Annotated in this window: 56 protein-coding genes, 1 tRNA gene, 1 riboswitch and 2 other annotated features (2 of these 60 running past the window's edge); of the genes, 54 read left to right on the forward strand and 3 right to left on the reverse strand. The window is 49.0% G+C overall.

What is annotated here, in order from left to right; genetic code table 11:
- The 5 genes from thrS to GIW82_RS00945 form a co-directional block, all read left to right on the forward strand.
- A protein-coding gene (gene thrS, locus GIW82_RS00925) for a threonine--tRNA ligase (RefSeq protein WP_154748062.1) crosses the window boundary here: on the forward strand, window positions 1-1,339 show its 3' portion. Its footprint begins 590 nt before the window's first position; the window shows 1,339 of its 1,929 coding nt (coding positions 591-1,929); its start codon lies beyond the left edge, outside the window; the stop codon is at window positions 1,337-1,339.
- Window positions 1,340-1,605: 266 nt separating this feature from the next.
- On the forward strand, window positions 1,606-2,124 hold the full coding sequence (gene infC / locus GIW82_RS00930; protein WP_370456162.1) for a translation initiation factor IF-3: 519 nt from the start codon (window positions 1,606-1,608) through the stop codon (window positions 2,122-2,124).
- Between the two features lie 29 nt (window positions 2,125-2,153).
- Window positions 2,154-2,354 (forward strand): 50S ribosomal protein L35, encoded by a 201-nt coding sequence (gene rpmI, locus GIW82_RS00935; protein WP_154748064.1) that lies wholly within the window; start codon window positions 2,154-2,156, stop codon window positions 2,352-2,354.
- 362 nt (window positions 2,355-2,716) lie between these two features.
- The gene (rplT, locus tag GIW82_RS00940) at window positions 2,717-3,076 is read left to right on the forward strand and encodes a 50S ribosomal protein L20 (RefSeq protein WP_154748065.1); all 360 of its coding nucleotides are present in this window, start codon (window positions 2,717-2,719) and stop codon (window positions 3,074-3,076) included.
- Between the two features lie 66 nt (window positions 3,077-3,142).
- A complete protein-coding gene (locus GIW82_RS00945; RefSeq protein WP_154748066.1) occupies window positions 3,143-3,418 on the forward strand; it encodes a DUF1294 domain-containing protein in 276 nt (91 codons plus the stop codon).
- An 11-nt stretch (window positions 3,419-3,429) separates the two neighbouring features.
- Here the strand turns inward: GIW82_RS00945 and GIW82_RS00950 are convergent, their stop codons facing one another.
- On the reverse strand, window positions 3,430-3,816 hold the full coding sequence (locus tag GIW82_RS00950; RefSeq protein ID WP_154748067.1) for a sigma-w pathway protein ysdB: 387 nt from the start codon (window positions 3,814-3,816) through the stop codon (window positions 3,430-3,432).
- Window positions 3,817-3,918: 102 nt separating this feature from the next.
- Here GIW82_RS00950 and dut point away from each other — a divergent pair, with 102 nt between their 5' ends.
- From dut to GIW82_RS00995, 9 genes are all read left to right on the forward strand, one after another.
- Window positions 3,919-4,356 carry a dUTP diphosphatase gene (dut, locus tag GIW82_RS00955; RefSeq protein ID WP_154748068.1) on the forward strand — a complete coding sequence of 146 codons (438 nt, stop codon included), beginning with the start codon at window positions 3,919-3,921 and terminating at the stop codon, window positions 4,354-4,356.
- 85 nt (window positions 4,357-4,441) lie between these two features.
- A complete protein-coding gene (locus GIW82_RS00960; protein ID WP_154748069.1) occupies window positions 4,442-5,530 on the forward strand; it encodes a M42 family metallopeptidase in 1,089 nt (362 codons plus the stop codon).
- A gap of 255 nt (window positions 5,531-5,785) precedes the next feature.
- Window positions 5,786-6,235 carry a small multi-drug export protein gene (locus GIW82_RS00965; RefSeq protein WP_154748070.1) on the forward strand — a complete coding sequence of 150 codons (450 nt, stop codon included), beginning with the start codon at window positions 5,786-5,788 and terminating at the stop codon, window positions 6,233-6,235.
- A gap of 60 nt (window positions 6,236-6,295) precedes the next feature.
- Window positions 6,296-7,060, forward strand: coding sequence for a TrmH family RNA methyltransferase (locus tag GIW82_RS00970; RefSeq protein ID WP_154749538.1), 765 nt, complete (start codon window positions 6,296-6,298; stop codon window positions 7,058-7,060).
- 44 nt (window positions 7,061-7,104) lie between these two features.
- Window positions 7,105-7,334: a binding site (T-box leader), on the forward strand.
- A gap of 37 nt (window positions 7,335-7,371) precedes the next feature.
- The gene (gene pheS, locus GIW82_RS00975) at window positions 7,372-8,409 is read left to right on the forward strand and encodes a phenylalanine--tRNA ligase subunit alpha (RefSeq protein ID WP_154748071.1); all 1,038 of its coding nucleotides are present in this window, start codon (window positions 7,372-7,374) and stop codon (window positions 8,407-8,409) included.
- A 13-nt stretch (window positions 8,410-8,422) separates the two neighbouring features.
- Window positions 8,423-10,822: a phenylalanine--tRNA ligase subunit beta gene (gene pheT, locus GIW82_RS00980; RefSeq protein WP_154748072.1), complete on the forward strand. Its 2,400-nt coding sequence runs from the start codon at window positions 8,423-8,425 to the stop codon at window positions 10,820-10,822.
- A gap of 172 nt (window positions 10,823-10,994) precedes the next feature.
- Window positions 10,995-11,450, forward strand: a complete 456-nt coding sequence (locus GIW82_RS00985) for a type IV pilus modification PilV family protein (RefSeq protein WP_154748073.1) — start codon at window positions 10,995-10,997, stop codon at window positions 11,448-11,450.
- On the forward strand, window positions 11,447-11,893 hold the full coding sequence (locus GIW82_RS00990; RefSeq protein WP_154748074.1) for a PilW family protein: 447 nt from the start codon (window positions 11,447-11,449) through the stop codon (window positions 11,891-11,893). The genes GIW82_RS00985 and GIW82_RS00990 overlap by 4 nt, the downstream gene beginning before the upstream one ends.
- Window positions 11,886-13,373, forward strand: coding sequence for a DUF7305 domain-containing protein (locus tag GIW82_RS00995; protein WP_154748075.1), 1,488 nt, complete (start codon window positions 11,886-11,888; stop codon window positions 13,371-13,373). The genes GIW82_RS00990 and GIW82_RS00995 overlap by 8 nt, the downstream gene beginning before the upstream one ends.
- A 73-nt stretch (window positions 13,374-13,446) precedes the next feature.
- Here GIW82_RS00995 and rnhC read toward each other — a convergent pair whose 3' ends face one another.
- Window positions 13,447-14,373 carry a ribonuclease HIII gene (gene rnhC, locus GIW82_RS01000; RefSeq protein WP_154748076.1) on the reverse strand — a complete coding sequence of 309 codons (927 nt, stop codon included), beginning with the start codon at window positions 14,371-14,373 and terminating at the stop codon, window positions 13,447-13,449.
- Window positions 14,374-14,511: 138 nt separating this feature from the next.
- Between rnhC and zapA the strand changes: the two genes are divergently transcribed.
- From zapA to GIW82_RS01065, 13 genes are all read left to right on the forward strand, one after another.
- Window positions 14,512-14,772 carry a cell division protein ZapA gene (gene zapA, locus GIW82_RS01005; RefSeq protein WP_154748077.1) on the forward strand — a complete coding sequence of 87 codons (261 nt, stop codon included), beginning with the start codon at window positions 14,512-14,514 and terminating at the stop codon, window positions 14,770-14,772.
- 5 nt (window positions 14,773-14,777) lie between these two features.
- A complete protein-coding gene (locus GIW82_RS01010; protein ID WP_154748078.1) occupies window positions 14,778-15,314 on the forward strand; it encodes a CvpA family protein in 537 nt (178 codons plus the stop codon).
- 62 nt (window positions 15,315-15,376) lie between these two features.
- Window positions 15,377-17,080, forward strand: coding sequence for a DNA polymerase/3'-5' exonuclease PolX (polX, locus tag GIW82_RS01015; protein ID WP_154748079.1), 1,704 nt, complete (start codon window positions 15,377-15,379; stop codon window positions 17,078-17,080).
- 11 nt (window positions 17,081-17,091) lie between these two features.
- Window positions 17,092-19,452, forward strand: coding sequence for an endonuclease MutS2 (locus GIW82_RS01020; RefSeq protein WP_154748080.1), 2,361 nt, complete (start codon window positions 17,092-17,094; stop codon window positions 19,450-19,452).
- A gap of 19 nt (window positions 19,453-19,471) precedes the next feature.
- Window positions 19,472-19,885 (forward strand): DUF350 domain-containing protein, encoded by a 414-nt coding sequence (locus GIW82_RS01025; RefSeq protein ID WP_154748081.1) that lies wholly within the window; start codon window positions 19,472-19,474, stop codon window positions 19,883-19,885.
- 763 nt (window positions 19,886-20,648) lie between these two features.
- On the forward strand, window positions 20,649-22,340 hold the full coding sequence (locus GIW82_RS01030; RefSeq protein ID WP_154748082.1) for an AMP-binding protein: 1,692 nt from the start codon (window positions 20,649-20,651) through the stop codon (window positions 22,338-22,340).
- A gap of 148 nt (window positions 22,341-22,488) precedes the next feature.
- Window positions 22,489-23,070, forward strand: coding sequence for a fatty acid metabolism transcriptional regulator FadR (locus GIW82_RS01035; RefSeq protein WP_154749539.1), 582 nt, complete (start codon window positions 22,489-22,491; stop codon window positions 23,068-23,070).
- Between the two features lie 15 nt (window positions 23,071-23,085).
- Window positions 23,086-23,859, forward strand: coding sequence for an enoyl-CoA hydratase (locus GIW82_RS01040; RefSeq protein ID WP_154748083.1), 774 nt, complete (start codon window positions 23,086-23,088; stop codon window positions 23,857-23,859).
- Window positions 23,860-23,879: 20 nt separating this feature from the next.
- Entirely contained in the window at window positions 23,880-24,653 is a 774-nt protein-coding gene (locus GIW82_RS01045) for an electron transfer flavoprotein subunit beta/FixA family protein (protein ID WP_154748084.1), read from the forward strand.
- Window positions 24,654-24,750: 97 nt separating this feature from the next.
- Window positions 24,751-25,716 (forward strand): electron transfer flavoprotein subunit alpha/FixB family protein, encoded by a 966-nt coding sequence (locus tag GIW82_RS01050; protein ID WP_154748085.1) that lies wholly within the window; start codon window positions 24,751-24,753, stop codon window positions 25,714-25,716.
- Window positions 25,717-26,348: 632 nt separating this feature from the next.
- On the forward strand, window positions 26,349-26,915 hold the full coding sequence (gene trxA, locus GIW82_RS14790) for a thioredoxin (protein ID WP_230309125.1): 567 nt from the start codon (window positions 26,349-26,351) through the stop codon (window positions 26,913-26,915).
- 51 nt (window positions 26,916-26,966) lie between these two features.
- Window positions 26,967-28,763, forward strand: coding sequence for an excinuclease ABC subunit UvrC (uvrC, locus tag GIW82_RS01060; protein ID WP_154748087.1), 1,797 nt, complete (start codon window positions 26,967-26,969; stop codon window positions 28,761-28,763).
- Between the two features lie 38 nt (window positions 28,764-28,801).
- Window positions 28,802-28,976, forward strand: a riboswitch (Lysine riboswitch).
- Between the two features lie 130 nt (window positions 28,977-29,106).
- Window positions 29,107-30,318, forward strand: coding sequence for an aspartate kinase (locus tag GIW82_RS01065; protein WP_154748088.1), 1,212 nt, complete (start codon window positions 29,107-29,109; stop codon window positions 30,316-30,318).
- 58 nt (window positions 30,319-30,376) lie between these two features.
- Here the strand turns inward: GIW82_RS01065 and GIW82_RS01070 are convergent, their stop codons facing one another.
- Complete coding sequence (locus GIW82_RS01070) at window positions 30,377-30,769, reverse strand: YslB family protein (RefSeq protein ID WP_154748089.1); 393 nt, start codon at window positions 30,767-30,769, stop codon at window positions 30,377-30,379.
- Between the two features lie 197 nt (window positions 30,770-30,966).
- Here GIW82_RS01070 and GIW82_RS01075 point away from each other — a divergent pair, with 197 nt between their 5' ends.
- From GIW82_RS01075 to GIW82_RS01200, 27 genes are all read left to right on the forward strand, one after another.
- Window positions 30,967-31,578, forward strand: coding sequence for a succinate dehydrogenase cytochrome b558 subunit (locus GIW82_RS01075; RefSeq protein WP_154748090.1), 612 nt, complete (start codon window positions 30,967-30,969; stop codon window positions 31,576-31,578).
- Between the two features lie 45 nt (window positions 31,579-31,623).
- Window positions 31,624-33,369, forward strand: coding sequence for a succinate dehydrogenase flavoprotein subunit (gene sdhA / locus GIW82_RS01080; RefSeq protein ID WP_154748091.1), 1,746 nt, complete (start codon window positions 31,624-31,626; stop codon window positions 33,367-33,369).
- Between the two features lie 20 nt (window positions 33,370-33,389).
- A complete protein-coding gene (gene sdhB, locus GIW82_RS01085; RefSeq protein WP_154748092.1) occupies window positions 33,390-34,157 on the forward strand; it encodes a succinate dehydrogenase iron-sulfur subunit in 768 nt (255 codons plus the stop codon).
- Window positions 34,158-34,307: 150 nt separating this feature from the next.
- Window positions 34,308-34,778: an acyl-CoA thioesterase gene (locus tag GIW82_RS01090; RefSeq protein ID WP_154748093.1), complete on the forward strand. Its 471-nt coding sequence runs from the start codon at window positions 34,308-34,310 to the stop codon at window positions 34,776-34,778.
- 68 nt (window positions 34,779-34,846) lie between these two features.
- On the forward strand, window positions 34,847-35,299 hold the full coding sequence (locus tag GIW82_RS01095; RefSeq protein ID WP_154748094.1) for a MarR family winged helix-turn-helix transcriptional regulator: 453 nt from the start codon (window positions 34,847-34,849) through the stop codon (window positions 35,297-35,299).
- Window positions 35,300-35,313: 14 nt separating this feature from the next.
- Window positions 35,314-36,120, forward strand: a complete 807-nt coding sequence (gene racE / locus GIW82_RS01100) for a glutamate racemase (RefSeq protein WP_154749540.1) — start codon at window positions 35,314-35,316, stop codon at window positions 36,118-36,120.
- A gap of 27 nt (window positions 36,121-36,147) precedes the next feature.
- Window positions 36,148-36,897, forward strand: coding sequence for a ribonuclease PH (gene rph / locus GIW82_RS01105; RefSeq protein ID WP_154748095.1), 750 nt, complete (start codon window positions 36,148-36,150; stop codon window positions 36,895-36,897).
- Entirely contained in the window at window positions 36,894-37,490 is a 597-nt protein-coding gene (locus tag GIW82_RS01110) for an XTP/dITP diphosphatase (protein ID WP_154748096.1), read from the forward strand. Before rph ends, GIW82_RS01110 begins: the two co-directional genes overlap by 4 nt.
- 134 nt (window positions 37,491-37,624) lie before the next feature.
- A tRNA-Arg gene (locus GIW82_RS01115) sits at window positions 37,625-37,698 on the forward strand.
- 39 nt (window positions 37,699-37,737) lie between these two features.
- Window positions 37,738-37,905 (forward strand): hypothetical protein, encoded by a 168-nt coding sequence (locus GIW82_RS14795; RefSeq protein WP_230309126.1) that lies wholly within the window; start codon window positions 37,738-37,740, stop codon window positions 37,903-37,905.
- A gap of 23 nt (window positions 37,906-37,928) precedes the next feature.
- On the forward strand, window positions 37,929-39,014 hold the full coding sequence (locus GIW82_RS01120; protein WP_195913910.1) for an S-layer homology domain-containing protein: 1,086 nt from the start codon (window positions 37,929-37,931) through the stop codon (window positions 39,012-39,014).
- Window positions 39,015-39,144: 130 nt separating this feature from the next.
- Complete coding sequence (locus GIW82_RS01125; protein WP_154748098.1) at window positions 39,145-39,657, forward strand: pyridoxamine 5'-phosphate oxidase family protein; 513 nt, start codon at window positions 39,145-39,147, stop codon at window positions 39,655-39,657.
- 128 nt (window positions 39,658-39,785) lie between these two features.
- Window positions 39,786-40,085 carry a TIGR04104 family putative zinc finger protein gene (locus GIW82_RS01130; protein WP_154748099.1) on the forward strand — a complete coding sequence of 100 codons (300 nt, stop codon included), beginning with the start codon at window positions 39,786-39,788 and terminating at the stop codon, window positions 40,083-40,085.
- Between the two features lie 139 nt (window positions 40,086-40,224).
- The gene (locus GIW82_RS01135; protein WP_195913911.1) at window positions 40,225-40,851 is read left to right on the forward strand and encodes a TetR/AcrR family transcriptional regulator; all 627 of its coding nucleotides are present in this window, start codon (window positions 40,225-40,227) and stop codon (window positions 40,849-40,851) included.
- Window positions 40,852-40,889: 38 nt separating this feature from the next.
- The gene (locus GIW82_RS01140; protein ID WP_154748101.1) at window positions 40,890-41,288 is read left to right on the forward strand and encodes a Spx/MgsR family RNA polymerase-binding regulatory protein; all 399 of its coding nucleotides are present in this window, start codon (window positions 40,890-40,892) and stop codon (window positions 41,286-41,288) included.
- 354 nt (window positions 41,289-41,642) lie between these two features.
- On the forward strand, window positions 41,643-42,626 hold the full coding sequence (locus tag GIW82_RS01145; RefSeq protein WP_154748102.1) for a tetratricopeptide repeat protein: 984 nt from the start codon (window positions 41,643-41,645) through the stop codon (window positions 42,624-42,626).
- Between the two features lie 95 nt (window positions 42,627-42,721).
- The gene (gene tig, locus GIW82_RS01150) at window positions 42,722-44,008 is read left to right on the forward strand and encodes a trigger factor (protein ID WP_154748103.1); all 1,287 of its coding nucleotides are present in this window, start codon (window positions 42,722-42,724) and stop codon (window positions 44,006-44,008) included.
- 223 nt (window positions 44,009-44,231) lie between these two features.
- The gene (gene clpX / locus GIW82_RS01155) at window positions 44,232-45,503 is read left to right on the forward strand and encodes an ATP-dependent protease ATP-binding subunit ClpX (protein ID WP_154748104.1); all 1,272 of its coding nucleotides are present in this window, start codon (window positions 44,232-44,234) and stop codon (window positions 45,501-45,503) included.
- Window positions 45,504-45,627: 124 nt separating this feature from the next.
- Window positions 45,628-47,955, forward strand: a complete 2,328-nt coding sequence (gene lon / locus GIW82_RS01160; protein ID WP_154748105.1) for an endopeptidase La — start codon at window positions 45,628-45,630, stop codon at window positions 47,953-47,955.
- Complete coding sequence (gene yihA, locus GIW82_RS01165; protein WP_154748106.1) at window positions 47,952-48,539, forward strand: ribosome biogenesis GTP-binding protein YihA/YsxC; 588 nt, start codon at window positions 47,952-47,954, stop codon at window positions 48,537-48,539. Before lon ends, yihA begins: the two co-directional genes overlap by 4 nt.
- A gap of 431 nt (window positions 48,540-48,970) precedes the next feature.
- Window positions 48,971-50,338: a glutamyl-tRNA reductase gene (hemA, locus tag GIW82_RS01170; RefSeq protein WP_154748107.1), complete on the forward strand. Its 1,368-nt coding sequence runs from the start codon at window positions 48,971-48,973 to the stop codon at window positions 50,336-50,338.
- Between the two features lie 86 nt (window positions 50,339-50,424).
- On the forward strand, window positions 50,425-51,255 hold the full coding sequence (locus tag GIW82_RS01175; protein ID WP_154748108.1) for a cytochrome C assembly family protein: 831 nt from the start codon (window positions 50,425-50,427) through the stop codon (window positions 51,253-51,255).
- A 15-nt stretch (window positions 51,256-51,270) separates the two neighbouring features.
- A complete protein-coding gene (gene hemC / locus GIW82_RS01180) occupies window positions 51,271-52,200 on the forward strand; it encodes a hydroxymethylbilane synthase (RefSeq protein WP_154748109.1) in 930 nt (309 codons plus the stop codon).
- Window positions 52,193-52,900 carry a uroporphyrinogen-III synthase gene (locus GIW82_RS01185; protein WP_154748110.1) on the forward strand — a complete coding sequence of 236 codons (708 nt, stop codon included), beginning with the start codon at window positions 52,193-52,195 and terminating at the stop codon, window positions 52,898-52,900. Before hemC ends, GIW82_RS01185 begins: the two co-directional genes overlap by 8 nt.
- Entirely contained in the window at window positions 52,893-53,873 is a 981-nt protein-coding gene (gene hemB / locus GIW82_RS01190) for a porphobilinogen synthase (RefSeq protein ID WP_154748111.1), read from the forward strand. Before GIW82_RS01185 ends, hemB begins: the two co-directional genes overlap by 8 nt.
- Window positions 53,874-55,160, forward strand: coding sequence for a glutamate-1-semialdehyde 2,1-aminomutase (hemL, locus tag GIW82_RS01195; RefSeq protein WP_154748112.1), 1,287 nt, complete (start codon window positions 53,874-53,876; stop codon window positions 55,158-55,160).
- Between the two features lie 108 nt (window positions 55,161-55,268).
- Window positions 55,269-55,490: a binding site (T-box leader), on the forward strand.
- 53 nt (window positions 55,491-55,543) lie between these two features.
- Window positions 55,544-57,671, forward strand: the 5' portion of a protein-coding gene (locus GIW82_RS01200; protein ID WP_154748113.1) for a valine--tRNA ligase. The gene runs 506 nt beyond the window's last position; the window shows 2,128 of its 2,634 coding nt (coding positions 1-2,128); the start codon lies at window positions 55,544-55,546; its stop codon lies off the right edge, out of view.

Below are 57,671 nucleotides of genomic sequence, written 5' to 3' on the forward strand. Positions count from 1 at the left end.
GTTCAAGTTGCTGAGTGTTGCCGGGGCATACTGGCGCGGGAACAGCGACAACAAAATGCTTCAACGGATCTACGGAACGGCTTTCTTCAAAAAAGAAGATTTGAAAGCACACCTTGAGATGCTGGAAGAAGCGAAAGAGCGCGATCACCGTAAAATAGGGAAAGAACTGAGCTTGTTCATGAACTCGCAAAAAGTCGGACAAGGTCTCCCAATGTGGCTTCCAAAAGGTGCGACGATCCGCCGCATCATCGAGCGCTACATCGTCGATAAAGAAGAGCGTCTAGGCTACGACCACGTTTACACACCAGTACTTGGCAGCGTTGACTTGTACAAAACAAGTGGTCACTGGGATCATTACCAGGACGACATGTTCCCTGTTATGAGTATGGATAACGAAGACCTGGTGCTACGCCCGATGAACTGCCCGCATCACATGATGATTTTCAAACAAGGCATTCACTCGTACCGTCAACTGCCTGTCCGAATCGCAGAACTTGGCACAATGCACCGTTATGAAATGTCCGGCGCATTATCTGGACTTCAGCGTGTACGCGGTATGACTTTGAACGATGCACACTTGTTCGTTCGCCCTGACCAGATCAAAGAAGAATTCAAACGCGTCGTCAACTTGATCATTGAAGTATACAAAGACTTCGATCTCGAAAACTATTCGTTCCGCTTGTCATACCGCGACCCGGCAGATACAGAAAAGTATTTCGATGACGATGCAATGTGGGAACGCGCCCAATCGATGCTGAAAGAAGCGATGGACGAGCTGGGCTTGCCATACACAGAAGCAATCGGGGAAGCAGCATTTTACGGACCGAAAGTCGACGTGCAAGTGAAAACTGCACTTGGCAAAGAGGAGACATTGTCGACAGTACAACTCGACTTCCTTCTACCTGAGCGTTTTGACCTGACATACGTCGGAGAAGACGGCAAGCAGCACCGCCCAGTCGTTATCCACCGCGGTGTCGTTTCGACAATGGAACGTTTCGTTGCATTCCTGACGGAAGAATACAAAGGGGCATTCCCGACATGGCTGGCGCCGATCCAAGTGGAAGTAATCCCGGTTTCACTGGACGTACATGGCGATTATGCGAAGAAGGTACAAGAGCAGCTGCAGTCACACAAATTGCGTGTCGACATCGACGAGCGCGATGAGAAGCTTGGCTACAAAATCCGTGAAGCACAGATCCAGAAGATTCCGTATACACTCGTACTCGGCGACAAGGAAATGGAAGACGGCTCAGTGAACGTACGTAAATACAGCGAGAAGAACTCTGAAAGCATGTCGTATGAAGCATTCCTGGAGATGATCAAAGGCGAATTGCGCTAAGGTGTTGACATGTCCATATGGGCATGGTATTATAAGTAAGGTTATAGAATACTTAATATGTGCAAGCAGGAGCGCCCGCTTCTCACCTGATCAACCGGTTGTTGGCAGGTAGACACGAATTGACTTTTTCACGCGTAAGCGTGCTGTCATATTTGGCGGGTGGACAACTGTGTCCATCCGCTTTTATTTTTGAGTCGGAACCTGTTAACCGGTTGTCCGGTTCCCACATTTAAGATATTCGCGACACTATCCGGAGGTGGATTAATATTAGCAAAGACATTAATGTAAACGAAGGGATTCGTGCACGTGAATTGCGGGTTATTGATCAGAACGGCGATCAGCTCGGTATCAAAACACGAAACGAAGCGCTGGAACTTGCAACGCGTGTCAACTTGGATCTTGTTCTCGTGGCTCCACAGGCTAAGCCGCCTGTCGCACGCATTATGGACTACGGCAAATTCAAGTTCGAGCAACAGAAGAAGGACCGTGAAATCCGTAAGAACCAAAAAGTCATTATCGTGAAAGAGGTTCGTTTGAGCCCTGGAATCGATGATCATGACTTTGACACGAAGCTTCGCAATGCGATCAAGTTCCTTGAAAAAGGGGACAAAGTGAAAGCTTCAATCCGTTTCAAAGGCCGTGCGATCACGCACAAAGAAATCGGTCAACGCGTTCTTGAGCGCTTCGCAGAAGCATGTAAAGACGTAGCGACGGTTGAACAGCGCCCTAAAATGGATGGCCGCAGCATGTTCTTGATGCTTGCACCGATCAACGAAAAAGAATAATCAGCAAAACTGTTTAGGAGGAATTTGACATGCCGAAAATGAAAAGCCACCGCGGCGCGATGAAGCGTTTCAAAAAAACAGGAACTGGTAAAGTGAAACGCAACCGTTCGCACACTAGCCACTTGTTCGCAAACAAATCGACAAAACAGAAACGCCACTTGCGTAAAGGCAAATTGGTCTCTGCAGGCGATTTGAAACGCATCAAAACTTTGATCTACAACATGAAATAAGAAAAGCGGAAACGGCCGTTCAGCTCCGGCAGACTTAAGATGAACTTCCGAAGCGGCGCTTTTTGCCGCACAGGAAGGGCAGCTTAAGTCCGAGGAGATGGCCGTTGGAGTCTGGACAGTAAGAAAAGCGGAAACGGCCGTTCAGCTCCGGCAGACTTAAGATGAACTTCCGAAGCAGCGCTTTTTGCCGCACAGGAAGGGTAGCTTAAGTCCGAGGAGTTGGCCGTTGGAGTCTGGACAGTAAGAAAAGCGGAAACGACCGTTCAGTTCTGAGCGACTGATGAATTGAGTGGTCAGCCGCCAGATATGAAACAAGAAACAAAAAATCGAATTCTTTATATTCAAGCAGGAGGTAATGAATTATGCCACGCGTAAAAGGTGGATCAGTGACGCGCCAGCGTCGTAAAAAAGTAATTAAATTAGCTAAAGGTTACTACGGTTCGAAGCACATTCTTTTCAAAGTAGCTAACCAACAAGTGATGAAGTCTGGTAACTATGCTTACCGTGACCGTCGCAACAAAAAACGTGACTTCCGTAAACTATGGATCACACGCATCAACGCAGCAGCTCGTATGAACGACATCTCTTACAGCCGTCTAATGCACGGTCTTAAAGTTGCCGGCATCGACATCAACCGCAAAATGCTTGCAGAAATCGCAGTAAGCGACGCAGCAGCATTTACAGCTTTAGCTGACCAAGCGAAAAAAGCAGTTGCTAAATAAGTGATCTTAAGAAGTTGACGGCTTGCCGTCAGCTTTTTTTATCTTAAGGAAGAGAGTGCTTGTCCTATGATAATCTTAATTATTGCTTGGCTCATGCTTATGTCGATTGCTTCATTCTTACTGATGGGCATCGATAAACAACGAGCGAAAAGCGGTGCTTACCGCATTTCGGAGAAGACGCTGTGGCTGTCAGCAATTGCAGGTGGGGGACTCGGTGCGTGGATCGGGATGAACCATTTCCGGCACAAGACGAAGCACACTAACTTCCGGATCGGCTTGCCGCTTGTCACATTACTGCAACTTGCGCTGATTGCTTATTTGTACATAGAAAAGCTGAACTGAGGCGTCTCAGTTCAGCTTTCTTTTTTCATCAATTTTTCGATCGGGTTTTGCCAGTCGATTTGTGCATCCGGGTAATTCATGTGGATCTCCTTCTCGAGAAACAAGAAATCTTCGCGTGAGAACCCTTGCAGTTGATCTGGATTTTCCACCCAGACGAAGATGGAGACGACTTCGAACGACTCTTCGGTTGTGCCTAAATACTTTTCACCTTCGAATAGAACGCCGCGCAGTGTGATGAAAAAGTTTTTGCGGACGTTTGAGACGTCGTCATAAAAATAATACGAGCTGGCTTCGATGGCAGCATCCAGTTTGCGCTTCGGGTCAAAAATGAACCGGATCAAGCGATAAAATAAATAAATGACGAGTGCGATAACGAGTAAACGAATGATAAAGGCCATGTGAACTCCCCCTATTCCCATGATTCAAGTATATAATACGGATGACTGACCAAATAGTTTCGAATTAAAAGGATTTAATTAAAAAAAGTTGGAGGAATGTAGATGATACCGAAAATGAAAGTGAAACGATTACATGAAGACGCACAGCTTCCTTACCGTGCGCACCCAGGAGACGCCGGTCTAGACGTGTTTTCAATCGAAGAAAAAATGATTTTGCCAGGGGAAGTGGGGCTTGTCGGTACAGGTATCGCGCTGGAGCTGCCGGAAGGAACCGAAGCACAGATGCGCCCACGCAGTGGGTTGGCTTTGAAGCATGCGGTGACGCTGCTCAATTCACCTGGAACGATCGATGAAGGATACCGAGGGGAAATCAAGATCATCATGATTAACCACGGCAAAGAGCCATTCACGGTCGAAAAAGGGATGCGGATCGCACAAATGGTCGTTGCTCCGGTCATGCGGATAGAAGTTTTGGAAACGGTGGAAATGACAGATTCAGAACGGAGCGCAGGCGGTTTCGGATCATCCGGAATGGCTTGAGAGGAGACACACTTTTTCAAGTTTTTTGATAATGGAGGGTGTTTCATTTATAATGGGTGAGTAACCCAATTTAGGAGGCTAACTAATGAAAAAACTCGACGAAACACTAACCATGCTGAAAGATTTGACGGATGCAAACGGTATCCCTGGAAACGAACGTCAGTCACGTGAAGTGATGAAAAAATACATAAGTCCATTCGCGGATTCCATCGAAACGGACGGTCTGGGCAGTCTGATCGCTAAAAAAGAAGGCGACGCGAACGGACCGAAAATCATGGTCGCGGGCCACTTGGACGAAATCGGCTTCATGATCACACAAATCGACGACAAAGGATTCCTGAAATTCCAGACAGTCGGCGGCTGGTGGAACCAAGTAATGCTTGCTCAGCGCGTGACGGTCACAACGCGTAAAGGCGAGGAAATCACAGGTGTCATCGGTTCGAAACCGCCACATATCCTATCACCGGAAGCACGCAAGAAGCCGGTCGAAATCAAAGACATGTTCATCGACATCGGTGCATCTTCTGCTGATGAAGCGAAAGAGTGGGGCATCACACCGGGCGACATGGTCACGCCGTACTTCGAATTCCAAGTGATGAAGAACGACAAGATGCTTCTTGCAAAAGCATGGGATAACCGCATAGGCTGCGCAATCGCAATCGATGTGTTGAAAGCATTGAAAGACACGGATCACCCGAACGTCGTTTATGGCGTCGGAACAGTCCAAGAAGAAGTCGGTTTGCGCGGTGCGAAAACAGCAACTGCTAAAATCCAGCCAGACATCGGTTTCGCTGTGGACGTAGGCATCGCTGGTGACACACCAGGCATTACATCAAAAGAATCAACGAGCAAAATGGGCGATGGCCCGCAAATCCTTGTCTACGATGCTTCGATGATCTCACACCGCGGCTTGCGTGAACTTGTCCTTGATACTGCGGACGAATCCGGCATCCCGTACCAGTTCGAAGCGATCGCAGGCGGCGGCACGGACGCGGGCTCGATCCACTTGACGGCGAACGGCGTGCCAGCACTCGCAATCGGCGTCGCAACACGCTACATCCACTCGCACGCAGGCATCTTGCACCGCGACGACTACGAAAACGCTGTGAAACTGATCGTCGAAGTCATCAAGAAACTCGACAAAGACACAGTCGCACGCATCACATTTGAATAATCAGTGTTTGGTGATGGACCCCCCGCCGGTTTTGGTGGGGGTTTTTGTGTTTCGCGGCGAATTGGAGAGATTTTTCCGGTTCTGCAACCAAGTGGACGGATACTGCAACCAAATCGATTATTCTGCAACGAAGTGGACAAATACTGCAACCAACCCCCGCCACCGCCAAAAAAATGACGAAATCACATGAACAACCTCCATTTAATGCTTTCAATAATGTAAAGTGTGTTTATAAGAAGAAGGGGAGGCTACAACATGATCTACGAATACTTTCTTGTCTTTCTCGGAGCCGCTATCCCGTGGCTGGAGATTGCACTCGTCATCCCGCTCGGCATTGTCTGGGGACTGTCACCGTTTTGGGTGATGTTCTGGGCGTTTGTCGGAAACATGCTGACGGTGCTGGCGCTGATTATCGGATTCGACCGATTCCGGACGTGGTACGAGAAGCGGCAGCGAGCAAAAGGAAAAGAAACAAACAGGAAGAATGACCGGGCAAAAAATATATGGAACAAGTACGGGTTGCCAGGGCTCGCGATGCTCGGACCGGTCCTCATCGGAACGCACATTGCAGCGTTCATCGGTATGACGCTTGGTGCGTCGAAACGCAACACGACGGTATGGATGACGATCTCCATCGGGGCGTGGACACTCGCTTTCGGCATCCTTACGGCACTTGGCTTCGATTTTTTCACACAAGATCGCTAAAACCACACAGTCCGATGTGCTATACTTAAAGCAATCTGAAACAGAAGGCGTGAACTAATGATGAAACGAATCGAATCGGCACAAAACTCACTCGTCAAGCACTGGAAGAAGCTTGGCAACACACGGAAAGAACGTGACAAATTCAGCGAATTTATGGTGGAAGGCTTCCACCTTGTAGAAGAAGCATTGAAGAAAAAAGACTTGGTCAAAGCATTGATCGTCCGCGAAGGCACAGACATTCCGCAAGAATGGGACGTTGACGATGTCGTCTTTTACGACGTATCAGCAGCTGTTGCGAAAGAACTTGCGGAAACAGAACACACACAAGGCGTATTCGCGCATTGCACGCAGCCGGAATTCACAGAAGAAGCGCAGGAATGGACAAGCTTGCTGCTGATCGATGCAGTGCAAGATCCAGGTAACATCGGCACGATGATCCGCACAGCTTCAGCGGCTGGCATCGATGCAGTCGTCCTCGGAAAAGGCTCAGCGGATGCGTTCAATCCGAAGACGGTCCGTTCTGCACAAGGCTCGCATTTTCAAATCCCTGTCGTCAAAGGGGACTTGGAAGAATGGGTCGGTCATCTGAACGAACGGAACATCCCAATTTACGGCACAGCACTACAGGATGCAATTCCAGTTCACGAAGTGGAAGCGCAAGAGCAATTTGCGCTGATCGTCGGCAATGAAGGAAGCGGCGTCGCTCCGGAATTGTTGCAGGCGACTGCACAAAACTTGATGGTTCCACTGTATGGCTCTGCGGAGTCGTTAAATGTGTCCGTTGCGACGGGTATTTTACTTTATAGTCTGGTTTCCAAAAAGTGAAGTTGATTCATCTGCGAAATTTTCGTATAATGGATGAGTAAATAACAATAGCATTGACCGGGAAGAGTCCAATGTACGGTTTGCATCGAAGGGAGTCTGCAGCTTGACTGAAACTGTGGATATGTAAATGCATTGCACGTTCACCCCGCGAGCTGCCGTCAGGACCAGCATCAGCTGTAAAGACGCGCCGGTGAAAGCCGTTAAACCGTTTAAGAGATCGTGCATCCGTGCGCGATAATCAGGGTGGTACCGCGAATAATGCCTCGTCCCTTTTCAGGGATGGGGCTTTTTTATGTTGAGGAGGAGAAGGAATGGAACAGCAATTGCAAGGATTGAAAGCTGAAGCGCTTGAGAAAATCGCTGCTGCAGCAAATGTGAAACAATTGAACGAAGTGCGTGTTGCCTATCTCGGCAAAAAAGGGCCGATCACGGATCTGTTGAAAGGCATGGGGAAACTACCGGCAGAAGAACGTCCTAAAATGGGGGCGCTTGTCAACGTCGTCCGTGAAGAGGTAACGACTGAACTTGAATCTCGCATGGCGATCCTGGAAGAACAGGCAACGCGTGAAAAGCTTCAAAAAGAAACGATCGACATCACGTTGCCGGGCCGTCCGGTCAATGTAGGGAATGCACATCCACTGACACGCGTGGTCGAAGAAATCGAAGACTTGTTCTTGTCGATGGGCTATGAAATCGCAGAAGGTCCGGAAGTCGAGAAGGACTATTACAACTTCGAAGCGCTGAACTTGCCGAAAGGCCACCCGGCACGCGACATGCAGGATTCCTTCTACATCACCGATGACGTCTTGCTGCGCACGCACACGTCACCCGTCCAAGCACGTACGATGATCGAGAAGAAAGGCCAGCCTTTCAAGATCATCTGCCCTGGGAAAGTGTACCGCCGCGACAGTGATGACGCGACGCACTCACACCAGTTCACACAGATCGAAGGACTTGTGGTCGGAGAAGATATCCGGATGAGCGATTTGAAAGGGACACTGTCCTTGTTCGCGAAGAAAATGTTCGGAGACGACCGCGAAATCCGTCTGCGCCCGAGCTTCTTCCCGTTCACAGAACCGTCTGTCGAAATGGATATTTCCTGCTTTAAATGTGGCGGCGAAGGCTGTAACGTTTGTAAAAAGACTGGCTGGATCGAGATTCTCGGTGCAGGAATGGTTCACCCGAACGTTCTCGAAATGGCCGGATACGATTCCAAGCGCCTGACTGGTTTCGCTTTCGGGATGGGTCCGGAGCGGATCGCGATGTTGAAATACGGCGTAGAAGACATCCGTCATTTCTACACGAACGACACACGCTTTTTACAGCAATTTCTGAGAACTGAACTTTAAGGAGGAACCATAAATGCTCGTATCGATCAATTGGCTGAAAGACTATGTAAACGTGCAAGACCAGGCACCAGCAGAACTTGCGGAACGGATCACACGTGCCGGCATCGAAGTGGACGCAGTGATCGACCGCGCCGAAGGACTATCGAACATCGTCGTCGGTTATGTCGAATCTTGTGAGAAACATCCGGAAGCGGACAAATTGTCCATCTGCCAAGTAAACGTCGGAGAAACCGTCGACCAGATCATCTGCGGCGCACCGAATATCGCGGCAGGCCAGAAAGTCATCGTCGCGCGTCCAGGTGCAACACTGCCAGGCGGCATGAAAATCAAGAAAGCGAAATTGCGCGGCGAAGTTTCAAACGGTATGATCTGCTCGCTTCAAGAACTCGGCATCGAAGGCAAACTTGTCCCGAAAGCATACGCTGAAGGAATCTACGTCTTGCCGGAAGACGCAGAAGTCGGTTCGGATGTCATCGAGAACTTCTATTTGAACGACACGGTCCTTGAGTTCGACTTGACGCCGAACCGCGCAGACGCAATGAGCATGCTTGGTGTTGCTTACGAAGTCGGCGCGATTTTGGAAGAGGAGGTCACGTATCCGAAAACGGATTACACAGAAGCGAACGATGAAGCGGGGTCCATGCTGACATTGCAAGTCGATGCAAAAGAAGCGAACCCGCTTTACGTCGCAAAAGTTGTGCGCAACGTCGAAGTGAAAGAATCCCCGATGTGGCTGCAGCAGCGTCTTATGGCTGCAGGCGTACGTCCGCACAACAACGTCGTCGATGTGACGAACTATGTGCTGATGGAGTACGGCCAGCCGCTTCACGCATTCGACTATGACAAGCTTGGTACAGGCAACATTATTGTCCGCCATGCAACGGACGGCGAGAAAATCACGACACTCGATAACACGGAGCGCACACTGTCTGCACATCACTTAGTGATCACGAACGGGGAAGAGCCGGTCGCACTTGCTGGTGTTATGGGCGGAGCGAACTCAGAAGTAGACGCTTCGACGAAAACGATCGTCATCGAGTCGGCTTATTTCGCGGCTGGCTCTGTCCGTCAAACATCGAAAGATCATCACCTGCGCAGTGATGCAAGCAGCCGTTACGAAAAAGGGGTCGACCCGAACCGTGTCATCCCTGCTGCAGAACGTGCAGCGGCTTTGCTCGCTGAATTGGCAGGCGGAGAAGTGCTTGCTGGTTCACTGATTGTCGACGAATTGAACCGCGACGAAAAAATCGTCAAAGTGTCACCGGACTTCATCAACAGCCGTCTCGGCATGAAAATCCCGTTTGAAGACATGCTCGACATTTTGAAACGCCTGAAATTCAACACGGAAGCAGTGAACGGACAGCTGGTCATTTCGGTTCCAACACGCCGCCAGGACATCACGATTCCTGAAGACGTCGTCGAAGAAATTGCGCGTCTGTATGGCTACGATGAAATTCCAGCGACGTTGCCGGAAACAGAAGGCAAACTAGGTGGCTTGACACCATATCAGCAGAAGCGACGCATCACGCGTGCATTCCTGGAAGGTGCAGGTCTTCTGCAAGCAACCACTTACTCGTTGACATCAGAAAGCTCCGCAACCCGTTTCGCGCTTGCAGAAACGGACACGACGCGCCTTCTGATGCCGATGAGTGAAGAACGCAGTACATTGCGCCAAAGCTTGCTTCCACATTTGCTGGAAGCAGTCACATACAACACGGCGCGCCGGATCGATTCGGTCGCATTGTATGAAGTTGGTTCTGTGTTCCTGAAAGGCGAAGACGAACTGCTGAACGAAGAAGAGCACTTGGCGATCGCGATGACTGGTTTGTGGACAGATCACAGCTGGCAGGGCGAGAAGAAAGAAGTCGATTTCTTCGTCATGAAAGGCATCATCGAAGGGCTTGGCGACAAGCTCGGCGTGGAATTGTCTTTCGAGCGGGGGGAATTCGACGGCATGCACCCAGGCCGCACAGCCCAAATCATGCTGGATGGCCGCCGCATCGGAGTCTTCGGCCAACTTCACCCGGACGAACAAAAAGAACGCGATCTGAAAACAACAATCGCCCTTGAATTGAACATTGCTGAATTATTCTCGGTTGAAAACGAAGCACTCGTCTACACACCAGTGCCGCGTTACCCATCGATCACGCGTGATATCGCGCTTGTCCTGTCGAACATCGTGGAAGCCGGAACGATCGAAGCAGTCATCCGGAACGCCGGAGGCAAATTGCTGAAAGATGTCCAAGTCTTCGACGTGTACGAAGGCAGCAACATGGAAGAAGGCAAGAAATCCGTTGCCTTCACGCTGAACTACTTCGATCCGGAGAAGACATTGACGGATGAAGAAGTAACGGCTGTGCACGAAGGAGTGCTTGCTGCTTTGCGTGAAGCTGGAGCGGAATTGAGAAGTTAAATGAATTTGAGGAGCAGAATCTTTATGATTCTGCTTTTTTTATTGCAAATAAGATTAACGACTAGAAAATTATGCTTTGCAAAGTAACAAGTAACTAGTTTTTTGATCAATATATGGTAAAATTGTATCAAAAGATTCGGAGTGTCTGATTTGAAAAGAGGGTGTGGAAAGCATGAGGAATTATGTTAAAAATGATAAAGGGCTGACATTAGTCGAAGTTCTGGCATCAACGGTCTTGATCACACTTCTCCTGGTTACATTCATGATGATGTTCGCACAGGCATCAAAAAGTAATGTCGCTTCAGAAACCATTATAGACAGCACTTATATAGCGCAATCTGAGATGGAGCAGGTTTATGCGCTGAGTAAAAAAAATGTTCCGGTAGATAAAGTAACTGCTTTATCCAGTAAATATGGCAGTTCTGTTTCCAAAACAATCAGTGGAACAAAATGGCAGGAATATAGTAAAATTGATGATACTTCTGGAAATACAATAAAAATCCGTCTTGAGGATACTCCTGCTGCAATGAAAATGACACGGATTGTAATCGAAGTATACGAAGGTACAAAGACAAATCCGAGCGCAAAAATGGAAAACGTCCTCATCTGGGAGGTCGTTTCTCCATGAATAAATATATTTGTAATAATAAAGGAATTACATTGGTGGAACTACTGGCGGTTCTTGTCATTGGAAGTATCGTAATGGTCTTGATCATGGGCATATTCTCTAACGGTCAAAAGCAGTACAGCATCCAGACGACTCATGCAGAACAGCTCGCTGATGTGCGGTATACAGCGAAAGTAATTACAAAAGAAATACGGCAAGCGGAGAGAATCAAGTGGACTGGAACGACAATGACGATCGGAAATGAATCGCCAATCGTGATGACTATTGGAAGTGATGTCATACTGAAAGGCGGCCAGCCATTTATAACCCATACGAAAATTACCGGGCTAAGGTTGGATGGCAGTATAATCACGCTCACAATGGAAAGTACGAGTGAAGAGATGAATAAGAAAAAGACCATTGAAACGCAAATCTATATTAGAGAAGGTGTCGTCATTGAATAGATTGCAAGGAGTCAAACGAATTTTACGTAACCAAAATGGATACTCGCTCGCAATCGTTTTAATGGTGCTCCTCGTATTCTCTGTATTAGGGATGAGCGTCATGGCCATGTCGATGAACTCAGTGAAGATGTCGGCAGGGGAGAGAGAGGATCAGGCTGTATTTTATATTGCGGAAAGTGGAGCGGCAATGGTGTTGTCAGAAATAGAAGAGAAAGTGAAAAGCTTGTCGGAATCAGCAAGTATTAAAAATGAATCTGGATTTTTCTCAGAGTTAGACTCACAAATTCTCTCTACTACGATTATTGATTCATTTGAAAATAATCAAAATGAACAACCTACTGCATCGGTTCAAGTGTTATCAGATGAAGACGTTAGTGACTTAATGACAAAAGAGTATCGTATCGTATCTAAAGGAAAGATAGGAAACCGAGATAGAAGTGTTGAAACTAGTTTCCAAATTAGCTATGTAAAAGGTGAAGGAATCACTATTCCCACAGGAATGGCTGTATTCTCAAGTAAGAGAATGGAGTTAAATAACGGGGAAATTAGAGGAGATATTATACTAAACTCTTCAAGTAAAAATGAAATTATCGTGACCGGAAATCCCACTATTTATGGAGATATAAAAATCCCTAATGGAAATTCAAATGTCTTTAGCGCACCAGATTGGTGGATTGATCAGAAAGCTCCAAAAATAATTAAGCATAATGAATTTATTGAATTCGCTTTACCACCTTTCCCAGACGTATTTCCTACAAATTATAATGTTATTCCTGATAGATCGGTTAATGAACATAAACTAATTTCTAACGGAAATATTAATGTTACAAATTATAATGTAGCTAATACAACAATCAGTCTACCTAATAACTTTGAAATTAACGATATTTTATTTAGTGGAAATAGAAAATTGACTTTCGATGTTGGAAACAAAGACATTTCTATTGTGGTAAATAGAATCGAAGGCGGCGGTCATTTATCTGTTAAGGGTACAGGAACACTCACCATTTATTTGAAGGATAATATAAACTTACACGGACATTTGAATCAAGGAAGAAAGGATAATCTTTTTCTATATATAGGTCCATCGAATAATTCATTAAATCCAAAAACAATTAAAAGCTCTGACTATGCAGAATTTAATGCAGCAATCTACGCTAAAGATGCAAATATAGAGTTGTTAGGTTCAGCAGCCATAAACGGTCATGTCATGACTGGGGGTAAAAGAGTTTCGGTGAGTGGTGATACAAGTGCTACAGGTAACGGGACGGTTATTTACGCACCAAATGCTCACGTTAACTTATCTGGTAGTGGCAAACTATATGGATCCATTATATCTGATTCTTTTCTTATCAGTGGAGGCGGAAAGGTTGAAGGCCGCAGTGTAGATTTAGAAGATATTCCATTTTTTCAAAATGGGACTAACTCAACGGGTACAGCAGTACTGAAGAAGAATTTAATTATTGAGACTTCGAATTAATGAATCAAAATAGTATTTAAAATTTAAGCAGATGATTTAAAAAGGCTTGAGAAGAATCTCAAGCCTTTTTATTCTAGTTTCGCCGCTTCTCAACCAACCCCCGCGCCTTCCCCAAATTCGCAAAATGCACCTTCGCCAGCCCGCTCAAAGATTCTTCTCCATGCTTCATCAAAATCTTCGCCGCGGCTTCATCGACAATTTTCCCAGCACCTTTTGGCAACTTGACACCGGCAAGCCCACTCAGTCGGTCCATTTCTTCCAAGAACGCGACCCGCGCGAGGATCGAAGCACATGCCACAGAGACGTGCAGCCCTTCTGCTTTCGTGGAGAACAAAACGTTCTCACGGACAATTTCTTTTTCACCCGCAATATGCCGGTAATAAACCCCGCGCTCGGCGAATTGGTCGATCAGGATGGCGTCCGGCCGTGCAGGTTCGATTTTGCGCAGGACGTGTTTGAGTGCCTGGTTGTGGAGCAATGCTTTCATTTTGCCTTGGGACCAGCCCTGGCTTTGGACTTTGTTATATTTGTCGTTCGGCAAGACGAGGACGCTGTGGGCGAATGCGGCTTTCAGGTCCGGTGCCATGATGCGCATGGCGTCGTCCGAAAGGAGCTTGGAGTCTTTGACGCCGAGTTCGTGTGCGAGTGCGACACCGTCTGCCGGGACGTAGCATGCGGCAACGGTGATCGGGCCCAAAAAATCGCCGGTTCCGGTTTCGTCGGAGCCGAGGACGGATTTAGCTGCGAGGTCTTTTGGCAACACGTCCCCTTTTGCAGCGGCGACGACGGCTTTCTCCGCTTGTCCCCATTTGGCGGATTCACGGACGGCGTCCGCTCCTTGAAACATGACTTTTCCGGAGCTGTAGACAGTGATGACCGTGCCGCCGGTTTTGGCGGTGAAGCGGACGTATTGCGCTTTTTTTGCGAGCTTGTCTTTGGCATAGTGCTGCTCGATCTGGCGCAGTTTTTCTTCTGGAAGTTTCAAAACGATGTTGGACATACGATCGCCTCTTTCTTTGAATTCACAAGGAACTCGGTTTCATGGTATGATGTTTTTAGAGTTTTACTTGTGTTGGTTTAATAAGGAATGTTCAGGTCGCACTTGCGCCTGGACCATAGCGGCAGGGGGGATGGAGCAATGTCGGATCAGTCAAAAATTCGCACGACAGTCGAGATCTATGGGAATAGCTATCACATGGTCGGGACAGAGACTCCTGGACACATGCGGCTCGTCGCCTCGATGGTGGATGAGAAGATGCGCGAGATCAATGCGAAGAATCCATCTCTCGATACTGCGCGGCTATCGGTACTGACTGCAGTCAATACGGTACATGATTATCTTAAACTGAAAGAGCAAGTAGAGCAATTGGAAGCAGAACTCCGTAAATTGAAGGGTTGAATGAAATGTTGGATCTGATTTTGTTAATTGTATTTGTAATTGGAATGATCGTCGGCGCGCGGCGTGGGTTGATTGTTCAGCTGCTCCATATGATCGGATTCATTGTTGCGCTTGTTGTCGCTTACCGCTACTATAAGCCGCTCGCGGAGTATTTCGTCCTTTGGATCCCGTATCCGGCAGTCACGGATAATGCTACACTGACCATTGCGATCGAGCAATTGAACCTTGACCAGACGTTCTATCATTTATTGGCGTTCGCCCTTATCTTTTTTGCGGTCAAGTTTGCCTTGCAGCTCATCGCGGCAATGTTCGATTTCGTGAAATATTTCCCGCTTCTTGGGATCGTCAGCTCTATACTGGGTGCAGTGCTTGGCTTTGTTGAAGTGTATATTCTTTCGTTCATCATCCTGTATGTATTGGCCTTGCTGCCGATCGAATCGATCCAGACATTCCTGGACAATTCAGTGATCGTCGGCTTGATGCTCGAGCATACGCCTTACTTCTCCGAGAAAGTGAAGGAATGGTGGTATATTTATAATTAATGCGGAACTTCTCTCGTTACTGGGGGAAGTTTTTTTCAAGTCAAAACATGGAGGTTATTTGCATGAATAAAAAAATGGTCATCAAACACCTTGAGAAAATAGCGATGTATATGGAATTGAAAGGCGAGAATCCGTTCAAAGTTTCCGCGTTCCGAAAAGCCGCGCAGGCATTGGAACTGGATAACCGGAGCATGGACGAGATCGGCGAAGTGACGAAGCTGAAAGGCATCGGCAAAGGCACCGGCGAAATCATCACGGAATTCGTGGATACGGGTCGTTCAGAAGTGCTCGAAGAACTGCAGGAGCAAGTGCCGAAAGGGCTTGTGCCATTAATGAAAATTCCGGGAATGGGCGGGAAGAAAATTGCCAAGTTGTACAAGGAGCTTGGCATCGACTCGGCGGAATCGTTGCAGCAGGCATGTCTTGAGCACCGCGTCCAAAAACTTGCAGGCTTCGGCCCGAAATCGGAAGAGAAAATTTTGACGGAGCTTCTGGCATTCGAGTCGCGTCCAGGGCGTCATCCGATCTGGAAGACGGAAGAGACAGTCGCTTTCATCGAAGGGATTCTTGCGGAGATTTCAGAAGTCGACCGTTTCTCGGTGGCAGGCAGTTTCCGCCGGACGAAAGAAACGAGCAAAGATTTGGATTTCATCATCGCGACTACTGCTGTCGAGGCAGTCAAGGAGCAATTGCTTGGTGCATTGCCGATCGAGAAGACCATCGCTTCAGGCGATACGAAAGTGTCTGTGACTTTGGAATTCGACGAAGCGATCGATGTGGACTTCCGTCTTGTGGAACCTGCAGCGTTCATCACCGCGCTGCACCACTTCACCGGCTCGAAAGACCACAACGTCAAAATGCGTCAATTGGCGAAGTCACAAGGCAAAAAAATCAGTGAATACGGCGTCGAGCAGCCAGACGGGACCTTGAAGACGTTCGAGTCGGAAGAAGACTTCTATGCTTCGTTTGGCCTACCGTATTTCCCACCGTCTGTCCGTGAAACCGGACAAGAACTGGACCGCGCCGATGCGCTGCCGGATCTCGTGACATTGGAAGACATTCGCAGCGATCTCCACATGCACACGACGTGGTCGGATGGTGCGCATTCCTTGCCGGAGATGGTGGAAGCGTGCCGGGCAAAAGGATATGAATACATGGTCATCACCGACCATTCCCATTATTTGAAAGTGGCGAACGGCTTGTCTCCGGAGCGTCTCATCGAACAGAACAAGGAAATCCGTGCATTGAACCGAGCGACAGAAGGCATTGAAGTGTTGTCGGGCACAGAGATGGATATCTTACCGGACGGCACGTTGGATTTCGATGATGAACTGCTGAGCCAATTGGACTTTGTCATCGCGAGCATTCACTCAAGTTTCAGCCAGCCGCGCGAGAAAATCATGGAGCGGCTGCTGACGGCGATGAAAAACCCGCACGTCGACATGATCGCCCATCCGACCGGCCGCATCGTTGGTCAACGGAACGGCTATGACCCGGACGTCGAACAGCTGCTCGACTGGGCGGCGGAATATGGCAAGATCGTCGAGTTGAACGCGAGCCCGTACCGACTGGACTTGGCTGTGGAGTATTTGGAAATGGCGCAGGAAAAAGGCGTGCCGGTCGCGATCAATACGGATGCGCACTCGATCGAAGGACTCGAAGTGATGGAAATCGGTGTCAAACATGCCCAAAAGGCGTGGTTGCGCAAAGAGAATGTCGTCAACACGTGGACACTCGCGCAATGGAAAGAATTTCTTAGAAAATAGGAGGTGTCCGAATGATTGCACAACGCACATTGCGAACACTTGAATTTCATAAAATCCGGGAAGAAATCTCCCGTTTCTGTACATCCGCCCTCGGGAAGGCAAAAGTCGAGGAGCTTGTCCCTTCGACGGACTTCATGGAAGTGGTCCGCTTATTAGAGGAAATGGACGAAGCCGCACAAATGCTGCGGGTGAAAAATAATGTGCCGATGGGCGGGATTTCCGATATCCGACCGCATGCAAGACGTGCTCAGATCGGCGGTGCCTTGAGCCCCGTCGAACTGATGGAAGTGTCTTCGACAATCCGTGCGAGCCGTGTCTTACGCCAATTTATTGAAGAAATGAACGAAGAGGAAGAGCTGACCACCCCGCATTTCCTCGAGAAGAAAGAATTATTGCCGATCTTGACGGCACTTGAGAAAGAAATCAATGCATGTATCGACGATAATGGCGGTGTGTTGGACAGTGCAAGCGCGGCACTCCGGACGATCCGTCAGCAACTGCGCACGCAGGAAAGCCGTGTGCGCGAACGTTTGGAAGGATTGGTCAGAGGCCGTAATGCTGCGAAAATGTTGTCGGACTCGATCATCACCATCCGCAACGACCGTTTCGTCATTCCAGTCAAACAAGAGTACCGGGGCCATTACGGCGGGATTGTCCATGATTCTTCTTCATCAGGCCAAACGCTATTCATCGAGCCGGACTCCGTCGTCCAGCTAAACAACGAAGTCCGCCGGCAGCGCATGCGTGAAAAAGAAGAAATCGACCGGATTCTGCAAGTGCTTTCGGCAGGGGTACAAGAAGTAGCGCACGAATGTTTCGTGCTCGTCGACGTCTTGGCGGATATCGATTTGATCTTAGCGAAAGCGAAATACGGCGCAGCGAACCGCTGTTCGACGCCGACCATGAACGCAGAAGGGCACATCAACTTGAAACGTGCGCGCCATCCACTCATCCCGATCGATGAAGTCGTTCCGAACTCGATTGCATTCGGCGATGAGATCACCGCGATTGTTATCACCGGGCCGAACACCGGCGGGAAGACGGTCACACTTAAGACAGTCGGACTGTCGACGCTGATGGCACAGGCAGGTATCCCAGTGCCCGCACTCGAAGGTTCGGAACTTGCCGTGTTCGACCAGATCTTTGCCGACATCGGAGACGAGCAATCCATCGAGCAAAGCTTGAGTACATTCTCATCTCACATGGTGAACATTGTCGATATCTTAGGGAAGTTCGATGAGCACTCGCTCGTCATTTTCGACGAGCTCGGAGCCGGAACCGATCCGCAGGAAGGAGCGGCACTCGCGATTTCATTGTTGGATGAAGTACATGGCCGCGGCGCACGTGTCCTTGCGACGACGCACTATCCGGAACTGAAAGCATACGGCTTCAACCGTCCGGGCGTGGCGAATGCCAGCGTGGAATTCGACGTCGAGACATTGAGCCCAACATATAAGTTACTGATTGGTGTCCCGGGTCGCAGTAACGCATTCGAAATTTCGAAGCGTCTCGGGTTGCCTGAGCACATCATCAGTCACGCGAAGAGCTTCACAGGCTCCGATAGCCGTGCGGTCGATTCAATGATCGCCTCGCTCGAAGCAAGCCGCAGACAAGCGGAACGAGACGCAGAAACTGCGCAAAAAGAACTGCAAGATGCGGAAGAGTTGAAACAGCGCTTAGCTTCCGAACTCGCGCAGTACGAACAGCAAAAAGACAAGCTGGATGAAAAGGCGAAAGAAAAAGCCCGCAAAATTGTCGACAATGCACGTACGGAAGCAGAACAAGTAATCAAAGAGCTTCGCCAAATGCAGCTCAACCAGGCTGGAAGCGTAAAAGAGCATCAACTGATCGAAGCGAAGAAACGGTTGGAAGGCGCTGCACCGGAAAACCGCGTCTTGCAACGGGCAGCAAAAGCGAAACAAATCGCACCGCTCGCTGCAGGAGACGAAGTGAAAGTCATTTCCTTTGGCCAAAAAGGCACGTTAGTGGAAAAAGTGTCAGACACCGAATGGATCGTCCAAATGGGCATCATCAAGATGAAGCTGCCGGAATCTGACTTGAACTTCGTCAAACCCGAAAAACAAAAAGAGCCACGCACGATGGCAACACTCAAAAACCGGGACAGCCACGTCAAACTGGAACTGGATTTGCGCGGCGAACGATACGAAGATGCCATCATGCGTGTTGAAAAATACATTGATGATGCGTTATTATCGAATTACCATCAAGTTTCGATCATCCATGGCAAAGGAACCGGCGCCTTGCGGCAAGGGGTCCAGCAATATTTGAAAAAACACTCACGTGTCAAAAGCTACCGTTTCGGTGAAGCGGGTGAAGGTGGCTCGGGCGTAACAATCGCTGAGCTGAAGTGAATGTGAAGGGGAATGGAAAATGACAACTAACGGTTTTTGGAGCCACCCACTCGTGGAAACAGCCGGCTACTTCAGCGTAGTCGTGCTATGCCTCGTCGTTTCCATGGTGCTGTTTGAACTCGTGACGAAGTACAACAACTGGGAAGAAATCAAAAAAGGGAACTTAGCCGTCGCGATGGCGACCGGCGGCAAAATTTTCGGCGTCACGAATATTTTCCATTACTCGATCCGGCAGCACAACAGCTTGTTCGAGATGCTCGGATGGGGCCTTTATGGCTTTGTCCTGCTCATCTTCGCATACTTGCTGTTTGAATTCCTGACACCGAAATTCAAAGTCGACGAAGAAATCGAGAACGACAACCGTTCGATCGGCTTCATCTCGTTGACCATTTCGGTCGGACTGTCGTTTGTCATCGGGGCAAGTATTACTTAGGAGCTGGAATGTATGGAAAACCTGATCAAGATTTTGTTTGTCTGCTGCGTACTGTTCGTACTCGTAGGCGTCGTATTTCTATTTCTCATCTGATCTGAAGCAAGGATCGAAGCGAGAGACACCGGGAATGTCCGGTGCCTTTCGCTTTTTTCAATTTGGAAGATCCAAGCGTAGCAGCCATCATCGCATTCTCACAGAAGGTGTCGGGTGGCAGATTGGGATTTAGTTGCGACTCAGGTTTTTCCCACTTGATATAAGTGAGCAGAAGAATAAATGTCTTATCTAGAGCTAGTATGAGTGGTGTTTTCCCATTTGTGCGATTCCATCACATAACAGGAAAAATTACGCCTATTTTTACACTCCTGACGAAAAAAGAGTCTTCCACGCGACGCTCGATCTCACTTCTCAACTCACACCTTCAGAACCACAGCGGCCTACGCAGTGAGCCGCCAAACAATTATGAAACACCATCATCAAAAAGAAACACCAGCTGCCGACTCACACTTCCTCATACACACCCCAGCGAAGTGGCTGGCTCGGACATGGCGGAGTGGTAAGATGAGCGGTCCACAGCTCGGCTTACCGCGGGAGCCATGTCCTTAAGCGGCGAGCGATTACACATGAAATCCTCGTCGCAAACACAAATGCAATGCTTATTTTCAAAAGCTTTATACATTTTTGCATAAAATGTTGAAAGCGCTGTCAAATATCTTTATAATAAAAAGTAGGAATATTCACACGATTCTAAAGGAGGATAAATAGAATGAATGAGAAGCCATGGCTCGAACAGTATCCCCCTGAAATCCCACATTCCTTGAACTATGGGGAGAAAGCCATCCAGGAATATTTGACCGATTCGTATCATGAATGGCCGGATAAGATCGCCATCCATTTCATGGGCAAGGAGCTGACCTACAAGGAATTGTATGAATCCGCCATGAAGATGGGGAATTATTTGCAGACGCTCGGCATCAAGAAGGGCGACCGTGTATCGATCATGCTGCCGAACTGCCCGCAGGCTGTCATTTCCTTTTACGGGATCCTGTATGCAGGTGGCGTCGTTGTCATGACAAATCCGCTATACACAGAGCGGGAGCTTGAATACCAGCTGAAGGATTCTGGCGCAAAGGCGATCATTTCGATGGATATTTTGTATCCGCGCATCACTAAAATTTCCGCGAATACAGACGTCGAGAATGTCATCATCACCGGAATCAAGGAATACTTGCCATTTCCCGCGAACAAGCTCTATCCGTTCATTCAGAAGAAGCAATACGGCATCACCGTAAAAGTTGAGCACCGCGGAATGAATCACCTGTTTCCGGAAATCATGAAGGTGACAGAGCCGAAAATCGATGCACCGCCGTTCGACTTCAACGAAGACTTGGCACTGCTCCAATACACAGGAGGTACGACAGGCTCACCGAAAGGCGTAATGCTGACGCATAAGAACTTGATTGCGAATGCCTCGATGTGTGAAAGCTGGCTGTATAAGAACAAACCTGGACAAGAGGCATCACTCGGCATCATTCCACTTTTCCATGTGTATGGTTTGACGACGGTCCTCATTTTTTCTGTCATGCAAGGAAATCGGATGATCCTTATGCCGAAATTCGATCCTGAAAAAACGTTGAAGACCATCCAAAAGCAAAAGCCGACGCTGTTCCCGGGTGCGCCGACCTTGTATATCGGCTTAATGAATCATCCTGATATTCAAAAATACGACCTTTCATCGATCGAGACCTGCCTCAGCGGTTCCGCGCCACTGCCTACAGAGGTACAAGAAAAATTCGAGGAAATGACCGGCGGGAAAGTGGTCGAAGGCTATGGTTTGACCGAGACGAGTCCGGTGACGCATTCTGGCCTGATCTGGGGTGAACGTGTGAAAGGCTCAGTTGGTCTTCCTTATCCGGACACAGACTGTAAAATATTCCGGCCGGGAACGACCGAAGAAGTGCCGATTGGAGAAATCGGGGAAATCGCCATCCAAGGCCCGCAAGTGATGCAAGGTTATTGGCAAAACCCTGAAGCGACTGCAGCAACACTCGTCGATGGTTGGTTGCTGACTGGAGACCTTGGACATATGGACGAGCGCGGAAATTTCTTCATCGTCGACCGTAAGAAAGATATGATTATTGCAGGTGGATTCAATATTTATCCGAGAGAAGTTGAAGAAGTCCTATATGAACACGATGCGATCCAAGAATGTGTCGTTGCTGGTGTACCGGACCCTTACCGAGGAGAAACAGTAAAAGCCTACATCGTTTTGAAAGAAGATCACCACGTGACAGAAGAAGAGTTGGATAAGTTCTGTCGAGAGAATATGGCATCGTTCAAGATTCCACGTATTTACGAATTCCGTGATGAATTACCGAAGACTGCAGTAGGGAAAATCTTGCGTCGTTCTCTCGTAGAGGAAGAAAAAGCGAAACAAGACGAAGCGGTTCCATCGTAAAATCGTTGCTGTACAACGATTCGTAAGAACGATAAGATAGAAGAACTAACAGGAGTTATGCTTGACACAATATTCAATACACTTTAATATGAAAATGTGAATGAATCGCCATTCATATTTTCATATTTTTTTATGGGTGGTGAGGAAACTGAAGAAGGATAAGCCGAAATATAAACAAATCGTGGATGCGGCCGTCATTGTCATTGCAGAGAACGGCTATCATCAAGCGCAAGTCTCGAAGATCGCGAAGCAAGCGGGAGTCGCGGACGGAACAATTTACTTGTATTTCAAGAACAAAGAGGACATCCTCATTTCCGTTTTCCAGGAAAAGATGAGCATATTTGTGGACTATTTGGAATCGGTGCTGAAGGAAGACCGGCCAGCTTCCGACAAGCTTGGCTTGATGATCGAGAACCATTTTACCATTTTGGCGAACGACAAACATTTGTCGATCGTCACTCAATTGGAGCTCCGACAATCAAGCCATCAGCTGCGTATGAAGATCAATGGTGTCTTGAAAGGGTACTTGATCTTGCTCGACGATATTTTGCGGGACGGGATTGAGAACGGAGAATTCGATAAGGAAATGGATATTCGTTTAGCTCGGCAGATGGTTTTTGGTACAATGGATGAGACCATCACCACTTGGGTGATGAATGACCATAAATATGACTTGGTCAGTCTTGCGCCGAGAGTTCATCATTTGTTGATGAAAGGGATGCGGGCTTAAGAGAGGAGCAGGAAGATGGAATTTATTTCATGGAAGAAAGAAGACGGCGTTGCAATCGCGACGATCAATCGTCCACCAGCGAACGCACTATCACGTGGCTTGATCATGGAAGTGAACGAACTTCTGGATGCAGTCGAAAACGACAGCGACGTGCGGGCCATCGTTCTTCACGGAGAAGGCAGGTTTTTCTCTGCTGGAGCGGACATCAAGGAATTCACACAAATCACGACAGGCGAAGAATTTTCGGAATTGGCAGCAAGCGGGCAAGAAATCTTTGAACGTGTCGAAACGTTCCAAAAGCCTGTCATTGCAGCGATTCACGGAGCGGCTCTCGGAGGCGGTCTGGAGCTTGCGATGAGCTGTCACATGCGCTTTGTCACTGAAAATGCTAAACTTGGATTGCCGGAACTTCAATTAGGTTTGATTCCTGGCTTTGCGGGTACACAGCGACTTCCACGTTACGTCGGTGTCGCGAAGGCTGCAGAAATGCTGTTGACGAGCGATCCGATCAGCGGGAAAGAAGCAGTGGAATTCGGATTGGCGAACCGTGCTTATGCGGAAGAAGAGCTACTTTCGCAAACGCTTGCAATTGCGAAGAAGATTGCGAAAAAGAGCCCGATCTCAGTGAAAGCTGCAATCGATATGCTCCAGTTCGCGAAAAACGCATCTTACTACGATGGCGTCAAAGCGGAAGCGGACTCATTCGGTACGGTATTTGTCTCTGAAGACGCAAAAGAAGGTATTCAAGCATTTTTGGAAAAACGGGAAGCACACTTTAAAGGGAAATAATATTCGGGAGGTTTACGTTCATGAACATTTATGTATTGGTTAAACGTACGTTCGACACAGAAGAAAAGCTTGTCATTTCCGGTGGTAGCATTCAGGAGGACGGCGCAGAATTCATCATCAACCCATACGATGAATATGCAATTGAAGAAGCAATCACAGTCCGCGACGCTCACGGCGGCGAAGTGACAGTCGTAACAATTGGTGGCGAAGAAGCAGAAAAGCAGCTTCGCACGGCACTTGCAATGGGTGCTGACAAAGCAGTCCTGATCAACACAGAAGATGATCTTGATGAAATGGACCATTCAGCAGCGGCATACATACTGGCTGAATACCTGAAAGATAAAGATGCAGACTTGATTCTTGGTGGTAACGTAGCAATCGACGGCGGCTCTGGCCAAGTCGGACCACGTGTTGCAGACTTACTGGACATCAACTACATCACGACAATCACAAGCTTGGAAATCGACGGCGACACAGTGAAAATCGTACGCGACGTCGAAGGGGATGCTGAAGAGCTTGAGACTTCACTTCCACTACTGGTAACAGCTCAGCAAGGCTTGAACGAGCCACGTTATCCGTCTCTTCCAGGAATCATGAAAGCGAAGAAAAAACCGCTTGAAGAACTGGAATTGGACGACTTGGACATCGAAGAAGACGATTGCGAGCCGAAGATCGAGACAGTCGAAATCTTCATGCCACCTGCTAAAGCTGCAGGCCGCGTACTGGAAGGCGACATCAAAGACCAAGTTACGGAATTGGTCGGGTTGCTGCGTTCAGAAGCGAAAGTCATTTAATCTAACGAAAAGCGGAAGCTGCCGTTCGAATTTAAACGGACGCTGGACGATACACAATCGGTACAATCTTTACATCTTACTTAGGGGGTAACAGACCATGTCGAAAAAAGTACTAGTATTAGGCGAAGCGCGCGAAGGAGCTTTGCGTAACGTTTCCTTCGAAGCGATTGCAGCTGCGAAGAAAATCTCAGGTGGCGGCGAAGTCGTCAGCGTATTGGTCGGGGACGAAGTAGGCTCATATACGCAAGAATTAATCAACTACGGAGCGGACCGCGTCTTGACAGTCGAGCATCCGCACTTGAAAACATACACTTCTGACGGTTATGGACAAGCGTTCATGGCAGTCGTGGAACAAGAAAACCCGGAAGCGATCGTCTTCGGACACACGGCAATCGGGAAAGACTTGGCTCCAAAAATCGCTTCTAAATTGCAGAGCGGACTTGTTTCAGACGTAACGGATATCGAAGGCGAAGGCGACGACGCAGTATTCGTACGCCCGATCTATTCCGGTAAAGCGTTCGAAAAAGTGAAAATCAAAGAAGGCATCACGTTCGTGACAGTTCGCCCGAACAACATCGCACCTCTTGCAAAAGAAGAGCGTTCCGGCGACGTTTCAGCAGTGACTGCAGACATCAAGAATTTGCGCACAATCATCAAAGAAGTTGTTCGCAAATCTTCTGAAGGTGTCGATCTTTCGGAAGCGAAAGTTGTCATCGCTGGTGGACGCGGCGTGAAGAGCGAAGAAGGATTCCAACCACTTCAAGAATTGGCAGACCTTCTTGGCGGAGCAGTCGGAGCATCCCGCGGAGCTTGTGACGCGGACTACTGTGACTACTCACTTCAAATCGGCCAAACTGGTAAAGTGGTAACACCGGACCTTTATATCGCTGCAGGTATTTCGGGCGCAATCCAGCACCTTGCTGGGATGTCCAACTCGAAAGTCATCGTTGCGATCAACAAAGATCCAGAAGCGAACATCTTCAAAGTTGCTGACTACGGTATCGTAGGCGACTTGTTCGAAGTTATCCCAATGCTGACAGAAGAATTCAAAAAAGTAATGTAAGATGATACAGCCCGTCGCAGCCGGTTCTCCTGGCTGTGACGGGTTTTTTATTTTGGGGGAGGATGGTTGGCAGGCGGAAATTATGGCTAGTGCGGATGAAAATGCGGCTAATGCGGAATAAAATCGAGTTACTGCGGATGAAACGACTGCTAATGCGGATTAAAATCCGGCTAGTGCGGATGAAAAGCGAATTAGTGCGGAATAAGACAGGCAGCCGTGTCCGGAGCGTGCCTCTTTTCCACTAGCTCATTTCCCCGCCAAGGGGCATAGCGAAGCGTGCCCCCGAACAACCTCCACGACACCGAATACAGAACACATCAAAATGCCACTCTCCAACAATTCACCCCATCTCCAGCGCCGAAGCGTGAGGACTGGGCGGAGGAAGAAGACAAGTGATCTTCTTGGCTTCTTCCGGGAGCCATGTCCTGAGCGACAAGCGGTCGACCTGCACGACACCCACATCTTCTTCCACTAACTCAATTCAACGCCGAGGGGCATAGCGAAGCGTGGCCCCCGAACAACCTACGCGACACCGAATACAGAACACATCAAAATTCCACTCTCCAACAATTCACCCCATCTCCAGCGCCGAAGCGTGAGGACTGGGCGGAGGAAGAAGACAAGCGATCTTCTTGGCTTCTTCCAGGAGCCATGTCCTGAGCGACAAGCGGCCGTCCTGCACGACACCTACGTCTTCTTCCCAATGTCATGTCCCGAGCGCTAAGCAGCCACTTCACCACTCTCCACTTCCACCCACGCCAGTTTACAAGCCCCGACCCCCGGGTAAACTACTGACAGGCAGAAAAATAGCAGCCGAAAAACGTGCATGCTATAATCGGTACAGAACACGTAATCACTATCACCTTGAAGGAGGAATTTATAAAATGGCAATTGTACATGGAACAGATCAGAACTTCAAACAAGAAATCGCGGAAGGCCTTGTATTGGTCGACTTTTGGGCAACTTGGTGTGGACCTTGTAAAATGATCGCACCGGTTCTAGAGGAATTGGATGCTGAGATGAGCGACAAAGTGAAAATCGTAAAAGTGGATGTTGATGAGAACCAAGGAACAGCATCTGACTACGGTATCATGTCCATCCCAACACTTCTTTTGATGAAAGATGGCGAAACAGTTGATAAAGTTGTCGGTTTCCGTCCGAAAGAAGCTCTTGCGGAATTGGTGAACCAGCACGCATAATTCTAAACCGGGCCCAGTCGATGGTGCCTGGTTTTTTAATAGGGTGAGAGTATGGCAAAAGAGATGATCCAACATAAGCTCGCGGTCTTGCCGGACCAGCCGGGCTGTTATTTGATGAAAGATCGGCAAAACACCATCATTTACGTCGGCAAGGCGAAGGTGTTAAAGAACCGTGTGCGTTCCTATTTCACCGGAAGCCACGACGCGAAGACGCAGCGCCTTGTCAACGAAATCGAGGACTTCGAATACATCGTCACGAGTTCCGACAAGGAAGCGTTGATCCTTGAGCTGAACTTGATCAAGAAGTATGATCCGAAATACAACATCATGTTGAAAGACGATAAGACATACCCATATTTGAAAATTACGGGCGAACGCCATCCGAAGCTGATCATCACGCGCCAAGTGAAAAAAGACAAAGGCAAATACTTCGGACCTTATCCGAATGCGTATGCGGCGAGTGAAACAAAGAAATTGCTCGATCGGCTTTATCCGCTCCGCAAATGTCATACGATGCCTGATCGCGTCTGCTTGTATTATCACCTCGGGCAATGCTTGGCACCTTGTGTCAAAACGGTCGAGAAGGAAACATACCAGGAAATGATCGATGGCATCACGAAATTCCTGAATGGCGGCTTCCGTGAAGTGAAAGCGCAGCTTGTCGAGAGGATGTCCGAAGCGGCGGAGAACCTCGAGTTCGAGCGCGCCAAGGAATACCGGGACCAGATCACGCACATCGAAGCCGTGATGGAAAAGCAGAAGATGGCGATGAACGATTTCACGAACCGCGATGTCTTCGGCTATGCGGTGGACAAAGGCTGGATGTGTGTCCAAGTGTTTTTTGTCCGACAAGGCAAGCTGATCGAACGGGATGTATCATTGTTCCCGCTTTACCGGGATCCACAAGAGGAGTTCATGACGTTCCTCGGCCAGTTTTATGAAAAAACACATCACGTCAAACCGAACGAAGTGCTCCTCCCGGAAGGTGTCGACAGCGAGCTGGTGAAAGATTGGCTCGGCATCCGTACGCTCGTCCCACAGCGTGGCAAGAAGAAGGATTTGGTCGCACTCGCTAAGAAAAACGCAGAAATTGCGATACGCGAGAAATTCTCGTTGCTTGAGCGGCAGGAAGAACGGACGATCGGTGCGTGCGAACAGCTTGGCGAAGCGATGAACATCGCGACACCACTGCGCATCGAAGCGTTCGACAACTCTCACATCCAAGGGGCCGACGCGGTTTCCGCCATGGTCACATTCCTGGACGGCAAGCCGTCAAAGAAAGATTACCGTAAGTACAAGACGCGCAATGCCTCGAAGCCGGATGACTACGCGGCGATGCGGGAAGTGATCCGCCGCCGTTATTCACGTGTGTTGAAAGATGATTTGCCGCTGCCGGATTTGATCTTGATCGACGGCGGTAAAGGGCAGATCGAATCCGCACGTGAAGTGGTCGAAGATGAGCTTGGCCTGGACATCCCGATTGCAGGCCTCGCCAAAAACGACAAGCACCAGACAGCGACGCTTCTATACGGAACGCCACCTGAACCGGTGCCACTCAAACGGACAAGTGAAGGCTTCTATTTGTTGCAGCGTATCCAAGACGAAGTGCACCGTTTCGTCATTACCTTCCACCGACAGTTGAGAGGCAAGAATTCCTTCATCTCGGCGCTGGATGGCATCGAAGGAATCGGACCAAAGCGCAAACAGCAACTATTGAAGCATTTTGGCTCCGTCAAAAAAATCAAGGTCGCGACACAAGAAGAATTGCGCGAAGCAGGACTGCCGGAAAAACTGGCAGCAATCCTTTTTGCACACTTTGCAGAAGAACCATTGCAAAGTAGCGAGTGACATGCTATTGTGAAAACATAATTAAATCACTTTTAAAAAGTGGTGATAGAGGAGCGAACGTCATCAGTATTTGTCCGGAGATGTGCAACATCTGCGAAGGGCAAGGAAAGGGGCGGTCGCCGAAGTGTATGTGACATTGCAATCACATGTGCTGGTTCTGCATTTAAGAAATGCAGGGCTGTCAGAGGAAATCTCTGGAGGGCTATCTCACATGGACGTTTTTTCGGACATGAGGAAGAGGTAGTTTGCTGCTTGCAGCGGGCTGCCTCTTTTTTCTGTTCAAGCAAAAGTTTCAGTTTTGCCGTTCGTGTCTGAAGCTACAAACATATCGGGAGTGGAGAGCATGACAACGGTAGTGATGAAGTTCGGCGGCACATCTGTCGCTACACCAGAAAAGATCATCGAAGTCGCAAAACGCGCTATTGCGGAGAAAGAGAAAGGGAATCGTGTCGTCATCGTCGTGTCGGCGATGGGGAAGACGACGGATACGCTATTGGAACTGGCAGCGGAAATTTCACCGGAGCCGCCGAAACGCGAGATGGATATGCTGCTCGCTACGGGAGAGCAAGTGACGATTTCACTTCTTGCAATGGCGTTCCGCTCGCTCGGCGAGAAGGCGCTGTCGTTCACAGGCTGGCAAGCAGGAATCGAAACAGAAGCAGTCCCACGCAATGCGCGCATCGAACAAATCCACACGGAGCGTTTGGAGCAGGCGCTTTCCGAAGGGTTCTGCTGTGTCGTGGCAGGTTTTCAAGGAGTCGACGCGACCGGCAACATCACGACGCTCGGCCGTGGAAGTTCGGACACGACGGCAGTCGCGCTTGCCGCAGCACTTGGCGCCGCAAAGTGTGAAATTTTCACGGATGTCGATGGTGTATACACGGCGGATCCGCGCTACATCCAAGGGGCGAGGAAGCTCCAGCAGATTTCGTACGACGAGATGCTCGAGCTGGCAAATCTAGGGGCAGGAGTCTTACATCCGCGTGCCGTCGAGTTCGCAAAGAACAATCAAACGCCGCTATGGGTCCGTCCGAGCTTTTCGGATGCGCCTGGAACGGTCATTCAGGAGATGATTACTGTGGAGAAGAATTTGATCGTCAGAGGTGTTGCATGCGAAAAAGGAATTGCGCGCGTGTCGGTCCGTTATGAGAAACCATTCAATGGCTCGCTCGCACGAATTTTCACTGCGCTGGCAGAAGAAGGAATCGACGTCGACATCATCGTCCAAAGCATCAGTCAAGAAACGCCACCGTCCGTGTCATTTTCCATCAAGGAAGATCAGGCGATGCAAGTGTACCGTGTGCTCGATCAACAGCAAGCGGAGATCGGCTTCACGGCACGCGATGTGGAAAAGGGCCTGGCGAAAGTGTCGATCGTCGGCTCCGGCATGATTTCGAACCCGGGTGTCGCCGCAAAAATGTTCGATATTCTCCGGATGGAAGACATTCCGGTCCATATGGTCAGCACGTCCGAGATCAAAGTGTCGGTCGTTGTGCCTGAAGGGAAGATGACCGATGCAGCAAATGCGCTGCACGCGGGATTCGGACTGATTTGAATGTAAATACAAAGAGCCGACCACATCATCACGATGCGGCCGGCATTCTTTTTAGGATTTACACTCTTTCTTTACTGTCAGATTTCAACGTAATCCACACCTGGCTTTTCTTCGCCTGGACTTCGACGTATGCTTCTGTGAGGACTCCGTCAATCGCTTGTTTTTGCTGGGCGAGGAAGCCGGCTTCGAGTGTGAAGCAGCGGCCTTCCGTCTTCGGTGCGCTCAGAACGTAGATTGTTTCGCTTTTCTTCATCTTCTCCACGGACAGTTCGCCGAAGTGGGCGCGCTGGAAAAATGCTGGCGCTTCGTCCATCAGTTCGAGTGGATGCTTGCGGGCGAGTGATTTACCCGCCCAGTAAAGGATGTCGTGCGTGTGTTCGCCGAGGATCTCGCCGAGCACATCTTCGCGGATCAAATCATACGAGAAAGTTTCGGTTTCTGTGACAGACATATGCGACCTGCTTTCATAAGAATTAATATTATTTTGGAATCGTAATAAAAAGCGTCATGTTGCCTTGACGCTCCCAAAGGGGGGGAGTACAATAAATATGTCTTATTATTGTATCATGATGATAGGTTCAGTCAACGGATGCTTGCAGAGATGCAGGCATTATTGATGCCTACTAAAACAGATAGGGGGGTAAAATTTTGAATACGAATCGTGAATTTTTGATGCGCAGACTCCATTCTTTACTCGGAATCATTCCGATCGGGCTATTTTTGACCCAGCACTTGATTGTTAACCATTTTGCTACACAGGGTGTAGAGGAGTTTAACAGAGCAGCAGATTTCATGGCAAATCTACCTTTTGTCATTTTCCTTGAAATCTTCGTGATTTACTTGCCGATCTTATACCATGCGCTGTATGGCTTATACATAGCTTTCACAGCGAAAAACAATCCGGGCCATTATAGCTATTTGCGTAACATCTTGTTCGTGCTTCAGCGTTACACTGGGGTTTTCCTCGTAGTGTTCATCGCATGGCACGTTTTCGAAACACGCTTCCAAGTAGCAATCGGTGCGGATGAAGCAGACTTCAACATGATGGCCGAGATCTTGTCGAACCCATTCATGCTTGTTTTCTACATCGTCGGTGTGTTGACAGCGACTTTCCACTTGGCGAACGGCCTATGGTCATTCCTAGTCACGTGGGGAATCACACAGTCGGCAAAGTCTCAACGATATACAACTTATTTCACACTTCTAGTATTTATCGTACTTTCAGTGATCGGTATCAGAGCATTGCTTGCATTCGTGTAAGCGTGCAGGCAGCAAGCGTGAATTAAAAGAGGAGTGAATAGCGAAATGGCGAAAGGCAATATGATTATCGTCGGAGGCGGACTCGCAGGCTTAATGGCAGCGATCAAGGGCGCCGAATCAGGCGTTCCCGTCGATTTATTTTCAATCGTTCCAGTGAAACGTTCCCACTCTGTGTGTGCGCAAGGCGGGATCAACGGAGCGGTTAATACAAAAGGTGAAGGGGATTCCCCTGCAATTCACTTGGATGACACTGTTTACGGCGGTGACTTCCTAGCGAACCAAAAACCGGTTAAAGCAATGACAGACGCTGCTCCGGGAATCATCAACCTTCTTGACCGGATGGGCGTCATGTTCAACCGTACACCTGAAGGATTGCTTGACTTCCGCCGGTTCGGTGGAACAATGCACCACAGAACGGCATTCGCTGGCGCAACAACTGGTCAGCAACTTCTGTATGCACTTGACGAGCAAGTACGCCGTCAGGAAGCGAACGGCCTCGTCACGAAATACGAAGGCTGGGAATTCCTTGGCCTCGTACTGGACGACAACGGTGTCGCAAGAGGGATCACAGCACAGAACTTGACGACAATGGAAATCCGCGCATTCCGCGGTGACGCTGTCATCATGGCTACTGGTGGACCGGGGATCATCTTCGGTAAATCGACAAACTCGATTATCAACACCGGTTCTGCTGCTTCGATCGTTTATCAGCAAGGTGCATACTATGCGAACGGTGAGTTCATCCAAATCCACCCGACAGCGATTCCAGGGGACGACAAGCTGCGTCTCATGTCTGAATCAGCGCGTGGGGAAGGCGGACGTATCTGGACGTACAAAGACGGCAAACCTTGGTATTTCCTTGAAGAGAAATATCCGAAGTACGGAAACCTTGTACCACGTGATATCGCGACACGTGAAATTTTCGATGTGTGTGTCAACCAGAAGCTTGGCATCAATGGGGAGAACATGGTCTACCTTGACCTTTCCCACAAAGATCCGAAAGAATTGGACATCAAACTCGGTGGCATCATTGAGATTTATGAAAAATTCACTGGGGACGACCCACGTAAAGTACCGATGAAGATCTTCCCGGCAGTTCACTATTCAATGGGTGGCCTATGGGTCGACGATCATCAAATGACAAGCATCCCTGGCGTACTTGCTGCAGGTGAGTGTGATTATTCACAGCACGGCGCGAACCGTCTTGGAGCGAACTCATTGCTTTCAGCGATCTTCGGCGGAATGGTTGCAGGACCATACGCGAAAGAATATATCAATGGCCTTGATGTGTTGGCAGAAGATCTTCCTTCAGACATCTTCGACCGCGCTGTCGCGGAAGAAGAGCGGAAATGGGAAGAGATCCTTGCGCTTAACGGTACGGAAAATGCGTACGTTCTTCACAAAGAGCTTGGTGAGTGGATGACAGACAACGTAACAGTTGTCCGTTATAACGACCGCCTTCAGAAGACGGATGAGAAGATCCAGGAATTGCTGCGCCGCTACGAAGATATCAACATCATCGACACGCAGCGTTGGAGCAACCAAGGAGCTATGTTCACACGTCAACTGAAAAATATGCTACATTTAGCACGGGTAATCACTATCGGTGCACTGAAACGTAACGAAAGCCGTGGGGCTCACTATAAACCGGATTTCCCAGAACGTAACGACGAAGAATTCTTGAAGACAACAATGGCGAAATTCAATGGCTATGATGAACCGATCTTCCACTACGAAGAAGTCGACACATCGTTGGTTGAACCACGCAAACGTGATTATACTTCAAACTAAGAGGAAGGAGCTAACACGCAATGGCCGAAGCAGCAAAAACGGTTACTCTAAAAGTAGAACGCCGGAATTCCACTGACGAAACGTCATATTGGGAAGAGTTCGAACTTCCTTACCGCCCGAATATGAACGTGATTTCCGCTTTGATGGAAATCCGTCGGAACCCAGTCAATAAAGAAGGTAAAAAAACGACGCCGATCACTTGGGACATGAACTGTCTTGAGGAAGTTTGTGGCGCTTGTTCAATGGTCATCAACGGCAAAGCACGCCAGTCTTGTACGGCACTTGTCGACCAATTGGAACAGCCGATCACACTTCAACCGATGAAAACATTCCCTGTTGTCCGCGATTTGATCGTAGATCGCAGCCGCATGTTCGATTCGTTGAAGAAAGTGAAAGCTTGGATCCCGGTCGATGGCACGTACGAATTGGGCGAAGGCCCACGTATGCCAGAACGCAAACGCCAATGGGCTTACGAGCTTTCCAAATGTATGACTTGTGGTGTATGTCTTGAAGCATGCCCGAACGTCAACGACAAATCCGATTTCATCGGTCCAGCTCCGCTTTCACAAGTTCGCTTGATGAACGCACACCCGACTGGCTCAATGAACCGTGATGAGCGTCTGAACGCAATCATGGGCGAAGGCGGACTTGCCAGCTGTGGTAACTCACAGAACTGTGTAGAGTCTTGCCCGAAAGGCATTCCATTGACAACATCGATCGCAGCATTGAACCGTGAAACAACAGTTCAAATGTTCCGCAACTTCTTCGGAAGCGATCACGCAGTTTAATTACATCTGATGAGTGGCACTGCCATCGTCAGCCGGGCCGCCTTAGCGAAAACGATCCGTTTTCGTCGAGGCGGCTCTTTTCATTGCAAAAAAGCAATTTCGGGTCAGGTTTGCTATACTAAAAACAAAGGGCTTAAGAGGAGGATATTCATGAGACAAAATTATATTGACGACTGGGAACGCTGGCAAGAGGAATTCAGTTTTTCTATTCCTGTGCACGTCCGTTTTTCGGACACGGATATGAACGGCCACTTGAGCAACACGGTGGCAGCGGTTTACTTTGAATATGCACGCATCGAATTCATCAAGCACCTCGGTGTCGGTGGAGATTGGTTATCCACAGACAGTGATGTCATGGCGGTAATCGCAGATCTGCAAGTCGACTTCATGCGTCAAGTGTACTTCGACGAGCAATTGACGATTCATGTGAAAGTCGAATCGATCGGTAAGTCTTCAGCAGATGTCCACTATTTGGCGGTCAATGAAAAAGGTGAAGCATGCTTGACCGCAAGAAGTGCGCTCGTGCAAGCATCGAAGTCGACAGGGAGATCCGTCGCATGGTCTGAGAAAGAACGCAGCTTACTTGGCCACGGGACATTCGAGAAGGCGAATACCCGGTAAGTACTTGTTAGCTAAGTGCAAAAACGGCACTATTAGAAGTAGAAGACTACGGAGAAGGAGTTGGCTGCATGGAAGAGCAGATGAATACAGGAAGCCACGACCCGAAGCACGTGGCGTTCATGGAGAAGGAATTGCGTTATGTTTCCGGTATCATCAAACAAAAAGGCCGGGAAATTCTCAACGATTACCGCATCACACCGCCGCAATTCGTCGCCTTGCAGTGGCTATTCGAGCACGGGGAAATGACGATCGGTGAACTATCGAACAAAATGTATCTGGCATTCAGCACGACGACGGACCTCGTCGACCGAATGGAGAAGAACAAGCTGGTGGTACGCGTCCGCGAGGAACAGGATCGCCGTGTCGTCCGCATCAAGCTGCTTCAAGAAGGCGAACGGATCATCGAAGAAGTGATTATCAAGCGCCAAGACTACTTGAACAATGTCCTGTCCAATTTCTCGAGTGAGGAAGTTGTACAATTTTCGGACCTGATGGAAAAATTACATACGAATATGAAGTGAGCGGGGCGATGGCAATGAATGCGCCAATCGGTGTGATCGATTCCGGAGTGGGTGGCTTGACCGTCGCGAAGGCGATCATGGAACTGCTACCGGAAGAACAAATTTACTATATCGGCGACAACGCCCGCTGCCCGTACGGCCCAAGACCGCTGAAGCAAGTCCGCGTCTACACGTGGCAAATGGCGGAAGCACTCGTCGAGAAGAATATCAAGCTGCTCGTCATCGCCTGCAATACGGCGACGGCTGCGGCGCTCGACTTCTTGCAGCGTCAACTTCCGATCCCGGTGATCGGCGTCATCTCGCCGGGTGCACGTGCTGCCGTCAATGCATCCGCGACGAATGAGATTGCGGTGCTTGGTACGCTCGGCACGGTGAAGAGTGGTGCATATGAACAGGCGATCAAGTCGCTCGTGTCGTCCGCACATGTTGTGCAATTGGCCTGTCCCCGTTTTGTACCACTCGTGGAAAGTGGTGAGTACAAAGGAGACTTCGCGAAGCGTCTTGTTGAAGAGACACTTAGTCAACTTGAGACGAAGTCATTTGATACGGCAATTCTCGGCTGTACACACTATCCGCTGCTGCAAGGGTTCATCGAAGAAGCACTCGGGCCGAATGTGCACGTATTATCTTCCGCTGAAGAGACGGCGAAGGAAGTGCAGGAGCGTTTGACGTTCAAGAGGAATTTGGCGGAACGGAAGAACAGACCGGAACACCGCTTCTATACAACGGGATCGACTGTCATATTCAAAGAAATTATCCAGGAATGGCTCGGAATCGAACAACCATTGATCGAGCCAATTCGATTTCAGGAGGAATTATGAACAGTGTGAATCAGATGGAGGAATTCGATGGAAAGATTTGATGGAAGAAAGATTGATGAAATGCGTCCGGTCCAATTGGATACGGAATATTTGATTCACCCGGAAGGTTCGGTATTGATTACAGTGGGGAACACAAAAGTGATTTGTACCGCGACAATCGAAGACCGTGTACCTCCGTTTTTGCGTGGACAGAATAAAGGCTGGGTGACAGCTGAGTATTCAATGCTGCCACGTGCAACGAACAGCCGCAACCAGCGTGAAGCGTCACGCGGGAAAATCGGCGGAAGAACAATGGAGATTCAGCGGCTGATCGGACGTGCACTTCGTTCTGTCGTAGATCTTGAGAAGCTCGGCGAACGAACACTTTGGATTGACTGTGACGTTATCCAAGCGGACGGCGGGACACGTACTGCATCGATTACAGGCGCTTTCGTCGCAATGGCGATGGCTGTCGGTAAACTGGATCTGCCAGTATTCCCGATCACCGATTATTTGGCAGCAGTAAGTGTCGGCAAGACGGCTGAGCAGGGAGTCGTGCTCGACTTGAACTATGTGGAGGATTCTGCAGCAGATGTCGATATGAACCTTGTCATGACGGGTGCTGGACACTTCGTCGAATTGCAAGGAACGGGTGAGGAAGCGGTCTTCACACGTGCTGAGCTGAACGACTTGCTGGACCTTGGAGAAATCGGCGTGCGCCGTCTCTTCGAACTACAGCGTGATGCGCTAGGCGATTTGGCACTTCGAATCGGCGAAGAAGGGAATTCGAATCTATGAAGCAGATTATCATCGCAACACAGAACAAAGGAAAAGCGAAAGATTTTGAAGCACTTTTCGGACCACTTGGTTATGAGATCTTGACGCTCCAAGATATCGACAAGGAGCTGGATATCGAAGAAACGGGTGTGACATTCGAGGAAAATGCCATCCTGAAGGCGGAAGGCGTTGCACAGATTCTAGGGAAGCCGGTCATTGCAGATGACAGCGGACTTGAGATCGACGCACTCGGTGGTGAGCCTGGAGTCTATTCAGCGCGCTATGCAGGCGGCGAGAAGAGCGACGAAGCGAATATCGATAAAGTCCTCGAGAAACTGGCTGGCATCCCGTCAGCGCAGCGTACAGCTCGTTTTCGCTGTGTGCTGGCTGTTGCAATGCCGGGAATGGAGACAAAAACATTTTCGGGTTCTTGCGAAGGGATGATCCTTGATGCGCGCAAGGGTACGAACGGCTTCGGGTACGATCCGATTTTCTTCGTGCCGCGCATGGACCGCGCAATGGCGGAGCTGGCTCCAGAAGAAAAAGGGGCGATTTCCCACCGCGGGAATGCACTCCGTGAACTGCAGCAAAACATGCCGGAAGCCCTCGCGTAAATTCAATAGATAATTTTTTTGAAATAGCATTGACTTTTACCGGAATGATTTCTATAATTAAAATTGTCTTTCTGAGACGAAACGCACACGCGACCGAGCTTTCGGGAGCATGCGCAAGTCGATAAGAAAGCCTTGTCTCAGTAGCTCAGCTGGATAGAGCAACGCCCTTCTAAGGCGTCGGTCGCAGGTTCGAATCCTGCCTGGGACGTACAAAGAAATGAACGGAAACAGAGAAATCCCGCAAACGATGAAAAACATCGTTTGCGGGATTTTTTATTTATTGAGTGCTGGGAAAAGGAACGCACTTGACGTGTTTTCTTTCAGGGCAGAAAGGCAATGCCATAAAAAGATTCAGACGATAAGAAAAATATGGAAATCTGCTTATCAAACAGCTTATACTAAGGCTATCGACTAATTATTCTGAAGGAGAAGAAAATGATGAAAAAACCTTTTAAGCTTGTGGCAGGATTGCTATTGCTATCCTCCGTACCGCCGGCTGCTGTTTTGGCAGAAGCACCGGATCTTGAAAATGAAAAGAAATTGGAAATGCTTTCAACGAGCGCTGCTGAATTGCCGCCGCTGGATTTAGAGGAAGGTTATACGGATTTCACGGATGCGATGGGGACGCGTTATGCGCACGCTGTCTGGTTTATGGTGACAAACGGGTTTGCACAAGGGAAGACGCCGACGTATTTCGGTGTGCATGAGCCGATTACACGAGTGGATGCAGCGGTGATTTTAGAGAACTATGCTCCTCTTTTTGATGTTTCTTCAAAAGAGTCTCCATTCACCGATGTTCCAGAACGGGCTCAAAAAGCAGTAAATACATTGTATTGGTACGGCATCGTTAATGGTAAGAGTCATACGCGGTTTGACTCCTATTCGAATATTACACGCGGTGAAGCTGCCATTATGTTGTATATAGCACACGAAACGGATCTTCAGGATGTTGAATTGGACGAAGCGGCGGCTTTTTCAGATGTTTCAGCCCGTTACCGCCATTCTGTAAAAGTCCTTACTGCTGCAGGAATCATTAAAGGAAAGAGTGATGGAAGATTTGGGACGAATGAGCTTTTGACGAGAGGGCAATTGGCTTTGATTCTCGAACGGATCTCAGAATTTAATGCACAGCTCGGTGAAAAGGATAGTGCGGATTATCCGATCGAAGATCAAGGCATATCAATTTCAACGGATAAAGCATCATATGATCTATCAGTTGACCGATATTTTATGATAATCCTAGAAAATAAAGCGGATTACGCATTCAGTCATCATCCGAAATTCACGATGCAAAAGAAGGTGGATGGAGAATGGCATGAAGTTCCTTATCTTGGCGAGCTAGTTTATAATACTGGTTTTGGCTGGGTGGGACCGAACGAGAAGTATGAAGAACCTCAAGGTTTGGATAGGATGAGTTTTAGAGCTCCTCTGAAGAGTGGTGATTACCGGATTGTTCAGACTCTTTTCTCTTCTGAGGCTGAAATAATCGTTAAGATAGCTGCGCAATTCGAGATTGTAGAATAAGCGGGTTCCGGATTTCTCTTCCAAGTTGAAAGAGTCAAAGGGATTTAAGAATACTTCTTCCGATTCCGGGTAAACAGATAGGGAGTGCAATTGCACAATCCCAGAATCATATCCGAAAGGAAGAGATCTAATGGCTAACACACAACCGAACAAACACGAATCAATCGAATTGATCAAAGACTTGATCGGCGATATCGAGACGGCGATGCTGACGACCCATGCAGGGGAGCGGCTCGTGTCGCGTCCGATGCAGACGCAGGATATCGAATTTGACGGGGATCTTTGGTTCTTGACGGAAAAGGACACGGAAAAATACCTTGAAATTTTGGCGAATCCGGAAGTCAATGTGGCATACGTCGGGAAATCATATGTGTCGGTGAGCGGAACAGCACAGCCGATCGAAGACTTGGAGAAGAAAAAGAAATTATGGAACAAAGCATATGAAAAAATGCTGAACACGACATACGATGATCCGAACGTCATTTTGCTGAAAATCGATACGCACAGCGCCGAGTATTGGGAAACCGGGAACACGACGAAAGCGGTCAAATCGTTCCTTAAGAATATTGTCGGCAACGAAAGTGCGGACAATGGATCGAGCGACATGAACGACACCGTCGATCTTGACAATCCAGCACGCTGAATCACTTCAAAATGAATCGGATGGACCGTGGTTGCCGAAATTAAACTCGGCATCTGCGGTCTTTTATCTTGCCATTAAGAAACTATTCAGTCATTCATCCGTATAATGGACTAACGGAGGTGGTAAAAATGCCGGTATGCGAAAACTGTCAATATGAATGGACTTGGAAACAGTCGATGAGAAGCATGGCAACGCTTGGACATGGCTATGAATGCCAGAACTGTTCCGCAAAACAATTTCCCACAAAACGAGCACGGACGCGTCATTTCCTAGTCACGATGCTGATTCCTCTATTCCTTATGTTCCAAGTATTCACCGATTTCTCGCCAGCCATCGTTATGGCAGCAACACTCGTTCTTGGACTGATTCTCATTTTGATCATTCCATTTTATACTGAGGTCCAAAATGAAGACGAACCGCTCTGGTAAAACTCCCTTTAGCCAACTGCGGCTGGAGGACTATTTTTTGTCGAAAAAGTGAATACAGTGAAAATAAATGAACGAAAAACATGAACTCGGGTTCATGTTATTTACCGAATCGTGTTATTCTATAATCAGAGGTGAGAATATGGCTAGCACCGGACACGAAATGCTTTGCGGCCAGTTTCCTGCGGTACCGAAACAGAAACGTTCACAGGAAAAGCGCCAAGCATTGCTTAAAAGTGGCCAGATTTTGTTCAGTGAAAAAGGGTATGAACATACGACTGCGAAGGAAATTGCCGCCCACGCCCATGTGGCGATCGGGACCTTTTACCGCTATTTCTCCGATAAACGGCAACTGCTCATGGTCTTGATCGAAAACAAACTGTCGATCATGATGCTGCCGGACTTTGAATGGGAGAAAGGCGAATTGGAACAACTGCTCGTGAACCGTTTGGAACGACATTACGGCAACGAGTCGTTCAAAGGGTTCCAGACATTGTTGCCGGAACTTGCGCACAGCGACCCGGAATTCGCCGAGCTGCTGGGGCAAGCGAAAGCCCGGATGCATTCGAATATGCTCCAATTTTTACGCAATTTGAAAACAGAAGCACGGGTATGGCCCGATCTGGATATCGAAATGATGGCTTTTGGCCTGTCAGCATTGCTCGAACGTTTTCATCAGTCGAAGCTTGCGGGAGATGATATCGAGTACCGGGAATTTGCAAAACTTTTTTGCCGAATGATTTTCCCTCCGAATGATAAGGCCAAGTGAGTATTTTAGAAATACAAATCGAAAGGACAAGTGATTTGATGAAAAAATTGTACACTTCGACCAGTTCATCCTCCTGTCGGAAAGCCATGGCCTGGCTGGACGCTTACGACATTCCATACGTAGAAAAAAATATCTCCAACTCTCCGATCACCGTAGAAGAAATCCAGGATATCCTTTCATTGACAAACGATGGCACGGAAGAAATTCTATCAACCAAAGCCAGTGCAAGAAAAAACCTCAACATCGATTTGGAAGCGGTCTCGCTGAACCAATTTTACGAAATCGTCCAAAGCAATCCCGCAATCCTGCGTTTACCGATCATTCACGATGACAAACGTCTGCAAGTCGGGTACAACGACGACGAAATCCGCCAATTCCTCCCACGCTGGCTTCGTGCGAGCGAATACAAGAAGCTTCTGAACCTTGGTGGGATTTGAATTTTTTTACACAAATATTTATGGAGGAAATCCCTCTTTCCACTACATGAAAATGGCAGAGGGAAAGATATGGAGTAAAAAAGCGGAGACTCTGGTGGAAGCAGCAAACGAGTCGGCCAGCCGATTCATTTGCATAGAGTGTCGAAACCATCCAGGCTCAAGTAGTGAGGATAGGTCAGCTCGGTGCGAGCCTACTAGACGCGGAGCTTTTTTATGCAGTACCTTACAAACCCGAATAATCGCACTTAACCGCTCTCCATCAACCCAGGCGAACGGTTTTTTTCTATCTATAGGACAAGACGTATTTTCGCCATTAAATGTCTATGGTATGATGACAAGTAATGGGGTGGTTGAATGGGGAAGAAGCACAGACAATTGAAGAAGAAAGGCAATTTGATCGTATTCCCGAATACATTGGAGCGGCTCTTGGCTGAGGGGATGCAATTACTGAAAGAAGGGCACTACAGGGAAGCCGAGAATGCGTTCAGACAAGTGCTGGACTTTGAACCGGAAGATGCTGCGGCACTCGGGGCGTACGCCTACAGTTTATTCGAGCTGGAAGATTACGAAGCCGCGCTCGAAGCGTGCGAACAACTTTTGAAAGTCGGTCCGATCCGCTATTTGGAGACGATGGAGCTATACATAAGCATCTTAATGCAACTTAGACGATACAACGAAGCTGAAATGACCATCCAGGCATTGATCGGCGAAGATATTTTACCGCGGGAGCGGCTGGAGCAGTTTGAACAGCTCCGCGCCTTGAACGAACGTATCGTAGAACAGACGCCTTCCAATATCGATCTAACACCGTTCAAACCGGAAACGTTCATCAAACTTCCGCCTGCCGAGCAGGAAAGTCTGATTCTGGACTTGCCGTCATCCGCATATGCAGCGGCCAAAACAGAACTGCTTGCGATCGCAGGACATCCCGAGGCGGATATGCTTACGAAAACATACATATTATTCATGCTGCACCAAGAAGAAGTATCTGCCGAAGTGGAAATCCGTAAATTCCATTACACGGGAATCGTCAACACGCTGGACTTGCCGGATCCAGTCCATAATGACCGTCTGCGTGAGATCCGCAAATTGTTTGCGGACAAGCTGGAAAAAGATCCGTCCCGGCTGGATATCGTGCTGGAGCTGTTCGACCGGCACGTATACCTCATCTACCCGTTCCTGTTCGAAGAATTTAGCACTGATGAGATCGCATATGCATATGTTAATTTCGTGGAGCAATTGTTCTCGGAAGATGTAGGAGAAGCGCCGTCTGACAGTCTGGAAGATTTCATTGCAAAAGCTGAACGATGGTTTGAAGCGCGAAACAATCTGAAATAGTTGAACCTCATGACACATGTGATATAATATGGGAGTTGTCAAAATCGGTTCAGAATCAATAATGACAAGGTAAAAAAATGTTTGGAGGGCTATATATGTCAGCAAAATGGGAAAAACAAGAAGGCAATAAAGGCACATTGACAGTAGAAGTGTCAGAAGAAACGTTCAATCAAGGATTGGACAAAGCGTTCAAGAAAGTTGTTAAAGAAATCAACGTACCAGGTTTCCGCAAAGGGAAAATGCCTCGTCCGATGTTCGAAAAACGCTTTGGTGTAGAATCACTTTACCAAGACGCGATCGATTTCATCCTTCCAGATGCATATGCGAACGCTGTGGAAGAAGCAGGCTTGAACCCTGTAGATAGCCCGGAAATCAACATCGAAACAATCGAAAAAGGTCAACCACTTGTTTTCACTGCGATCGTTACAGTAAAACCTGAAGTTGAGCTTGGCGAATACAAAGGTCTTGAAGTATCGAAAGAAGATGCTGAAGTGACTGACGAAGAAATCGAAGAGCAATTGAAGCAAAGCCAAGAGCGTTTCGCTGAATTGGCAGTGAAAGAAGACGGCACGATCGAAAACGGAGACACTGCTGTAATCGACTTTGAAGGATTCATGGACGGCGAAGCTTTCGACGGCGGCGCTGGCTCTGACTACTCACTCGAAATCGGCTCGAACTCGTTCATCCCAGGCTTCGAAGAGCAATTGGTCGGCGTTAAAGCTGGCGAAGAGAAAGAAGTAGAAGTGAACTTCCCTGAAGAATATCACGCTGCTGAACTTGCTGGTAAACCAGCTGTCTTCAAAGTGAAAGTAAACGAAGTGAAAGTGAAAGAACTTCCAGAGATGGACGATGCTTTCGCTAAAGAAATCGACGAAGAAGTTGCAACACTTGACGAGCTTCGCACAAAAATGAAAGAAGCGGCAGCAGCTGAAAAAGCAGCTGCAACAGACGCAGCTTTCCGTGACGAGCTAGTTCAAAAAGCTGCTGAAAACGCAACAATCGATCTTCCGCATGCAATGATCCACACTGAAATGGACCGCATGATGCAAGAATTCGAGCAGCGTCTAACGCAACAAGGCATGAACCTTGACCTTTACTACCAATTCTCAGGCCAGGACGAAGAAGCTCTTCGCGCACAAATGCACGACGATGCTGAAACGCGCGTACGTGTGTCATTGACACTTGAAGCGATCGCAGCTGCTGAAAACTTGGAAGTGACTGCTGAAGACATCGACGCTGAACTTGCGAAAATGGCTGAGCAATTCAACATGGACGTTGAGCAAATCAAAACTGCTTTGGGCGGTACTGAAATGTTGGAAAACGATATCCGCATGCAAAACACTGTGGAATTCCTCGTGGAGAACGCAAAAGTCTCTGAGTAATTTGAAGTGAACGAAGAGGGAGTGCAGAAGTTGCTGTCCCGACCTTAAATGCAAGAACAAGAAAACAAGGTGCCATAGTGTACCTTGTTTTCTCTACATAACGAGAGATTGAGCTCAAACATATCCGGACAATCGGCCCCGGAAAAAAACGGCCACCGAATCTAATTAGTTGCTAGCGATGCAAGAATCTTGTAAGATATTGGCTTGAATAGGGGTGAATACATTGTTCAAATTTAACGATGAAAAAGATCATCTAAAATGTTCTTTTTGTGGGAAGCCACAAGAACAAGTGAGAAAACTGGTCGCTGGGCCAGGTGTTTATATATGTGACGAATGTATCGAACTCTGTACGGAGATCGTAGAGGAAGAGCTGGGTACGGAAGAAAGTGAATTCGAGTTCAAAGAAGTGCCGAAACCGAAGGAGATCCTTGATATCCTGAACGGTTATGTCATCGGCCAGGACCGCGCGAAGAAATCATTGGCAGTAGCGGTGTATAACCACTACAAACGCGTCAATGCAGACAGCAAAGTCGACGATGTCGAGCTTTCGAAATCGAATATCGTCTTGATTGGACCTACAGGAAGCGGGAAGACGTTGCTTGCACAGACGCTTGCACGTATTTTGAATGTACCATTCGCAATCGCGGATGCAACTTCGCTTACTGAAGCCGGCTATGTCGGGGAAGACGTCGAGAACATCCTGCTGAAATTGATCCAAGCTGCAGACTACGATGTCGAGCGTGCTGAAAAAGGCATCATCTACATTGATGAGATCGATAAAGTTGCACGTAAATCCGAGAACCCGTCCATTACACGTGACGTATCGGGTGAAGGTGTACAACAAGCCCTTCTGAAAATTTTGGAAGGCACGACCGCAAGTGTTCCACCGCAAGGCGGACGCAAGCATCCACATCAAGAGTTCATCCAGATCGATACGACGAATGTCTTGTTCATCGTCGGCGGTGCATTCGATGGTGTAGAACAGATCATCAAACGCCGTCTCGGCAACAAAGTGATTGGTTTCGGAGCGGATCCGAACAAGGAAGAGTTGGATGAACAATCCCTTCTTAGCCAATTGATTCCGGAAGACTTGCTGAAATTCGGCTTGATTCCAGAATTCATCGGGCGTCTGCCAGTATTGGCAAGCCTTGAGCAGTTGGATGAGAATGCACTTGTGCAGATCTTGACTGAACCGAAAAACGCATTGATCAAACAATACCAGAAGATGTTGGAGATGGATGGCGTCGAATTGTCGTTCGAGGAAGAAGCACTCGTAGAAATTGCGAAGCTTGCGATCGAACGCAAGACAGGTGCACGTGGCCTACGTTCCATCATCGAGAACATCATGCTCGAAGTAATGTTCGATCTGCCGTCACGTGAAGATATTGTCGAATGTATCATTACGAAAGAAACGGTCGTCGACAACGTCCAGCCGAAGCTCATCATGGAAGATGGCTCTGAATACGATGGCAATAACGAGAAAACTTCCGCATAACTACGGATAATAGAGGCTGACTCTGATTGTGCTGATGCGCGCGGTCAGGGCCAGCCTTTTTTAGACTTATGAAGCGGGTGCTCCGATGAACATCAATAATTAGAATTCCGGAGGTTGAACACTTATGGCGAAACGCAAAACGACGAAGAATGTCCCTCTACTTCCTTTGAGAGGTTTGCTCGTATTCCCATCAATGATGCTCCATATCGATGTCGGCCGTGAACGTTCGGTTGCAGCGTTGGAACAAGCATTATTGGAGGATAGTATTGTATTCCTCGCTTCCCAGAAAGAAATGACGATGGAGAAGCCGCAGGAAAAAGATCTCTACAAAATAGGTACACTTGCGCAAGTGAAACAAATGGTGAAATTGCCGAATGGCACGATCCGCGTCCTCGTGGAAGGACTCGAGCGCGGACAGTTCAAGAGCTTCGTAAGCAACGATGCATACGACACGGTGGAAGCGGCGTCCTACCCGGATTACAGCGAACGCGATGCTGAGCAGGATGCGTTGATGCGCATGCTACTCGAGCATTTCGAAAGCTATTCGAAAACATCGAAGAAAATCTCGAAAGAAACGGTCTCAACGCTATCCGATATCCAGGAGCCGGGTCGTCTTGCGGATATGGTCGCAAGCCACATGCCACTGAAAATCGCTGGTAAGCAAGAAGTACTCGAAACATTCGATGTCACGAAACGTCTCGAGATGCTTTTGGCACGCCTTCATAACGAACAGGAAGTCGCAGATCTCGAAAAACGCATCAGCGAACGCGTGAAAAAAGCGATGGAACAGACGCAGAAGGAATTTTACTTGCGCGAGCAGATGAAAGCGATCCAGACTGAACTTGGCGACAAGGACGGCAAAACCGGTGAAGTTTCTGACCTGAAGAAACGCATTAAAGCAGCCGGTATGCCGGAATCGACGGAAGAAGCGGCGATGAAAGAATTGGACCGTTACGAGAAGTTGCCTGCAGCTGCAGCAGAGAGCGGCATTATCCGCAACTACATCGAATGGCTCGTAACGATCCCTTGGAATGAGGCGACAGATGACCGCCTTGACATTAAATTTGCCGCGAAAGTTTTGAACCGTGATCATGACGGTTTAGAAAGCGTGAAAGAACGCGTCCTCGAATATTTGGCAGTGCAACAAATGACCAATTCCTTGCGCGGCCCGATTCTTTGCCTGGCAGGACCTCCTGGCGTCGGGAAGACGTCACTCGCGAAATCGATCGCAGAGTCACTCGGGCGTAACTTTGTCCGCATTTCACTCGGTGGTGTGCGCGATGAGTCGGAAATCCGCGGTCACCGGAGAACGTATGTCGGAGCGATGCCAGGACGGATCATTCAAGGAATGAAGCGCGGTGGCACAGTGAACCCTGTATTCTTGCTGGATGAAATCGACAAGATGTCGAATGACTTCCGCGGAGATCCTTCGTCTGCGATGCTCGAGGTACTCGATCCGGAACAGAACAACTCGTTCAGCGACCATTATATTGAAGAAACATACGACCTTTCGAACGTTTTGTTCATCGCGACCGCGAACGATCTTGGGGCGATTCCAGGACCACTGCGTGACCGCATGGAAATTATTTCGATCGCAGGTTATACGGAGCAGGAAAAGCAGCAGATTGCGAAAAACCATTTGGCACCGAAACAATTGAAAGCACACGGTTTGACGAAGTCGCAGCTGCAATTCAAAGACGAAGCGCTTATGCTGATCGTCCGGAAATATACGCGAGAAGCGGGTGTAAGAAACCTCGAACGCCAAATCGCAGCTGTATGCCGGAAAGTGACGAAGCAGCTCGTTTCCGGTGAAAAGGACAAAGTGGTCGTCGGCGTCAAAGCAGTCGAACAATACCTTGGTAAGCCGATGTTCCGTTACGGAATAGCTGAAACGGAAAACCAGATCGGTGTGGCGACGGGTCTTGCATACACGACGGTCGGTGGCGATACGCTGCAGATTGAAGTTTCGCTTTCTGCAGGGAAAGGGAAACTGCAGTTGACCGGGAAACTTGGCGACGTTATGAAAGAGTCGGCACAGACGGCCTTGTCCTATGTGCGGGCGAATGCGGAGGAGCTCGGCATCGATCCGACGTTCCACGAGTCTCAAGACATCCACATCCACGTACCGGAAGGCGCTGTCCCGAAAGACGGTCCGTCTGCAGGAATCGCGATTGCGACTGCACTCGTATCAGCTCTCAGCAAACGGCCGATCCGGCGTGAAGTTGGCATGACCGGAGAAATCACACTGCGCGGCCGGGTCCTACCGATCGGCGGCGTGAAAGAAAAAACATTGAGTGCCCACAGAGCGGGACTCCGCACGATTATCTTGCCGAAGGAGAATGAGCGCGACATCGAGGATATCCCGGAATCGGTCCGGGCAGAATTGACGTTCAAACTTGTTTCGGAAGCGGACGAAGCGTTGGCAGTGGCATTGGAAGAGGCGAAGCAATGAAAGTTCACAATGTAGAAATGGTCATCAGTGCCGTGCGTCCGGAGCAATATCCGGAAGGCGGTTTGCCGGAGTTCGCGCTGGCTGGCCGATCGAATGTCGGCAAATCATCGTTCATCAACCGGATGATCGGCCGCAAGAGCATGGCACGCATTTCCTCAAAACCAGGGAAGACGCAAACACTGAACTTCTATAAAATCGAAGAGCAGCTGTTTTTCGTCGACGTCCCGGGTTACGGGTATGCGAAAGTATCAAAGACCGAGCGGGAAGCATGGGGCAAGATGATCGAGCGGTATATCACGGGGCGCGAGGAATTGCGTGCCGTCGTCCAGATCATCGACCTCCGCCATCCGCCGACGCAAGATGACATCATGATGTATGATTTCATGAAGCACTATGAAATTCCGTGCATCATCATCGCGACGAAAGCGGATAAGATTCCCAAAGGCAAATGGGACAAGCACAAGAAAATCGTCCGCGAAACACTGGAGATGGAGAAAAGTGATCCGTTAATCGTCTTCTCATCAGAGAGTGGTCTTGGACAAGAAGCCGTCTGGAAAGAAATCGAAAGCCGGATGGCAGAGTGAGAGGGGAAGCGCAGCTGAGGCTGCGCTTTTTTTGTGGGTGGAAAGACTTTGCAACGAAATCGGTTATTCTGCAACGAAGTTAGCTGAAACTAAAATCAATTGCTCCTGCATCGCTTCGCTGCTTCGTCGTAGAAGCAGTGGCCAGAATGCTTCTGGCCACTGCTTTGCAACCAACACCCTAAATTCTGCAACAAACCGAAACCGAATCCAACACCAACACCAACACCCAAACTTTTATACACTAATTCTCGCACAATTCCGTCTTAATGCATTATCCTTGTTGTCGGCAAAAGGCTTTGCTACACTTAATTTATAATGATTATAAAGTGAGAATAGTTTCATGGCATGTTCACAAATTGCCGCGTTTACATGTTGGCGTTGGTGGTATAATGAAGGCATGAAATATTGAACGGGAAAGGTGTTTTGGATCCATGCATACATTAGTTGTTGGGGTGAATTACCGCTCGGCTCCGGTGGAAATCCGCGAGAAGCTGTCATTTATCGAACATGAACTTCCTCAGGCGATGCAAGCGCTGAAGGAACAAAAAAGCATATTGGAGAACGTCATCGTCTCGACGTGTAACCGCACGGAGATCTATGCAGTGGTCGATCAGCTGCACACGGGGCGTTACTACGTGAAGCACTTCTTGGCGGAGTATTTCGGGATTCCGGAAGAGGCATTCTCACAATACTTATTCGTTCATGAGAAGGAGGAGGCAGTCGACCACCTGTTCCGCGTGACGGCAGGGATCGACTCGATGGTGCTTGGCGAAACACAGATCCTTGGACAAGTGAGAACGAGTTTCCTGGCCGGCCAGGACAACGGAACGACTGGAACGGTCTTCAACCAATTGTTCAAGCAGGCGATCACATTGGCGAAACGCGCACATTCCGAAACAGCGATCGGTGAAAATGCCGTATCGGTTTCTTATGCTGCGGTGGAGCTTGGCAAGAAGATCTTCGGATCACTGAAAAACAAACACGTCGTCATTCTCGGCGCAGGGAAGATGGGCGAACTCGCCATCAAGAACCTGCAGGGAAGCGGCGCGAATAAAATTACGGTCATCAACCGAACGTTCGAAAACGCGCAAACACTGGCAGACAAATTCGACGGCAATGCAAAGCCAATGAGCGAATTACAGTGTGCGCTACTTGAAGCGGACATTTTGATTTCATCCACTGCATCTACGGAATACATCGTTGATTTGGAGCTGATGCAGTTCGTAGAGAAATTGCGTAAAGGCAAACCGCTTTTCATGGTCGACATCGCTGTGCCGCGTGATCTCGATCCGCGCATCGGTGATTTGCCGAATGTCTTCCTGTATGACATCGATGACATGCAGGGAATCGTGGAAGCGAACTTGGCGGAACGTGAGCAGGCAGCGAAAGAAATCGGCAAGATGATCGATCATGAAAAAGAAGAATTCAATGATTGGCTGACGACGCTTGGTGTCGTCCCTGTCATCTCGGCGCTGCGCAAGAAAGCTTTGGCGATCCAGTCCGAAACGATGGCGAGCATCGAGAACAAGATGCCGGATTTGACGGACCGTGAACGCAAAGTCTTGAACAAGCATACGAAATCGATCATCAACCAATTGCTGAAAGAACCCATCCTTCAGGCGAAGGAAATGGCAGGCACTAAAGAAGCTGCAGAGCAACTGGCTTTGTTCCAGCGCATTTTCGGCATTGAAGAAGCGGCTGAAGCAGAAGCGGACCAGATGCACGCAGTGAAAATGAGCAAGAAGAATGAAGCTGTCGAAGAACCGACGAATAAACCAGCAACCGGCTATTCATTTTAACCGTTTTGAACAAGGCGTTTTCGGATCTATGTGATAAACTGTAGAGACGAAGCGCTTTTAATTTTGAACAATGAAGAGGGAAGCAAATGGCAGATCTCACAATGTCGAGGCTGCATGAAGCAATGGTTATCGTGTATGCGATCAGCCTCGTGTTCTATTTTATCGATTACTTATATAAACAGAAAGGAGCGGCCCGCGTGGCGCTTGTGCTGCTCGGTGGCGTATGGCTCATGCAGACCGCTTTTCTTGGCGGTTACATTTTAGAGACGGGCAGATTCCCGATTCTGACCTTGTTCGAGGGAATCTATTTCTACGCCTGGCTGCTTGTGACGCTGTCGCTCATCTTGCGGATCTTCTTCCATTTTGATTTTGCCGTGTTCTTGCTGAACATGATCGGCTTCATCTTCATGACGATCCACACGTTCGCACCGGTCCAGATCGAACGGTCACCGGTCGGGGAAGCACTCGTCTCGGAACTGCTCTTCATCCACATTACGTTCGCAATCCTGTCGTATGTGGCGTTTTCCTTGTCTTTCGTCTTCGCGGCGCTGCACATGATCTTGTACAGGCTGCTGAAGAAGAAGAAATGGACGAAGCAGTGGAGCAGTCTTCCATCGCTGAGCCAGGCCGAGTCAGGGATGACCATGTCGATCATGGTCGGCATCCCGCTGCTCTTCGTTTCACTCGTGCTCGGGTTCCAGTGGGCGGTCATTTCGCTTGATGTGTTCTCGCCTTTCGATTTCAAGATCGTCGGGTCGGTCATCCTGTTGATCGTCTATAGCTGGATCCTGTGGCGGCACCGCAAGCATGCGCTGCAAGGCACTTCGTTCGCACTCGCGAATATATACGCATTTTTATTGCTGCTGATCAATTTCTTCCTCGGAAGCCGTTTGTCGGACTTCCATTTTTGGTACTAGAGAAAGGGGATTCCCATGAGAAAAATCATCGTCGGATCAAGAAGAAGTAATTTGGCATTAACACAAACAAACCAATTTATCGAAAAAATGAAAGCTGCAGGCGCACCTTTCGAGTTTGAAGTGAAAGAGATCGTGACGAAAGGTGACCAGATTCTTGATGTCATGCTTTCAAAAGTCGGCGGGAAAGGTCTGTTCGTTAAAGAGATCCAAAAAGCGCTTTACGACAAAGAAATCGACTTCGCTGTACACTCCATGAAGGATATGCCAGCTGTTATGCCGGAAGGGCTGACAATCGGCTGTATTCCGAAACGTGAAGACCCGCGTGATGCGTTCATCTCGAACGGCCACGTGAAATTCATGGACCTGCCAGTTGGTGCAGTTGTCGGGACAAGCAGCCTTCGCCGCAGCTCGCAGCTATTGATGCTGCGTCCGGATATCGAAATCCAGTGGATCCGCGGCAACATCGACACACGCTTGAAGAAACTTGAGACAGAAGGCTTCGATGCGATCTTGCTGGCAGCAGCCGGCTTGAAGCGTATGGGCTGGAATGATGACATCGTGACGGAATTCCTTTCTGTCGAAGATTGCCTGCCAGCGATCGGCCAAGGCGCACTTGCGATCGAATGTCGCTCGGATGACGCGGAACTGCTTGCTGAACTGGCGAAAATGAACGACGAAGCGACGGCGCAGGCTGTTATTGCTGAGCGTAAATTCCTTGCGGATATGGACGGTAGCTGCCAAGTGCCGATCGCAGGCTACGCAACGGTTGAAAATGACGAGATTTCCTTCACAGGATTGATTGCATCACCGGACGCTGACGAAGTATACAAAGAATCGGTTGTTGCAAAAGATGCGATTGAAGCAGGGCGTATCGTTGCAGACCGCATCCGCGAACAAGGCGGCTATGATTTGATCCAAAAAGTAAAAGCTGAGAACAATGCTTAATCCCGATAAACAGCTTGCCGGAAAAACGCTTGTCTTCACCGGGTCGACGGCACCTGTAGAAGCGATTCAACTGGCTCGTTTGCACGGTGCTGAAACAGCGCACATTCCATTGATCGAAACAAAAGCGATTGTGGATAGAAAGCCGCCGAAGCTTTCCTCCTATGACTGGCTTATTTTCACGAGCCGCATGGGAGCGGAAGTGTTCGGAGACCTCGGCCTGAACACGACTGCGCGTATCGCTGCAGTCGGAGAACGGACAGCAGAAGCGCTTGAAAGGTACGGACTCCATGCTGATTTCATCCCGACACGCTACAGTGCGGATACGTTCGTCGTGGAATTCCCACCGCTTGCGGGTGATTCGAAATGTTTGTTCGTCAAAGGAGCTTTGGCGAAGAACACAATCGCGTCGATGAAGCTGCGGGTGGATGAATGGGTCGTTTACGATACCGTACCGGTGCATGACAACGCCCGGAAGGTGAAGGAACTTTCCGGTGCCATCGTCATCTTTGCGAGCCCATCTGCTGTCGAGGTCTTTTGTGATGGTGGCGGGGACTGGGAAGGCATCGAAACGGCGGCAATCGGCCACATAACGGAGCAGGCGGTTGTCCATCACGGAGGCAAGCCTGCTTTTGTTCCTGTAAAATACACATACGAAGAAGTAGTTCGAGAAATCGTGAAAGGATGTAGTGAACATGAATAATTTGAATTTCAGCCGTCACCGCCGTCTGCGCGCGTCCGGTAACTTACGTTCGATGGTACGCGAAACGACTTTGCAGAAAGAGGATTTCATCTATCCGTTGTTCGTTGTTGAAGGCGAGAATGTGAAAACCGAAATCTCTTCGATGCCAGGTGTTTTCCACTTTTCCTTGGACCGTCTGGGAGAAGAGCTTGATGAAGTCGTTTCACTCGGCATTCCGTCGGTCATCCTGTTCGGTGTGCCTGACCATAAAGACGAAGTCGGCACACAAGCTTATCATTCACACGGCATCACGCAAGAAGCGATCCGTTTTGCAAAAGATCGCCATCCTGACCTCGTCGTCATTGCGGATACGTGCCTTTGCCAGTACACAGATCACGGCCACTGCGGCATCATCCGTAACGGCGAGATCATGAATGACGAGACACTTGAACTCCTGGCGAAAACTGCCGTATCCCAAGCGGAAGCAGGCGCTGACATCATCGCTCCATCGAACATGATGGACGGCTTTGTCGCAGCCATTCGCCAAGGACTGGACGAAGCTGGCTACACGAACACACCGATCATGAGCTACGGCGTGAAATATGCATCCGCTTATTACGGGCCGTTCCGTGAAGCAGCACACTCGACGCCGCAATTCGGCGATCGCCAGACGTACCAGATGGATCCTGCGAACCGCATGGAAGCTTTGCGCGAGGCGGCATCCGATATTGAAGAAAGTGCAGATTTCATGATCATCAAACCGGCGTTGTCTTATCTGGACATCATCCGTGAAGTGCGCGACCGCCACAATATTCCGATCGTTGCATACAACGTGTCAGGCGAATACGCGATGGTCAAAGCGGCTGCGCTCAACGGCTGGGTCGATGAGAAGAAAATCGTTCTTGAAACATTACTGAGCATGAAGCGCGCTGGAGCGGATATCGTCATGACGTATCACGCGAAAGACGCTGCACGCTGGCTGGAGGAGAAGTAAATGGGATACGAATTGTCGAAGCAAGCATTCACTGAAGCACAGGATTTGATGCCAGGCGGCGTCAACTCACCGGTACGTGCATTCAAATCGGTCAACATGGATCCGATCTTCATGGCGTCCGGGAACGGCGCAACAATCACGGACATCGATGGCAACACATACATCGACTACGTACTTTCCTGGGGCCCTCTGATCCTCGGCCACACACACCCGGAAGTCGTCAAAGCGATCCAGGAAACAGCTGTTTCCGGAACGAGCTTCGGTGCACCGACTTTACTCGAAAACGAATTGGCGAAATTGGTCATCGACCGCGTGCCATCGATCGAAATGATCCGCATGGTGTCATCGGGTACGGAAGCGACGATGAGCGCACTGCGCGTTGCACGCGGCTACACGGGCCGTCACAAGATCTTGAAATTCGAAGGCTGCTACCACGGCCACGGCGACAGCTTGTTGATCAAAGCAGGTTCTGGTGTTGCAACACTCGGCTTGCCGGACTCACCAGGCGTTCCGCCATCGATCGCACAAAACACGATTACGGTCGCTTACAACGATCTTGAGAGCGTCCGCGAAGTGTTCCGCCAGTACGGCGCAGACTTGGCAGCAGTCATCGTCGAGCCGGTTGCAGGAAACATGGGCGTCGTTCCACCGAAAGAAGGCTTCTTGCAAGAATTGCGTAACTTGACGCAGGACAACGGTACAGTCTTGATCTTCGATGAAGTCATGACGGGCTTCCGTGTCGACTACAACTGTGCACAAGGCCACTTCGGCGTGACGCCTGATTTGACATGTCTCGGGAAAGTGATCGGCGGGGGACTTCCTGTCGGCGCATTCGGCGGAAAACGCGAAATCATGGCGCACGTTGCACCGAGCGGCCCGATTTACCAGGCCGGTACTTTGTCAGGGAACCCGCTCGCGATGCGTGCAGGTCTTGAAACATTGTCCCGCTTGAACGAAGGATCTTACGAGACATTCAAGGAGCGCGCGGACCAGCTTGAAAAAGGCTTCCGCGAAGCAGCAGAGAAATATAATATTCCGCACACGGTCAACCGCGCCGGTTCGATGATCGGTTTCTTCTTCACGAATGAAGAAGTGGTCGACTTCGAGACTGCGAAGACGTCCGATACGGAACTGTTTGCGGATTACTACCGTTTGATGGCTGAAGAAGGCATTTTCTTGCCGCCATCCCAGTTCGAGGGCATGTTCCTATCGACTGCGCATACGGAAGAGCACATCGCCGAAACTGTGGCAGCATTCCACACGGTATTCGCGAAGCTTGCACGATAAGAAACATGGCCGGAGCTCTCGTCACGATGAAGAGCTCCGGCTTTTTTCTAAGGTAAGAAAAAAACTTGAGCTCGCGCTGGATATTGAGTACAATAGAAGCAATCAGATAAAAATGCGTTGATGAGGATAGTAGCAGACGAACTTTTTGCAGAGAGGAAGCCGCTTTGGTGAAAGGCTTTCAAAGGACGTTTCGTGAATGTCACCTCGGAGCAGCATCCGTGAACTCGAGTAGCGGACGCCGGAATCCAATTCCGTTATTCAAGTTGAGAGCCGGGCGCAATTCTGCCCGTGCATAAAGGTGGTACCGCGAACAACTCCTTCGTCCTTTACAGACAGAGGGGTTTTTTTGTTGCCATTTTTATGAATCCAAAGGAGGAATCGCTATGAGTGAACAAATGTCGACGAAGTATGATCCGCAATCGATTGAGAAAGGCCGTTATGACTGGTGGATCGAACAGAAGTTTTTCGAAGCACAGCCGGATAGTGGGAAAACACCGTATACAATCGTGATTCCGCCGCCGAACGTTACGGGCCGCTTACACCTTGGCCACGCATGGGATACGACGTTGCAGGACATCATGACGCGGATGAAGCGTATGCAAGGGTTCGATGCGCTTTGGCTTCCGGGAATGGACCACGCCGGAATTGCGACACAAGCGAAAGTCGAAGGCAAGCTGAAAGAGGAAGGCCGCACGCGCTATGACCTTGGCCGGGAGCAGTTCTTGAAGGAATCGTGGAAATGGAAAGACGAATACGCAGGACACATCCGTGAGCAATGGTCGAAACTCGGCCTTGGTCTCGACTACTCCCGCGAGCGGTTCACACTCGATGAAGGCTTATCTTCAGCGGTGCGTGAAGTATTCGTGAAATTGTATGAGAAGAAATTGATCTACCGCGGCAAGTACATCATCAACTGGGATCCGGCAACGAAAACAGCGATCTCGGACATCGAAGTGATCTACAAGGATGTACAAGGTGCGTTTTACCACATGCGCTATCCGCTTGCGGATGGTTCCGGCCACATCGAAATCGCGACGACACGTCCGGAGACGATGCTCGGGGATACGGCAGTAGCGGTTCATCCGAAAGATGAGCGCTACAAGCACTTGATCGGGAAGAAACTGATCCTGCCAATCGTTGGACGTGAAATCGAGATCGTAGCAGATGATTACGTTGATCGTGAATTCGGAAGCGGCGCTGTGAAAATCACACCAGCACATGACCCGAACGACTTTGAGATTGGCAACCGTCACGGATTGGAACGTGTGCTGATCATGAACGAAGACGGTTCGATGAACGAAAATGCCGGCAAATATGAAGGTATGGACCGTTTTGAATGTCGTAAAGCGATCGTCAAAGATCTGCAGGACATGGACGTGCTGTTCAAGATCGAAGAGCATTTGCACTCAGTCGGTCACTCTGAGCGAAGCGGCGCAGTTGTCGAGCCTTACTTGTCGACACAGTGGTTCGTAGACATGAAGCCGCTTGCTGAGCAGGCAGTTGCATTGCAGCGCGGGGAAGACAGTGTCAACTTCGTGCCGGAGCGGTTTGAGAAGACATACTTGCACTGGATGGAAAACATCCGCGACTGGTGTATTTCCCGTCAGCTTTGGTGGGGACATCAGATTCCGGCTTGGTACCATAACGAAACAGGCGAAATCTACGTGGGCCATGAAGCACCTAGCGACTCAGAAAACTGGACACAGGATGAAGACGTGCTCGATACGTGGTTCTCATCTGCCCTATGGCCGTTCTCTACACTTGGCTGGCCAGCTGAATCCGATGAGTTGAAGCGTTATTACCCGACCGATGCACTCGTGACGGGTTATGACATCATCAACTTTTGGGTGTCGCGCATGATTTTCCAGGCGCTTGAGTTCACGGAAGAAAAACCGTTCCAGGACGTGTTGATCCACGGTCTCGTACGTGATGCAGAAGGCCGCAAAATGTCGAAATCACTTGGTAACGGCGTCGACCCGATGGATGTCATCGAACAGTACGGTGCGGATTCGCTTCGCTACTTCCTGGCGACAGCTTCGAGCCCGGGACAAGATCTTCGCTTCTCGATGGAAAAGGTCGAGTCGGTGTGGAACTTTGCCAACAAAATCTGGAACGCTTCACGCTTTGCATTGATGAATATGGAAGGCATGACGTATGAAGAAATCGATTTGTCCGGCAAACGTTCGGTTGCCGATTCTTGGATCCTGACACGTTTGAACGAAACGATCGAAGACGTGACGGCGCTTGCCGAGAAATACGAATTCGGCGAAGTGGGCCGGACGTTGTACAACTTCATCTGGGATGACTTCTGTGACTGGTACATCGAGATGGCGAAGCTGCCATTGTACGGAGAAGACGAAGCTGCGAAAGCGATGACGCGTTCGGTCTTGGCATATGTACTCGACAACACGATGCGCTTGCTTCACCCGTTCATGCCGTTCATCACAGAAGAGATCTGGCAGAACTTGCCGCATGAAGGCGAGTCGATTACGATTGCTGCATGGCCAACTG

It is taken from the genome of Planomicrobium sp. YIM 101495 (assembly GCF_009707665.1).
Lineage (GTDB): Bacteria > Bacillota > Bacilli > Bacillales_A > Planococcaceae > Planococcus.

Excerpts from the sequence above, each read along its gene's own strand:
- rpmI (WP_154748064.1), top strand. The coding sequence starts at position 2,154 with ATGCCGAAAATGAAAAGCCACCGCGGCGCGATGAAGCGTTTCAAAAAA.
- rplT (WP_154748065.1), top strand. The coding sequence starts at position 2,717 with ATGCCACGCGTAAAAGGTGGATCAGTGACGCGCCAGCGTCGTAAAAAA.
- GIW82_RS00945 (WP_154748066.1), top strand. The coding sequence starts at position 3,143 with ATGATAATCTTAATTATTGCTTGGCTCATGCTTATGTCGATTGCTTCA.
- GIW82_RS00950 (WP_154748067.1), bottom strand. The coding sequence starts at position 3,816 with ATGGCCTTTATCATTCGTTTACTCGTTATCGCACTCGTCATTTATTTA.
- dut (WP_154748068.1), top strand. The coding sequence starts at position 3,919 with ATGATACCGAAAATGAAAGTGAAACGATTACATGAAGACGCACAGCTT.
- GIW82_RS00960 (WP_154748069.1), top strand. The coding sequence starts at position 4,442 with ATGAAAAAACTCGACGAAACACTAACCATGCTGAAAGATTTGACGGAT.
- GIW82_RS00965 (WP_154748070.1), top strand. The coding sequence starts at position 5,786 with ATGATCTACGAATACTTTCTTGTCTTTCTCGGAGCCGCTATCCCGTGG.
- GIW82_RS00970 (WP_154749538.1), top strand. The coding sequence starts at position 6,296 with ATGAAACGAATCGAATCGGCACAAAACTCACTCGTCAAGCACTGGAAG.
- pheS (WP_154748071.1), top strand. The coding sequence starts at position 7,372 with ATGGAACAGCAATTGCAAGGATTGAAAGCTGAAGCGCTTGAGAAAATC.
- pheT (WP_154748072.1), top strand. The coding sequence starts at position 8,423 with ATGCTCGTATCGATCAATTGGCTGAAAGACTATGTAAACGTGCAAGAC.
- GIW82_RS00985 (WP_154748073.1), top strand. The coding sequence starts at position 10,995 with ATGAGGAATTATGTTAAAAATGATAAAGGGCTGACATTAGTCGAAGTT.
- GIW82_RS00990 (WP_154748074.1), top strand. The coding sequence starts at position 11,447 with ATGAATAAATATATTTGTAATAATAAAGGAATTACATTGGTGGAACTA.
- rnhC (WP_154748076.1), bottom strand. The coding sequence starts at position 14,373 with ATGTCCAACATCGTTTTGAAACTTCCAGAAGAAAAACTGCGCCAGATC.
- zapA (WP_154748077.1), top strand. The coding sequence starts at position 14,512 with ATGTCGGATCAGTCAAAAATTCGCACGACAGTCGAGATCTATGGGAAT.
- GIW82_RS01010 (WP_154748078.1), top strand. The coding sequence starts at position 14,778 with ATGTTGGATCTGATTTTGTTAATTGTATTTGTAATTGGAATGATCGTC.
- polX (WP_154748079.1), top strand. The coding sequence starts at position 15,377 with ATGAATAAAAAAATGGTCATCAAACACCTTGAGAAAATAGCGATGTAT.
- GIW82_RS01020 (WP_154748080.1), top strand. The coding sequence starts at position 17,092 with ATGATTGCACAACGCACATTGCGAACACTTGAATTTCATAAAATCCGG.
- GIW82_RS01025 (WP_154748081.1), top strand. The coding sequence starts at position 19,472 with ATGACAACTAACGGTTTTTGGAGCCACCCACTCGTGGAAACAGCCGGC.
- GIW82_RS01030 (WP_154748082.1), top strand. The coding sequence starts at position 20,649 with ATGAATGAGAAGCCATGGCTCGAACAGTATCCCCCTGAAATCCCACAT.
- GIW82_RS01040 (WP_154748083.1), top strand. The coding sequence starts at position 23,086 with ATGGAATTTATTTCATGGAAGAAAGAAGACGGCGTTGCAATCGCGACG.
- GIW82_RS01045 (WP_154748084.1), top strand. The coding sequence starts at position 23,880 with ATGAACATTTATGTATTGGTTAAACGTACGTTCGACACAGAAGAAAAG.
- GIW82_RS01050 (WP_154748085.1), top strand. The coding sequence starts at position 24,751 with ATGTCGAAAAAAGTACTAGTATTAGGCGAAGCGCGCGAAGGAGCTTTG.
- uvrC (WP_154748087.1), top strand. The coding sequence starts at position 26,967 with ATGGCAAAAGAGATGATCCAACATAAGCTCGCGGTCTTGCCGGACCAG.
- GIW82_RS01065 (WP_154748088.1), top strand. The coding sequence starts at position 29,107 with ATGACAACGGTAGTGATGAAGTTCGGCGGCACATCTGTCGCTACACCA.
- GIW82_RS01070 (WP_154748089.1), bottom strand. The coding sequence starts at position 30,769 with ATGTCTGTCACAGAAACCGAAACTTTCTCGTATGATTTGATCCGCGAA.
- sdhA (WP_154748091.1), top strand. The coding sequence starts at position 31,624 with ATGGCGAAAGGCAATATGATTATCGTCGGAGGCGGACTCGCAGGCTTA.
- sdhB (WP_154748092.1), top strand. The coding sequence starts at position 33,390 with ATGGCCGAAGCAGCAAAAACGGTTACTCTAAAAGTAGAACGCCGGAAT.
- GIW82_RS01090 (WP_154748093.1), top strand. The coding sequence starts at position 34,308 with ATGAGACAAAATTATATTGACGACTGGGAACGCTGGCAAGAGGAATTC.
- GIW82_RS01095 (WP_154748094.1), top strand. The coding sequence starts at position 34,847 with ATGGAAGAGCAGATGAATACAGGAAGCCACGACCCGAAGCACGTGGCG.
- racE (WP_154749540.1), top strand. The coding sequence starts at position 35,314 with ATGAATGCGCCAATCGGTGTGATCGATTCCGGAGTGGGTGGCTTGACC.
- rph (WP_154748095.1), top strand. The coding sequence starts at position 36,148 with ATGGAAAGATTTGATGGAAGAAAGATTGATGAAATGCGTCCGGTCCAA.
- GIW82_RS01110 (WP_154748096.1), top strand. The coding sequence starts at position 36,894 with ATGAAGCAGATTATCATCGCAACACAGAACAAAGGAAAAGCGAAAGAT.
- GIW82_RS14795 (WP_230309126.1), top strand. The coding sequence starts at position 37,738 with ATGAAAAACATCGTTTGCGGGATTTTTTATTTATTGAGTGCTGGGAAA.
- GIW82_RS01120 (WP_195913910.1), top strand. The coding sequence starts at position 37,929 with ATGAAAAAACCTTTTAAGCTTGTGGCAGGATTGCTATTGCTATCCTCC.
- GIW82_RS01125 (WP_154748098.1), top strand. The coding sequence starts at position 39,145 with ATGGCTAACACACAACCGAACAAACACGAATCAATCGAATTGATCAAA.
- GIW82_RS01130 (WP_154748099.1), top strand. The coding sequence starts at position 39,786 with ATGCCGGTATGCGAAAACTGTCAATATGAATGGACTTGGAAACAGTCG.
- GIW82_RS01135 (WP_195913911.1), top strand. The coding sequence starts at position 40,225 with ATGGCTAGCACCGGACACGAAATGCTTTGCGGCCAGTTTCCTGCGGTA.
- GIW82_RS01140 (WP_154748101.1), top strand. The coding sequence starts at position 40,890 with ATGAAAAAATTGTACACTTCGACCAGTTCATCCTCCTGTCGGAAAGCC.
- GIW82_RS01145 (WP_154748102.1), top strand. The coding sequence starts at position 41,643 with ATGGGGAAGAAGCACAGACAATTGAAGAAGAAAGGCAATTTGATCGTA.
- tig (WP_154748103.1), top strand. The coding sequence starts at position 42,722 with ATGTCAGCAAAATGGGAAAAACAAGAAGGCAATAAAGGCACATTGACA.
- lon (WP_154748105.1), top strand. The coding sequence starts at position 45,628 with ATGGCGAAACGCAAAACGACGAAGAATGTCCCTCTACTTCCTTTGAGA.
- yihA (WP_154748106.1), top strand. The coding sequence starts at position 47,952 with ATGAAAGTTCACAATGTAGAAATGGTCATCAGTGCCGTGCGTCCGGAG.
- hemA (WP_154748107.1), top strand. The coding sequence starts at position 48,971 with ATGCATACATTAGTTGTTGGGGTGAATTACCGCTCGGCTCCGGTGGAA.
- GIW82_RS01175 (WP_154748108.1), top strand. The coding sequence starts at position 50,425 with ATGGCAGATCTCACAATGTCGAGGCTGCATGAAGCAATGGTTATCGTG.
- hemC (WP_154748109.1), top strand. The coding sequence starts at position 51,271 with ATGAGAAAAATCATCGTCGGATCAAGAAGAAGTAATTTGGCATTAACA.
- GIW82_RS01185 (WP_154748110.1), top strand. The coding sequence starts at position 52,193 with ATGCTTAATCCCGATAAACAGCTTGCCGGAAAAACGCTTGTCTTCACC.
- hemB (WP_154748111.1), top strand. The coding sequence starts at position 52,893 with ATGAATAATTTGAATTTCAGCCGTCACCGCCGTCTGCGCGCGTCCGGT.
- hemL (WP_154748112.1), top strand. The coding sequence starts at position 53,874 with ATGGGATACGAATTGTCGAAGCAAGCATTCACTGAAGCACAGGATTTG.